A 41,579-nucleotide genomic window follows, 5' to 3' on the forward strand; every position below is an offset into this window, starting at 1 on the left:
GGCTGGATGCTGGGACGAATTGAGTAAGGACCGTCATTGCGAGGAGCCCGCGACAAATTGCGAAGCAATTTTGCGCTGGCGACGAAGCAATCCAGACTGCTGCCGCGGGGAAGATCTGGATTGCTTCGCTTCGCTCGCAATGACGGTGGAAAAGCCAGAGCGAGATAACCATGACCTTTGACCACGACATCAAGGCGAGCGTCCGCACCATCCCCGACTATCCCAAGCCCGGGATCATGTTCCGCGACATCACGACCCTGCTTGCCGACGCGCGCGCCTTTCGCCGCGCGGTGGACGAGCTCGTCAATCCCTGGGCCGGCAACAAGATCGACAAGGTCGCCGGCATGGAGGCGAGGGGCTTCATCATCGGCGGCGCGGTGGCGCATCAGCTCTCGGCCGGCTTCGTGCCGATCCGCAAGAAGGGCAAGCTGCCGCACACCACCGTGCGCATCGCCTACTCGCTCGAATACGGCATCGACGAGATGGAGATGCATGTCGACGCGATCGCGCCCGGCGAGCGCGTCATCCTGGTGGACGACCTCATCGCCACCGGCGGCACCGCGGAAGGCGCGGTGAAGCTGCTGCGCCAGATCGGCGCCAACGTCGTCGCCGCCTGCTTCATCATCGACCTGCCCGAGCTGGGTGGCGCCGCCAAGCTGCGCGCCATGGACGTGCCGGTGCGCACGCTGATGACGTTCGAGGGGCATTGAGCCCCCGCCGCGGTGGTCAGACCACCTCGGCCTTCAGCTCGTCCCGCCAATGCAGCAGGCGCTCCTTCAGGAGCGCGTTCCTGACATAGGCGCTCTCCTCATCCTCCAGCCGCTCGCATTCGCCAAAGGCCAAGCCGGCCTCGCCATGCGCTTTCCAGGCCGCCTGGAGGCTGCGGCAGGGGTGGGCGCCCTGGCGCAGCGAGAACCAGATGCGGTTCTGGATCGTCTCCAGGTTGGGCGCCTGGCCGACCCAGGCCTGCCCTGACGCCGCGCAGCGCACGACGTAGATGCCCGCAATGGTCTTACGCTCCTTGTAGGCGGCGATCGCTGCTTTCCGGTCGATGCTCACGGGGGACTGGCCTTGCTGAGGGGATGTCGATGCCCGCCTCAATAGGCCGGCTTCAGCCCACAGTCAATATTACCCGGGTATAATTATTCAGGAGCGCTGCAGGATCAGGCTGAGCTCGAGCTCGCGGAAGGCGAGGTAATTGCGCCGGGTCCATTGGTGCAGCTCGGTAGACGAATCCTTCTCCTGGCGCAGGTAGCGGGTGAAGGAGAAGTTCAGCCGGTCGACATAGGTCTTGAGGAAGCCGGGCAGTGCGGGCAGGCGAAACACCCGGCCGCCTTCCATCGCGGTCGGCAGCTCGCCGCGCACGACGTATTCGTTGTCCACCGTGATCAGGTTCATGCGCGGGATCTGGCCGCGCAGCATCTCATGGGCGCGCGCCGAGACGCGGTCGGTATCGGCGATGAACAGGATCTGGGGCGCGACATGGCGGCGCGCCGCTTCCTTGAGCAGGCCGATCTCCTCGGTCATCTTGAAGAACTCGTCGAAGGCATGGAAGCCGAGGTCGATCACCTTGGCGAGCCCGTCGTCGACGATGACGCGGTCCATCAGCTGCATCTTGCCGAAGGTGTCGATCACGTCGGCGGTCTCGGTGATCCCGGGCAGATAGTCGAGCAGCGAGGGCTCTTTCAGATTGACGTCGAAAGCCGCGACATTGCCGTTCTTGAGCAGCAGGAATTCGCTCAAAAGCCGCGCCAGCAGGGTCTTGCCGACCTGCGGGCGGGGCGAGCAGATGATGTAGACGGGCGTTGCGGGCATCGACAGCTATATCAGTCGAACTTGGCGACCAATCCAGCCGTATCAGCCCGCACTTCGCAACTATTTTTCGCTGTTGCGGGTGACGGACTTCGAGCCGACGATGTCGGTCAGGCGGATGCGGTCGAACTCGCTCCAGACGTTCGCCAGCCAGTGCCGGACATAGCCGCGCAGCACGAAGGAGTAGTTCGCGGCCTCGTCGTTGATGCCCTTGTTGGCGACGAATTTCAGGAACGGAACGGAGGACACCTCGACCTGCTCATAGGCCATTTCGTTGAGCTTGGGGATGGTCAGCTCGGTGGCGTCCTTGATGCGGTGGAAATAGGAATTGTAGGTCGCCTGGTCCCACTGGAAGAATTGGGTGTCGTTGATGAAGTTCTTGACCAGGAAATATTTCGCACCGGTCATGAAGCCTGCGGTCTCCGCGATCTCCTCCAGCGAAGCAATCGAGGGGCCCAGGATGTGGAACACCGCGAAGGTGATCTGGCCGGCCTTGGCAGCGTCAAGGAAGCCGATGTCGCGCAGCGAAGCCAGTGCAGGCGAGAGCAGGCCGGCGCGAACGTCGATGACGGTGACCGAAGGGCTGACCGCGTTGAGCGTGTCGAAGATCTTCATCTGATCGGCCGTCGTCGTCATGTCGACGATCTCGGTGATATCAGGGTGGAAGCGCTTCAGGGTTCCGCGCGGCGACTCCGTGTCGAAGGCGCGCGTCGGCACGTTGTTGGCTGAGAAATAATCGAGCAAGGTGCGCGACACCGTGGTCTTGCCGACCCCGCCCTTGTCCGCGCCCACCACAACCACTGCCGGCTTTGCCATTGCTGTCCCCTAACGCGCGCCCCCGATCGCGAGATCGCAATCGGCCGGGCCCCAAATCGATGTCCCACAGGACGTCCCGAGTCTGCTGTTGGGCGCGAACATGGCAGAAACAAGGGAGAATTCAAATCTCTGGCACCTCGTCGCGGCAATTCCCCGAGGTTTTTCCCGATCGTGGCGAAACCCGCCGCGAACCGCGGCCAAACGCGAGGCTCAGTGGCGGCCCCAGGGACCCATGGGGTTTCCCGCGGGATTGCCTGTCGAGGGGGCTGAAGGGCTTGACGCGGGCACGGGCGGCGGACTGGCCGTGCTGCTTGCGTCGCCCCACGGGCCATGCGGCGACGGCGCTGGGCCGCCCTGCGGCGCGGCTTGCGCCTCGGCTTGTTCCGGCTCGAGATGCTCCGTCTCTTCAGCGAGGTCCGGTAGCGGGCCGGGGTCGTGGCCGCCGGCAAACTTGACCAAGGCATCGACCCTGGATTGCACCGAGGGGTGGGTTGCGAACAGATCGGCAAAGCCCTCGCGGGGATTGTCGACGCAGAGCTCCATCACCGCCGAGGTCGCGCCGGGGAGCTCGCCGCGATTCTCGATCTTGCGCAGCGCCGAGATCATGGCGTCGGGATCTTTCGTCAGCTCGACAGAGCCGGCGTCGGCAAGATATTCGCGCGACCGCGACAGAGCGAGCTTGACCACCTGGGACAGCAGCCAGGCCACGACGATCAGCACGATCGCGATGATGATCACGATCACCGCGCCGCCGCCGGAATTCTTGTTGTCGCTCGACGACGAGGACGACCGCGACGACGAGGACGAGGACCACGAGCCGCCGGAGCCGGAGCTCCAGCTGAAATTCGTGAACAGGCGGAAGAACAATTCGCCGAAGAAGCCGACCACGCCGGCGATGATGACGGCGACCACCATCAGCTGCACGTCGCCGTTCTTGATGTGGGTCAGCTCGTGGCCCAGCACCGCCTCGATCTCCTTGTCGTCGAGCGCATCGAGGAGACCCGTGGTGACGGTGATGGAATATTGCCGGGGATTGAGGCCGGTCGCGAAAGCGTTCAGCGCCGGGCTCTCCATGATCTTCAGCTTCGGCATGGTGATGCCGCGCGAGATGCAGAGGTTTTCGAGCAGATTGTAGAGCCGCGGCTCTTCCTTCCGGGTGACGTCGTGGCCGCCGGTCACCGCGTCGATCATCGACTGGTGGAAGAAATAGGCGATCACGATCCAGACCGCCGCCACGACCGTCGCGACGGGCGCGGCGACTTTCAGGTCCTGGAAGGCATGGCTCAGATAGTAGGCGACCGTGCCGTTGCCGTTGATGACGACTTCGGCGACCAGCGCGCCGGCATAGACCAGCACATAGACCAGGGCGAACAGGCCGCCCAGCAAGAGCATCGAACGAAACTTGTTCGAGGCGATGTGCGTGTAGAGACCATACGCGGCCATGACGCGGGTGCCCTGCCGGCCTATCGGCGTGAGATCAGAACTTCACCTGCGGCGCGGCCTCGACCTCGGTACGGCTCGCGCCGAGATCGAAGAAGTCCTTCTTGGTGAAGCCGAACATGCCGGCGAACAGGGCGGCGGGCAGCTGCTGGATGCCGGTGTTGTATTCCTGGACCGCGTTGTTGAAGAAGCGGCGGCTCGCCGCGATCTTGTTCTCGAGGTCGGAGAGCTCGGATGCGAGCTGCTGGAAATTGGCGTTGGCCTTGAGATCCGGATAGGCCTCCGACAGCGCGATCAGCCGGCCGAGCGCGCCGGAGAGCTGGTTCTCGGCCGCGGACACCTGCGCAGGCCCTTGCGCCGACATTGCCGAATTGCGCGCCTTGATGACGTCGTCGAGCGTGCCACGCTCATGCGAGGCATAGCCCTTCACCGTCTCGACGAGGTTCGGGATCAGATCGTGGCGCTGCTTGAGTTGCACGTCGATATCGGCAAAGGCCTGGCCGACGCGCTGGCTCAGCGCCACCAGGCGGTTGTAGGCGCTGAAGGCCACGAAAGCGAGAACGACGATGACGCCGAGAACGATCCAGCCGGTCGACATGGAGAACTCCTGAAGGGGGAAGAAGGCGGGCCTAGCCTAGACCAAATTGGCGCGGATTGAGAGCCCGGCGCAGAGGGGAGGTAAGACTTGGTCGAATGGGGAGCCGCCCGCGTTCAAGGCAAAAGCGGGTCGCGAGGTTAACTTTCGGCAATGACGGCGTCGCCCCAGCGCCAGCGCCGGGCGCTTGCATAGGCCGCCTTGTCGCGCCGCGGGACCTTTGCGAGCTCGATGCCTTGCTCCGTGCAGAGTTTCGCGGTGATCTCGGCCTTGCCGATATCCGGCGGCGCCAACACTCGCGCGGCGCGCGTTGTGGGCGGGGTGCGGGTCAGCGCGACGTAGATGAAGCGCTCGTCCTCGAACGGCACCTCGGCGCCCTTGATCTGGCGGTGCGCCTGAGAGCGCGGCAGGCGCTGGTTGAAATGACACCAGTCGGGCGCGACGAGCGGGCACGGCTTTTCGTGCGGGCAGGGCGTGGCGACGTAGGCGCCGGCGGCGATCAATTGCTGGCGCAGGGCGAGGATGCGGGCATAGCCGGCCGGCGTGCCGGGCTCGATCACGAGCAGCGCGTGGCGCGCTTTGGCCCACATCGCCGCGGCGAGGGCGCGCTGGTCGCTCTCACTGAGCTCGCCGATGACATAGCTCGCGATCACGAGATCGGCTTGCGTGACCTCGGCGAGGTTGCCGCCGGCATCGCCGGGCAGATAGCGGCACTCCGCCAATCGCGTGCTGTCGCGCGCCAGTTCGAGCGCGAGCCGGCTGAGCGTGGCGTTGGCGTCGAGCAGGGTGAAATCCTGCAGTGATGGAAACGCTTCCGCCGCCGCCCAGCTCGCGGTGCCCGGACCGGCGCCCACGTCGAGCAGAGTCTCCGGGGCGAGGTCAGGCGCGATCTCCGTCAGCGCATTGAGGCTCGCGGCCACCGCCGCGTAGGTCGCGGGCATGCGCGCCAGCGCATAGGCGAGCGCATCGGCCTCGGACTTGATCGTGCCGGAGGTGCCGCCGGCGCGGTAGCTGGTCGAGATCTTCTGCGAGCGCTGCGCCGCGTCGGTGCGTGAGAAGCCCTGCAGCTTGCCGTCGAGGGCGGCCTTGAGTTCGGCGGGGAGGGTGGGGGAGATCATCTTCCGCGGTCATGCCCCGCGCAGGCGGGGCATCCAGTAGTCCGAGGCGGTGCCGTCAAATCGAGACGCTGCGGCGTACTGGATCATTCGCCCCAGTGCGCAATTTTGCGCACAAGGCGGATGATGACATCGGCGGGGGTGGCGCAACCGCCGCCTCACGCCACGTTCTGGTCGAGAATGTCCACCGCTTCGGACAGGCTCACCGACACCAGCTGCGACACGCCACGCTCGGCCATGGTGACGCCGAACAGACGGTTCATGCGCGCCATGGTGATCGGGTTGTGCGTGATGATGATGAAGCGCGTGTCGGTCGAGCCGGTCATCTCGTGCAGCAGGTTGCAGTACCGTTCGACGTTGTGGTCGTCGAGCGGCGCGTCGACTTCGTCCAGCACGCAGATCGGAGACGGGTTGGTCAGGAACACCGCGAAGATCAGCGCCATCGCGGTCAGGGCCTGTTCGCCGCCCGAGAGCAGCGACAGCGTCTGCGGCTTCTTGCCCGGCGGCTTGGCGATGATTTCGAGACCGGCTTCCAGCGGATCGTCGCTCTCGATCAGGTGCAGCGCGGCCTCGCCGCCGCCGAACAGCTCGACGAACAGGCGCTTGAAGTGGTTGTTGACGACCTCGAACGAGGTCAGGAGGCGCTCGCGCGCTTCCTTGTTGAGGCTCTGGATGCCCTGGCGCAGCCGCTTGATGGCTTCCACGAGGTCGTCGCGTTCGGTGACCAGACCCGTGTGCTGGGTCTCGACCTCGCGCAGCTCTTCCTCGGCGCGCAGATTGACGGCGCCGAGGCGCTCGCGGTCGCGGCGCATCTTTTCGAGGTCTTCCTCGATGTCGTGCAGCGGCGGCAGCTCGGCACCCGGCTCGAGCTCGGCGAGACCGGCGACGGCCTGCGGCTCGACCTCGAGCATGTCGCGGATCTCGCGCTCGATGTCATCGAGCCGGCGACGGGCGCCTTCCATGCGCTCCTCGGCGCGGGCGGTGGCCTCGCGGGCACTGGAGAGGGCTTCGAGCGTCAGCTTGGCGACGCGGTCTGTTTCCGCCATCGCGCTTTCGGCCGTGGCGAGCGCGTCGGCGGCCATGCGGCGGTCGTTTTCGGCGTATTCGATCTCGGTGATCAGCGCGCTGCGCTTCTCGGCGAACACGGCCGGCGCGTTCTCGAGCTCGCCGCGCTCGATCGTCAGCTCGGCGATACGGGCCTGGATGGTGTCGATGTGGGAGGCCGCGCTCTCCTTGCGGTTCGCCCACTCGGTGCGCTCGGCGAGGATCGCCTGCACGCGGCGGTCGGCAAGCTCGGCCTCGCGGGCCAGCGCCTGCGCTTCGGCACGAACCTGCGCGGCCATGCGGCGGTGGCCCTCGATGTCGCTGCGGACGGCGGCGAGACGGGTCTCGGTGTCCTCGCTCGACGGCAGCTCGGAGATGCCCGCTTCGGCATATTCATAGGCCGCTTCGGCCTCGGCGCGGTCGGCGGCGAGGCGGCTGTGTGCTTCGGACAGCGTCGCCTTGCGCGCGGCATGGCGGCTGATCTCGCGCTCGGCATTGGCGTGGCGCTCGCGGGCGACGTTCAGCTCGCGCTGCGCGGCGCGCCAGGCTTCGCGGCTGGCACCTTCGGTGCTGGCCGCCACCTGCAGCTCGGACTCGGCGTTCTCCAGCGCCTGACGCTTGATCTGCGCGTCGATGCGGGCCTGCTCCAGCTCGTTCTCGATGTCGACGAGGCGGGCGCGCTCGGCGAGGCGCCGCGCGGCGCCGGTTGGCGCGTGAGCTGCGGCAACGAAGCCGTCCCAACGCCAGACGTCGCCCTCGGGCGAGACCAGACGCTGGCCGGTCTTGAGCTGCGAGACCAGCTCGGCACCGCGCTCGCGCGGCACCACGCCGATCTGCGCCAGGCGGCGCGTCAGCTCGGCCGGGGCCTGAACGTGGCTCGCGAGCGGCTCGACGCCTTCGGGCAGGGCCGGATCGTCTTCGGTGTGACCGACATTGGTCCAGCGCATCGGCGCCGACGGATCGATCGGCGCATCGAGGTCGTCGCCGAGCGCGGCGCCGATGGCCTTCTCATAGCCCTTGTCGACGGTGATGCCGTCGATGATCGGCGGCCACAGATTCTTGGTCTCGCCGTTGAGGATCTTGGAGATGGTGCGCGCTTCGGTTTCGAGCCGCTGTGCGCGCTTGTCGGCCTCGACCAGCGGCGAGCGCGAGGATTCCAGCGTCTGGCGCGCGGCGACGTGGGCAGCTTCGCTGGCCTGTGCCGCGGCTTCCGAGGCCGCGAGCGTCTCTTCCGCAGTCTCCACCAGAGCAGTCAGCTCGTCGAGATCGCCGAAACCGCCGGTCGCCTCGGTGAGCTTCTGCTCTTCCGCGGCGACGTTCGCGATCTCCTGGTCGAGCCGGGCGAGCTTGTCGCGATGGGTGCGGACGTTGGCTTCGAGCTGGTTGCGCTTCGCGGTGAGGTCGGCGAGCTGCGTGGTGAGCTCGGCGAACTGCGCCTCGGTCTCGGTCAGCACCGCCTCGGCCTCGCCGACGCGTTCATCGACGCCGGAGCGCTTCTCGACGCGCGACTTGATCTCTTCCTTCAACTCGGCATCTTCGGTGTCGAGCCGCTGCAACGCGACGTCGGCGTCCATGGTCTGCTGCTGAGCGCGCGAGATGTCGCCTTCGAACTGGGCGAGACGGCGCTCGAGCTCGGCGACGCGCTCCTTGGCGCGCTCTTCCTCGCGGTCGAGCAACTCGCGGGCATTGGTCAGGCGCTGAAGGCCTGCTGCGGCGCGCGCTTCGGCATCGCGCAGCGCCGGCATCTCCGCGGCGCGGATCGCCTGGATGCGGGCCGCTTCGGCCTGGTGCTGGGTGCGTTCGGCCATCTCGCGCACGGCGAGGTCATGGGTCTGGCCGGATTCGTTGACGTCGGCATGGGCGCCGATCCAGCGCAGATGAAACAGCGTGGCTTCCGCTTTACGGACCTTCGCCGCGACCTCGCGATAGCGAACGGCCTGGCGGGCCTGCTTCTTCAAGCCTTCCATCTGGCCGGAGAGCTGGCCGATCACGTCCTCGACGCGGGTGAGGTTGGTCTCAGCGGCCTTCAGCCGCAGCTCGGCCTCGTGACGGCGGGCGTGCAGGCCGGCGACACCGGCGGCGTCTTCCAGCACGCGGCGGCGCTGCTCGGGCTTGGCCTGGATGATCTCGCCGATCTTGCCCTGGTGGACGAGCGCGGGCGAGCGCGCGCCGGTGGCGGCGTCGGCGAACAGGATCTGCACGTCGCGGGCGCGCACGTCGCGGCCGTTGATGCGATAGACCGATCCGGCTTCGCGCTCGATGCGGCGGGAGATTTCGAGCAGCTGGCTGTCGTTCATCGCCGCGGGCGCGGTGCGATCGGCGTTGTCGATCGTCATCGTCACTTCGGCGTGGTTGCGCGCAGGACGGTTGCCGGAGCCGGCGAAGATCACCGCGTCCATGTCGGCGGCGCGTAGCGACTTGTAGGAGGTTTCACCCATCGCCCAGCGCAGCGCTTCGACGAGATTCGACTTGCCGCAACCGTTGGGCCCGACCACGCCGGTCAGGCCGGGCTCGATGACGAAGTCCGTGGGCTCAACGAAGGACTTGAAGCCGTGAAGTCGCAGGCGGGTGATTTTCATAAGCACGCATCTCTGTTGGCAGGCGCGAATCCCCCTGCCGGGACAATACCATGGAAGGCAGTGTCGCTATCCGGGGCGAGTCGCGCGAGGCGCCTCATGCGGCTGGACAATGGCCGCGGTGCGCCGCGAGGGCAACCGGCGAAAGCCGCTTTTCCCAAGGGATTTATGCCGGGAAAGATACGGCTTTCGAGATGCGAATCAGGATCTTGACGAGCGAATCAGCTCTTCAGCAGCGGATTGATCTTCTTGGCGAACTCCTCGAACGAGGCCTCGCCCTTGATCTTCTCGCCGTTGATGAAGAAGGTCGGCGTCGAATCGACCTTCAGCACGTCGCTGGCGTATTTCTGGTCGGCGGCGATCTTGTCGAGCAGCGCCTGGTCCTTCAGGCAGGCTTCGACCTGCGCTTGCGTGAGGCCGGCCTGCTTGCCGATCCGCGTCAGGGTCTCGGTGGTGTTCTTCACCACCCAGTCGTTCTGCTGGCGGAACAGCATGTCGGTGACGGCGAAGTATTTCGGTGCGTCGTCCTTGGCGATGCAGCGCGACAGCATCGAGCCGGCGGCGGCTTTGATGTCGAGCGGGAACTCGCGGAAGATGTAACGCACCTTGCCGGCGTCGATGTATTCCTTCTTGATCTTCGGGAAGACCTGCTCGTTGAAAGCGGCGCAGTGCGGGCAGGTCATCGAGGCGTATTCGGTGATGGTGACGGCGGCGTCCTTGGGGCCGAGCGCCATGTCGGGCAGCGAGACCGGCTTGGCGACGTCGGCGGCCGATTGCGCGAAGGCCTCCGAGACGAACCGCAGCGGCGAGAGCCCGGCGAGCGCGGCAAGCCCGGTCAGCGACAGCATCGTGGTGAAGGCGCGGCGGGTGATGATCAAGGTCGGCTCCCGGATTGGTGTGGTCTCGCCCAAGGGCCTGTCGGGGTTCCCGCTCAGGCGGCCTGTCGCTAGCTTGAAACGTGGTTTGAGGCAATGGCGAGCGGCAGAAACGGGTCCAGATTGGCCGCGAAATAAGGCTCAATTTCGCTTGATGGCGGCCCCGAGCCGGGCCAGCGCCGTCTTCAGTTCTTCATCCTCGATCTTCCCCAGGGTCTCCGCCACCTGGGCGACGCTCTTGGGGTCCGGCGGGCCGGGTCGCCTCCGGGCGCGGGGCCGCGACAGCGGGGCCTGGCGGAAGGCGAGCTTGCCGACCGCGCTCCAGCCGAAGAAGCGGTTGACCCGCTCCAGGATCACGTCGGCCGAGTGCTGGATCTCCAGCGCCATCGGCCCCTCGACCCGCAGCACCAGGGTCGCCGGCTCCTGCGGCTGGCCCTCCACCGGCCGCGGCCACTGCATCTTCAGCGGCTCGGCATGGGCCGCGATCTCGGGCCCGGCAATCTGCGCCCACCGCGTCACCAGCTCACGCGCCGCAAAGCCCTGCTTGGCATAGGCCTCGGCAAAGACGTCGTCGAGCAGGATCCCGAGCGGCTTGGCGCTGATCGGGCCGGGTTTGAAGATGGGACCGGATTTGGACATGGGGGGCCTTATAGCATCTCGGGTGAGCCGCCACGAAGAAAGACGTGGATGTCCGCGGCGAGCGCGGGCATGGCGTGGAGAGATCGGCGTGAGGTCGCTAGAGTGGAGGCATGAGCCCCAGATCCGCCCGCAAGGCCAAGCCGGAACCAGTGCAGTCGGCAGGTTCGGCCCGTCCCACCTTGCTGCTCTCCTGGTACGACCGCCACCGCCGCCGCCTGCCATGGCGCGCGATGCCCGGCGAGGTGTCGGATCCCTACCGCGTCTGGCTGTCGGAGATCATGCTGCAGCAGACCACGGTGAAGGCGGTTGGACCCTATTTCGAAAAATTCGTCGCGCGCTGGCCCGATGTGACGGCGCTCGGCAACGCCTCGCAGGACGACGTGCTCAGGATGTGGGCCGGGCTCGGCTACTATTCGCGTGCGCGCAATCTCCATGCCTGCGCGGTTGCGGTGACGCGCGAGCATGGCGGCAGCTTTCCGGACACGGAGGAGGGGCTTCGCGCGCTGCCGGGGATCGGGCCGTACACGGCGGCGGCGATCGCGGCGATCGCGTTCGATCGCCACACCATGCCTGTCGACGGCAATATCGAGCGCGTGGTGTCGCGCCTGTTTGCGGTCGAGGAGGAACTGCCGCAAGCCAAGCCGCTGATCCAGCAACTGGCATCGACACTGCTTGCCAATTCACGCGCCGGCGACAGCGCGCAGGCACTGATGGATCTCGGCTCTTCGATCTGCACGCCGAAGAAGCCGGCCTGCTCGCTCTGTCCGTTCACCGAGGATTGCGCGGCGCGTGAGCAAGGCACGCAGGAGACGTTCCCGCGCAAGGCGCCGAAGAAGAGCGGAACGCTGCGACGTGGCGCCGCTTTCGTGGTGACGCGCGGCGACGAATTGCTGGTCCGCTCGCGGCCGGAAAAAGGTCTGCTCGGCGGCATGACCGAGGTACCAGGCTCGGACTGGCTCGCAGGGCAGGAGGATTCGGCCGCGGAGCAGCAAGCGCCGGAATTGAAGGGGCTGTCGCGCTGGCAGCGCAGGGTGGGCCTGGTCACCCACGTCTTCACGCATTTTCCGCTGGAGTTGGTGGTCTACACCGCGAAGGCGAAGGCGCGCGCGCGGGCGCCGGCCGGCATGCGCTGGGTCCCGCTCGCGACGCTGGCCGATGAAGCGCTGCCGAACGTCATGCGCAAGGTGATTGCGCACGCGCTCGACTAAACCCCGTCAGGCCGCGCGTGCGGCGCGCTGGTCCTCCGCCGGCATCAGGAAGGTGCGGTTGCGACCGGTCTTCTTGGCGACATAGAGGCCCTGGTCGGCGCGCTCGATCACGTCCTGCACGTCGCGGTCGCTCTCGTCGAACAGGGCGAGCCCGACCGACACGGTGAGGGGGATGACGACGTTGTCGTGGCTGACCCTTGCGCTCTCGATCGAGGTCCGGATGCGGTCGGCGAGCAGCACCGCCGTCTCCTGGTCGATCTCGCGCAGCAGCACCACGAACTCCTCGCCCCCGAAGCGGGCGGCCTTGTCGGTGGTCCGGATCGACTGGTTGACGATCTCGGCGACGTGCCTGATGGCGTCGTCGCCGGCGGCGTGGCCATGGGTGTCGTTGATCTTCTTGAAATGGTCGATGTCGATCATCAGCGTCGCCATGTTGCGCTTGTAGCGGCGGCAGAACGCCAGGGCGTCGTCGGCAACGGCGAGGAACGAGCGGCGTTTCATCAGGCCGGTCATGAAATCGGTGTCGGCGAGCTGGCGCAGCTTCAGCATGTCCTCCTGAAGCTGCATCGCGTTTTCGGTCGCGCGCAGCTCGGCTTCCTTGGTGCGCTCTTCGGCGAGGCCGATGCGGCGAAGCAGCGAGCGCAACGCGCGCGAGAGCTGGACGACCTCGGCGGAGCCGCTCTGCCGCGCCAGCATGGTCGGGCCATGGGCGCGCCCGATGCGATCGGCTTCCTGGGTGATGGCGATGATGGGACCCGCGATCCGGCGCGAAACCAGCCAGGCCAGCGACAGCGCGATCAGGGCGATGACCGCGCCGATCGCGAGGATCGTCTGCGCCGACGAGATCGCGGCCTTGAGCGCCACGCTTGCCGGCTGGCTCGCGGTGACGATCCAGTTCAATCCCTGATAGTCGCGGTAGCCGCGGCCGACATGGAACGCGGTCAGCATTCGCCGCCCGTCCGCCGTCTCCTGGAACGTGCCGTCGCGGGCCTTCAGGATGTCGGTGAGCTCATTGCCGGCATAGCGGATGGTTTCCTTCTGCGGCCCGACCAGCACCATGCCGCCCTTGCTGAGGATCGAGAGCTGCGTGTCGGTGTTGCCGTCATTGGCTTCGACGTCCTTGATCAGGCTGGAAGCCCAGGTCCAATCCAGATGCCCGCCGAGCACGCCGAGCAGATTGCCGGAGGCATCATGGACGGGAACGGCGATGTCGACGAAGCGATAGGGCTCGTTGTTGGCGCGCTGCATCAGCAACGAGGCCAGCAGGATCGCCTCATGCACGTCGCCGACGGCTATTTTTTCAAGGCCCTGCTTGAACCAGGGGCGCGCGGCCACCGACTTTCCTTGCAGCAGGCCGCCGGTCGAGGCGACGACGTTGCCGTCGAGATCAGCAAAGCCGATCCAGGCGAAATCGAAGGAATGCTGGAGCGCCTCGAGCGCGCTGCGCAACTCGTCGGGATTGCCCTGCCAGAGCCGCTGCATGGGCTGGAGCTCGGCGAACAATTTCATTTCCTGCTGCCGCGTCGCCATGAAGCGATCGAGCCGGCCGGAGGTGCTGGAGGCGATCCCCGCCAGGCTGCTCTCGATCAAGGCCGAGGTGTTTCTGTAGCTGATGAGCGCCGCGCCGGCGGCCAGTGTCCCGACCAGCACGATCGACATCGCGGCAACGGCCGCGGCGATCTGCGTCCGCACCGTCAGTCGATCTTCGATGGCGTGCAGGCGGTCAATTGCCCGTTGCAGGAAGGTCCGCATGGAAAAGCTCCGGTTTCGCCATCGCTTGTCTCATGAGGTAACTGCCAACCGCTTACCGGCGGATTTCCCAATTGGATCGTATTGAATCGGTCGTGAATCCGTTTGGTTGAAGCGAGCTGAATGCTTCGGGTTCCACGAGTTCCATTGCTGCGGCCGAGCCGGGCTGTCGCCTGTCGCTGCTGACAGGAGGCTGTCAGCAGGCCTGCGCTATGCCTCGAAGCAGTGGAGGTGCCGCATGGTCAAGACCGCGCTCGACGATTTTCCAAGACCGCCCTGCGCCGAGTTGCTCGGCTGGCGGCTGCTCGATGCCCGGCCCGAGGAGGGCTGGATCAGGCTCTCCTTCGAGGGCAAGCCTGAGTTCTGCAATCCGGCGGGCTTCATCCAGGGCGGCATGCTCTCGGCCATGCTCGATGACACCATGGGTCCGGCCGTGCTGGTGATGAGCGGAGGCCGGCTCTACACCACCACAATCAGCATGACCGTGAATTTCCTCAGCCCCGCAAAACCCGGGCCGATCATTGGCGAAGCCAGGGTGACCCAGCTCGGCAAGACCATCGCCTTCGTCGAGGCCAGGCTGATGTCGGAGGACGGGACTGTGCTGGCGACGGCGAGCGCGAGCGAGCGGCTGCTGGAGGCGGCGCGGGTGGTGAAGTGATGAGCTAGCCACGCGCGCCACTTCCCTTCTCCCCTTGCGGGAGAAGGTGGCGCGAAGCGCCGGATAAGGGGTATCTCTCCGCGAGTTCAAATCGCGAGAGACGAACTCGCCGAGACAACCCTCACCCGAGTGAGCTCGCATCTACCTGCGTCGCTGCCCTCTCCCGCAAGGGGCGAGGGCACATTCATGCGCATCTCGCGTGGTGCGAGAGTTCAGCTACTCGCCCGCGCGTTCCTGCTCACGATCGGCGGTTTGGCATTCAGCGCCTCGACCTGGAAGCCGGCGACGCGCTTGTAGTTGGCGGCGATGTCTTCCAACTCCTTTTGCGACAGCACGTCGGTGACTACCTTGTATCCGTCGGGCGCGCGCTCCTCGACCAGTTGCATCACCTGCTCGGGGCCGTTCTTGCGGTTAAGCAGGACGAGGTCGGTGGTCGCGGGCCGCCGTTCGGCCTCATAGGCGAGCAGCGCTGCGGTCGTCGGGCCGTGCGCCAGGATCTCGCGGGTGATGGTGCGGGCATCGAGGATCGCCTGCGAGGCGCCGTTGGAGCCGATCGGGTACATCGGATGCGCGGCATCGCCCATCAGCGTGACCTTGCCGAAGGTCCATTGCGAGACCGGATCGCGGTCCACCAGCGGATATTCGTAGGCATGCGGGCAGTTTCGGATCAGGCCGGGTACGTCAAGCCAGTCGAACTGCCAGCTCTCGAACCAGGGCAGGAACTCCTCCAGCCGCGCCGTGCGGTTATAGTCCTCGCGCCGCCACTGGTAGGTCGGCGGCATATGGCGTTCGGCGACCCAGTTGATCAGATGGTTGCCGTTTGCGTCCGGCTCCTTGCTGATGGGATAGCAGACGAATTTCAGGATCTCGTGGCCGGCCATGATCATGGTGCGGCCGGTGAGGAAGGCCTTCGCCGGCGTGACGCCGCGCCAGAGGATGCGGCCGTTCCAGATCGGTGGCCCCTCGTTCGGATAGAGCTTTTCTCGCGCGGCGGAATGGATGCCGTCGGCGGCGATCAGGATCGCGCCTTCGTAAGTCCCGGCCGCCTTGCCGGTCGCCCGGTCGATGAAGTCGGCGCGCACGCCGTTCGCGGTTTCGGTCCAGCCGGTCAGATGATGGCTGGTGAGGATGTTGTCGCGGCCGAGCCGCTCGACCGCTGTGTCGAGCAGGAGCTGCTGCAGCGTGCCGCGGTGGATCGAGAATTGCGGCCATTTGTAGCCGGCCTCGAGCCCGCGCGGCTCGCTCCAGATCGGCTTGCCGTGCTTGGAGAAATAGGCGAGCTCGCGCGTCCGCACGCCGCTGGCGTCCAGTCTGTCCAGCAGCCCGAGCTCGATCAGCTCGCGCACTGCATGCGGCAGCACGTTGATGCCGACGCCGAGCGGCTTCAGTTCGGCGACGCTCTCGAACACTTTTACGGGAACGCCGATTTCGTGCAGGCTGAGCGCAAGCGTCAACCCGCCGATGCCCCCACCGGCGATGAGTACCGTCATGACCAATCCCCCTCCGATTGACGGCGTCTTCGCACAGCCTGATGGCGGTGGGCAACTGCGAAGAGGTCCCTATGGACGGCGCCGCTGAGGGCCGTTAACCTCGGGTTTTCCCCCATGAGGTCCGACATGCTCAAGCTCTACTACGCCACCGGCACCTGCGCGCTCGCCACCTACATCACCCTGGAGGAGGCCGGCGCCGACTACACGGCCGAACGGCTGAGCTTCAAGGACAACCAGCAGAACAGCCCGGACTATCTCAAGATCAACCCGAAGGGCCGCGTGCCGGCGCTCGTGACCGATCGCGGCATCCTGACCGAGACGCCGGCGATGCTGGCCTACGTCGCCCAGACGTTCGCCAAGGCGAAGCTGGCGCCGCTCGACGATCCCTTCGATTTCGCCCAGGTGCAGTCGTTCAACTCGTATCTGTGCTCGACCGTGCACATCAATCATGCCCACAAGATGCGCGGCGCGCGCTGGGCGACGCAGGAGAGCTCGTTCGCCGACATGAAGGCGAAGGTCCCCCAGACCATGGCCGCCTGTTTCGCGCTGATGGAGCAGAAGATGTTCAGGGGGCCGTGGGTGATGGGCGAGCAGTACACGATCTGCGATCCCTATCTCTTTACGCTTTCGACCTGGCTCGAAGGCGACAGCGTCGACATCAACGCGACGCCGAAGATCGCCGATCATTTCAAGCGCATGTCGGACCGTCCTGCCGTGGCCAAGGTGATGGCCGCGCAGAAGGCGTGACAAATACGCGGTGTCGTCCCGGGCAAGCGCGAGCGCAGACCCGGGACCCATACCGCGGAATCCATCGATTGCGATCGGTAGCGATCCCGAACGACCAGTCTTCGCCGAACCGCATCCTGTGATTATGGGTCCCGGATCGGCGCTCCGCTTTGCTGCGCTTGTCCGGGACGACATCGAGTTTGTTGAAACTCCACCTACCCAGTCCTTCGTTTCTCCAGCTCCCGCCCCGTTTCCAGCATCACCCGCCGCAGCCAGATCGAGCCGGGGTCCATCTGTGCCCGCGTCGGGTGGAACATGAACTGCTCGTCGATCCCCGGGTCGAGCGGCGGCGTCACCGTGACGAGGCCGAGCTGCTTCGACAGCGCCGCGATCAGCCGGCGCGGCACGAAGGCGACGAGGTCGGTGCGAGCGGTGACGTGCAGCGCTTCGAGATAGCCTGACACGACCAGCGAGATGTGCCGCTCGATGCCCTTGGCGCGCAGCCAGGTGTCGATCAGATCCTCATTGCTGCCGCGGATGATCACGCCGACATGGCGCGCCGCCAGGAAGGTCTCGCGCCGCTTCAGCTTCGCGGCCAGGGGGTGGCCGCGTCGGACGGCGAGGGCATCGCTGTCGGTGTAGAGCAACTGGCGGTGAAAGCCCTTGAAGGCGTTGCCGATCGAGATCACGAGGTCGATCGTGCGGGCGAACTCGGCGTGGAAGATCGCCGATCCCCGCCACGGCACCACGTCGATGCGCACGTTGGGGGCGGCGCGTCACCTTCTCCATCAGCGGCGGCATCAACAGTTCGACGGCGAGATCGGGCATCATCAGGCGGAATTGCCGCTCGCTGCGTGCCGCGTCGAAGTCGTCGGGCACGAACAGTCCGCGCACCTGGTCGAGCGCCTGCGCCAGCGGCGCGCGCAGGGCCTGGGCCCGCGGCGTCAGCTCCATGCGGGCGCCGGTGCGTACCAGCAGCGGATCGCCGAAGATGTCGCGCAGGCGCTGCAGCGCGTGGCTGGTCGCGGGCTGTGACAGGCCGATGCGCATGGCCGCGCGGCTGACATTGGCCTCGCGCAACAGCGCATCGAGCGCGGTCAACAAGTTGAGGTCGAGGGAAGTCAAATTCATAGGACGAATAGATATCATATTCTCTATCGATTTGAAGAATTTCGATGCCGCGGCGATCATCGGGGCGTTCCCACAACACGGAGATGCCGCCATGAGCGCTGCCGCCAACAAGAAACTGCTGCAGGACATTTTCGCCGCCGCCGCCAATCCCGATCCGGCCGCACGCGATCGCGCCCTGTTCACCACAAGCCTTGCCGAAGATGCCAAATGGATCGTGACGGGTCAGTATTCCTGGTCGCGCACCTTTTCGGGCAAGGCGGCGATCCTCAACGATCTCCACGGCTATGTGCGCAGCCGCCTGCGCGACCGCACGCGCACGGTCGCGCACCGCTTCATCGCCGACGGCGATGTGGTCGTCGTGGAAGCCAAGGGCGACAACGTCACGCCTGAGGGCGTGCGTTACGACAACGACTATTGCCTGGTGTTTCGTCTGGAGGACGGAAGGATCAAGGAAATCCGGGAATATTGCGACTCGATCCTGACGGAGAAAGCGCTCGGACCTTTTCCGCAGGCGCAGGTGAGGGCTGCGAGCTGAGGGGCGTGAGCGCCGTCACCGCCGGCCGATGTCATCAGGCCGAGCCGGTGAGGCTCGTGCGGGCCTGGCAGGCCCTGATCGAGATGGTCCGTGTCAGGCGCGAACGGTCCCGGGCCCGGGATCAACTCGCCACCATGACCGAACGGGAGCTTCTGGATTGCGGGATGACCAGGGCGGAGATCATGTACGAGCTCCGCAAGCCCCGCCGACGGAAATAGGAGGCCGACGATCGCGTCCCGGATTTTCCAGGGCCGGCGGAACCTTTTCGGTTCCGCCGGCGTTTCCCTCGCTTCCGGGGCAATTGCGCCCTCGACATCGCGCGCGCTTGGGAATTTCATGCTGGCTGGGGTTTCGGACGTTTCGACACAGGTTGGCTGCAGCTTTCCCGGACTCCGTGAACGATTGAGAGATGCGACCTCGGCCGTGCATCGAGAGCTCGATGCGCAACTATCCTCATTCGATCTCACCGTCGTGGCGGGCTATCGTCGCTTTCTCGAAGCCAGCGCCGGCGCGCTTCTTCCGCTCGAAGCCGCGCTTGTCGAAGCGGGTGTCGCCGGCATGTTTCCGGACTGGCCGGAGCGGTCGCGCAGTGCCGCGATCGCGGCTGATCTCGGACGGCTCGGCAGCGCCGCGCAATCCACCGTGTCGGTACCGCCGCTGACGCCCGGCGGAATGCTCGGTACGATGTATGTGCTGGAGGGCTCCCGGCTCGGGGCCAAGTTCCTGCTGAAGGAGGTCGCGGAGGCCAGCGATCCGCGCATGACGGAGGCCACCAGCTATCTTCGCCACGGGGCAGGCAAGCGGCTCTGGCAGAGCTTCCTGTCCAAGCTGGAAAGCGAAGAGGTCTGCGACGAGGTCGAGGTGATCGCGGCGGCGCGGGCCGCTTTCGCCGCGTTCGAGCGTGCGGCGGACCGCGCATGAACGAGGCGGTCAATCTCACCAATTGCGATCGTGAGCCGATCCACGTTCCCGGCAGCGTGCAGCCGTTCGGTTTCCTGCTCACGGTGCTTTCCGATTTCACGATCTGCATGGCGTCCGAGAATGCCGGCAGCTTTCTCGGGACCGAGATCGCCGATCTGCTCCAGCAGCCCCTGTCGCGGGTGTTCTCGGAGGCCGCGGTCGAGGCCATCCGCGGCCGCGTCGATCATCTGAGCGGCCCGGATGCGACGGAGCGCATGTTCGGCGTCGTGCTGCAGGACGGCAAGCCGGTCTACGATCTCTCGATCCATTTCTCCGGCGTCTATCTCGTGATCGAGGCGGAGCCCAGCGTCAACGAGCCCGGCGTCAATTCCGGTGAGCTCGTTCGCCTGATGCTGGAGCGCGTCCGCAAGACGCGGGGCATGAGCGAGCTTGCCCGCGAGGCAGCGCGCCAGCTCAAGGTGCTGACCGGCTTCGACCGGGTCATGGTCTATCAGTTTCATCCGGACGGGTCCGGGGAGGTCATCGCCGAGACTGCGGAAGCCGGGCTCGAATCCTTCCTCGGCCTGCATTATCCGGCCTCCGACATTCCCCGGCAGGCCCGCATCCTCTATCAGCGCAACTGGCTGCGCATCATCGCCGACATCGACGCCAGGCCGGCTGCGCTGGTGTCCATCCCGACGCACAATGCCGGGCTGCTCGACCTCTCGATGAGCGTGCTGCGCTCGGTCTCGCCGATCCACATCGAATATCTGCGCAACATGGGCGTCGGCGCGTCGATGTCGGTGTCGATCTTGCGCGACGGCAAGCTCTGGGGCCTGTTCGCCTGCCATCATTATTCGTCGCGTTACATCTCGTTCGAGAAGCGCACCGCGGCCGAGCTATTCGGGCAGATGTTTTCCTGGATCGTCGAGGGCCGCGAGCGCGAGGGCGACGTCAGCTATGAGGCCCGCGCCCATCAGGTCCAGGAGCGCTTGATCGAGACCGCGGCCTCGCACGAGCACAGCCGCCGCGCCATTGTCGACTTCCTCGGGGACTACCGTAACATGATCGACTGCGACGGCGTCGCGGTGTGGTCCGACAACAAGATCGCGCTCCAGGGCGAGACGCCGACCGAGGACGAGGTGAAGGATCTCGTCGCCTTCATCAACCGGGCCTCCCCGGGACGGATCTTCGCCAGCGCCGAGATCGCCAAGGTCTATGCCGCCGGCCAGGCGTTCCGCGACCGCGCGGCGGGCTTTCTCGCCATTCCGATCTCACGGACGCCGCGCGACTGCCTGATCTTCTTCCGGCGCGAGGTCACGCGCTCGGTGAACTGGGCCGGCGCTCCCGACAAGGTCTACGACGAGGGCCCGAACGGGCCGCGGCTGACGCCGCGCAAGAGTTTCGAGCTCTGGCAGGAGACGGTGGCAGGACAGTCGAAGCCGTGGTCGGCGGCCGACATCCGCATCGCCGAGAGCTTGCGCGTCACGCTGCTGGAAGTGATCCTGCAATTGTCGGACCTTGCCGCCCGCGAGCGCCGTGGTGCGCAGGAGCGGCAGGAGCTGATGATCGCCGAGCTCAATCACCGTGTCCGCAACATCCTGAGCCTGGTCCGGGCGCTGGTGGCGCAAAGCAAGGACACGGCGACGAGCGTGGACGAGTTTGCCGGCGTTCTCGGCGGTCGCATCCAGGCCCTGGCCCGCGCCCACGACCAGATCACCAATCTGAACTGGGCGCCGGTGGCGCTGCGGACCCTCGTCGAATCGGAGGCCGGCGCCTATCTCGGGGCGCGCGCCGGCCGGGTGAAGATGGGCGGGCCGGACGTCGCGCTCGATCCCAAGGCGTTTGCCACGCTGGCCCTCGTCGTCCACGAGATGATGACCAATTCCGCCAAATACGGCGCGCTCGCCGATTCCACGGGAAGCGTCGAGGTGGTCTGGCGCCTCGACCCTTCGTCGAGCCTCGTGATCGAATGGAAGGAAACCGGCGGACCGCCGGTGCAGCCACCCTCGCGGCGTGGCTTCGGCACCACCATCATCGAGCGCTCGGTGCCGTTCGATCTCAAGGGCGATGCCGAGATCCGCTTCGATCTTCTGGGCGTGCAGGCGAAGTTCGTCATTCCCCCCAATTTCGTCGAACTGGTCCCGTCAATAGCAGGAGCCGCCATGCGTATCGAGGAGCAGCAGTCCAGCCGTCCCCGGATCTCCGAGACTGCGCTGATCGTCGAGGACAATTTGATCATCGCGATGGCGGCGGAGGTCATCCTGCTCGATCTCGGGGCCCGCCACGTCGACACCGCCGCAACCGTCGACCAGGCGCTGCGCTCGATCGAGCGCACGCGGCCGAGCTTTGCCCTGCTCGATCTCAACCTCGGCACCGAGAGCAGCATCAAGGTGGCGCAGAAGCTGAAGGAGATCGGCGTGCCCTTCATCTTCGCAACCGGCTATGGCGAACGCGCGCCGATCCCGGAGCAACTGGCATCGGCTCCGGTCGTCCAGAAGCCGTATACGCTCGAAGTGGTCGAGAACGCGCTCGGCAAATTGCAGCAGGCCAGCGCCGAGCCGACATGAGCTGTGCACGCGCCTCGCGAATTCCCGCACGACTTTGCATGGCTGCCGATAAAATCAGCAGACCTTAGGTGCGCCGATGCGCGCACGCGCGAAGAATTTGAAGGTTCAATTAACGAGTGTCCCCCATTGTGTCGCGGTGCAGCGTGGGTCGCAAGGACGCGACGCGCGGCTGCCGGGGTGGCCGGTGACGATCGCCGGAATCGTTCGGCCGCTCGAAGTGGAATGCATCTGGGTGGACAGTGGGAATGCCGAAGTTTCGTTTGCGGATCAGGGGACGCCTGTACGCAGGCTTCATGGCCTTGGTGGCGGTTGGTCTCGTGATGGCGGTGGTCGCCGTCTGGAATTTGCGCTCGGTGCAGGATCAGGTCGCAAGACAATCCGCGCTTTCGGACAGCACGGCACGGGTGTTGGAGATATCCACCCATCTGCAGGCGATCCAGCGCGCCAATCTGCGCTACGTCTACGATGCCAATGAGCCGGCGATGAAGGAGGCGCAGGAGCGGGAAACCGCGGCGACCGAACTGCTGCGGGTCGGCGCGAAGGGGACGCTCTCGGAAGAGCGCCGCGCGCTCTACAACGGCCTGATCGACGAAATCGGCAAGATGCGACGGCTGCGTGACAATCTCGGAGACGCCGTCAACGAGGCAAGGACGGGCAAGGCGACGTTGCTGCCGAGCGGCGAGGACCTGGCCGTCAAGATGGCCAAGCTCGTCGATGTGGCGCGTGCGGCCGTCGACGAGGATACCGCGGCCATCGTCGCCGACCTCGAATCCAGGCTGCTCCAGGTCCAGATCGCAAGCTGGCGCTTCCTGGCCCTGCGCGACACCAAGGGGCCCGCGACGTTCAGGACCAATGTGGACAGGGCGATGCAGCGGCTTTCCGCGCTCGAAAAGAATCCGCAGGCGAGCGAGCTGCGCAACACACTTGGCCCGGTGAAGACCGCGCTCGGGATCTACAAATCCGCATTCGAGACGACTTCCGCCGCGATGCTCCAGGCCGACGAGATCTACCACAAGAACCTGGCGCCGCTCATCGTCGAGAGCATCGGCAAGCTCAAGGTCGCCGAAACGACTCTGAAGAAGGATTACAAGGAATCGCGCACTGCGGCCGAGGCCGTGATCGAGGGAACGACCTCGGTGCAGATCATCGCGGGCGTCCTTGCCGTCCTGTTCGGCGGTATCGTCGCCTTCCTGATTGCCCGCAGCATCGTTGGCCCCCTGGCTTCGATGACGCGTGCGATGGGGTTGCTCGCCGGCGGCAATCTCGCGGTCGAAATCCCCGGCCGCGGCAAGGCCGACGAGATCGGCGACATGGCCAAGGCGATCCAGGTCTTCAAGGACAACATGGTCGAGACCGAGCGGATGCGCGGCGAACAGTCCGAGCTCGAGGCGCGGCAGGCCGAAAGCCGCAAGAAGGACATGGTCAGGCTGGCCGACCAGTTCGAGCAGGCGGTGGGCGAGATCGTGAATACGGTGTCGTCGGCATCGAATGAGCTCGAAGCCTCCGCCGGCACGCTGACCACGACCGCCTCGCGGGCGCAGGATTTGTCGACGGAGGTTGCCAGCGCCTCGCAGGAGGCCTCGGCCAATGTCCAGGCGGTGGCCTCGGCGACCGAGGAACTCTCCTCCTCGGTGTCCGAGATCGCGCGGCAGGTGCAGGAATCCGCGCGCATCGCCGGCGAGGCCGTCGGTCAGGCGAGCCGGACCAACGCGCGCGTCGGGGAGCTCTCCAAGGCCGCGGCACGGATCGGCGACGTGGTCGAGCTGATCAGCACGATCGCCGGCCAGACCAATCTGCTGGCACTGAACGCCACCATCGAGGCGGCGCGCGCGGGCGATGCCGGCCGCGGCTTTGCCGTGGTCGCCTCCGAGGTAAAGGCGCTCGCCGAGCAGACCGCCAAGGCCACCGGCGAAATCGGCCAGCAGATCTCCAACATCCAGGCCGCCACCGAGCAATCCGTCGGCGCCATCCGGGAAATCAGCGGCACCATCGAGCGGCTGTCGGAGATCTCCTCGACGGTCGCGGCCGCCGTGGAGCAGCAGGGCGCGGCGACGCAGGAGATTTCGCGCAACGTCCAGCAGGCCGCGCATGGCACGGAGCGGGTGTCGTCCAATATCGGCGACGTGCAGCGCGGCGCTTCCGACACCGGATCGGCGTCATCGCAGGTGCTGTCCGCGGCGCGCTCGCTGTCGGCGGACAGCAACCGCCTGAAGCAGGAAGTCGCAAAATTCCTGAGCTCGGTCCACGCCGCCTGAGGACTGAAAAGCAAAGGGCCACGCGCATGCGCGTGGCCCGACAAGCGCGGTGCGATCAGGCGACCTTGGTCGTCATGTGCTTGAACATGTTGGCGCGCGCCTCGTCGTCCATCTCGGCCTTGAAGGTGAACTTGTCCTTCAGCGCGATCGCGCGGGCGGCCGCGGGCCGTGCCGAGATTTCGTCCACCAGCCGTTTCACGTTGGGATAGCGCGCGAAGGCGTCGTCGCCGAGCTTGAACGGCAGCATCCGCGCCCAGCCCCACAGCGCCATGTCGACGATGGAATAGTCGTCGCCGACCATGTAGCGGCGGCCTTTGAGGTGCGCGTCGAGAATCTTGTAGTGGCGATCGGTCTCGTACTGATAGCGGTTATGGGCGTAGTCGTGGTTCTGGTCCTTCGGCGCGAAGTGCTTGAAGTGCACGGCCTGGCCCGAATACGGCCCGACGCCGGTCGCGATGAACATCAGCCATGACAGCGTCTCGCCGCGCACGCTGGCGGCGGGCAGGAACTTGCCGGTCTTCTCGGCGAGATAGAGCAGGATGGCGTTCGAGTCGAACACGATCGTCCCGTTGTCGTCGATCGCCGGCACCTTGCCGTTCGGATTGACCTTCAGATAGTCGGATGTGAACTGCTCGCCCTTGCGGGTGTCGATCTTCACCGGCTCGAAGGGAAGGCCGACCTCTTCCAGGTAGAGCGCGACCTTGGTCGGGTTCGGCGAGCCGTTGAAATAGAATTTGAGCATCACACATCTCCCCAGAGTTTGTTGCCAATATTTCGTGCCGAGAGCGAACGCAGCATCGTTGCCGCTGGCGCCTTTCTCTTGCCCGAACCTCGTCGGAGAGGGCAACCGGCGAGTTTGCCGGGCGGTATCTGCGCTGTGCGCAGATCAGCCGGCGTAACAAAGGCCGATCGCCGCCGTAAGGACCATCGCCGCGCCGACCGCCTCCAGGCGCAGCCCGAGCCGCGCGGCCAGATGCATGTCGGAGGCCCGCGCGGCGCGCTCCGAGCCGCGGGCATAGCCGTGCACGATGACGTCGTGATTGAAATTGTCGTGCGCCTCGTTGCTGCTGGCGAGCCCGACAGAGATCACGAGCACGCCAAACAGCGCGAGGCCGAAGAATCCGAGCAGGGCGATCAGGAACATCGGGAACATGCCGAGCAGGAAGATCGGCAGCAGCGGCACCAGCAGCAATGTCTCGGACTGTCGTCGCATGGGAGGACCGATCAGGACGGGCTGATCGGGGGAATCTAGTCCCGGCTCTTGCGGCATTCAAGGTGCCGTAGGGTGAGCAAAGGCGCAAAGCGCCATGCCCGCGATCTTTCTATAATCATGATGAAAGCGTAGGCAGGCTTTGCTTTGCCCACCCGAGACCGGTAAGGCGGCTACTCCGCCGCCATGCCGGCGCGGATTTCGGCGCGCAGCTCGTCGATCAGCTTGAGACCCTTCTTGGTCTCGATATGCCAGAACGTCCAGCCGTTGCAGGCCTGGGCGCCTTGCGCCACCGCGCCGATACGGTGGATCGAGCCGACCTTGTCGCCGAACATGATGGCGCCGTCGGCACGGACCAGCGCGCCGAGCTTCTTCTTGGCGTCGAACAGCTTCGTGCCCGGCATGATCATGCCGCGCTCGATCAATTCGGAGAACGCCACGCGCGGGGCTTCGCGCGCGGTCATGAACGGGGCGAGGCTCTCTTCCGGCAGCGGCTCGACCTTGGCGATGCGCTGCTCGGCGGCCTTTGCATAGGTCTTGTCGCGCTCGAAGCCGATATAGGAACGGCCGAGGCGCTTTGCGACGGCGCCGGTGGTGCCGGTGCCGTTGAAGGGATCGATCACGAGATCGCCGGGCTTCGAGGAGGACAGCAGCACGCGCGCCAGCAGGCCTTCCGGCTTCTGCGTCGGGTGCACTTTCTTTCCGTCGGCGCCCTTCAGGCGCTCCTCGCCGGTGCAGAGCGGGATCAGCCAGTCGGAGCGTGCCTGCACGTCCTCATTGGCGGCCTTCAGCGCCTCGTAATTGAACGTGTAGCCCTTGGCCTTCTCGTCACGCGCGGCCCAGATCATGGTCTCGTGCGCGTTGGTGAAGCGACGGCCGCGGAAATTCGGCATCGGGTTCGACTTGCGCCACACGATGTCGTTCAGGAGCCAGAAGCCGAGATCCTGCATGATCGCGCCGACGCGGAAGATGTTGTGGTAGGAGCCGATCACCCAGATCGTCGCCGACGGCTTCATCGCGCGGCGTGCGGCAAGCAGCCAGGCGCGGGTGAAATCGTCATAGGCGGAGAATGAATCGAACTTGTCCCAGTCGTCGTCGACGGCGTCGACGTGGGACTCGTCGGGGCGCTTGAGATCGCCCTTGAGCTGGAGATTGTAGGGCGGATCGGCGAACACGAGATCGACCGAACCTGCCTGAAGCTTCGACATCTCGGCGACGCAATCGCCGAGGATGATTCGATGCGACGGAGACTCAAAATTTGTGCGGGGCGCCCTTGCAGACGCCCCGCGACGCGACTCTACCATGACTCAAGAACTCTGACTCAGGCGACGCTGTCGGCGACGCGGGACCAAACAACCGACTGACCGTTACAATGAAGCGGCAAAGTAAAAATCGACTTAACCCGCCGTTTTGTTGAGCAGACCGCGCGTCGCGTTCTGCGTGCATCTCGTCGCGCGCATTCGCCGTGTTTTATAGTGGATTTCGTGTTTGCTCGGGCCGCGGAAGCAATCATGGCTTCAAAAAGGCTACAAATTTCTCTCGGAAAAAATTGCCAGACCCTCGGAAAAAATTGCTGGCATCGGCGTGCTGTCGCACTAGGCAATAATTGCCGAGCGGGATATTGATAAAAGCAACGGAAATTTTACGTGTGTGGCGCGTTGAGCTTTCGCGCTTCTGCGCCCAATTGATGCCAATCGAGGACTGAGGGAAACCCGCCATGCGCTACGATGATTTCCGCCGCAGCGACGACATCGAGGATCGTCGCGACGATGGTGGAGGCGGCGGTGGCGGAGGCGGGTTCGGCCTGCCCATGGGCGGCGGTGGGCTCGGCATCGGCACGATCATCGTGCTCGGTCTGGTCGGCTATGCCTTCGGCATCGATCCGCGCATCCTGATCGGCGGCGCCGAGATCCTCACCGGCGGCGGCCAGGCGCCGAGCTACCAGACCGATCGCCAGTCGTCTTCGACCGCCAAGCGCGGCGCGCCGACCGACGAGATGGGCAGCATGATATCAGGCATTCTCGGCGAGATCGACGACCGTTGGAGCGAGATCTTCCAGGCCTCGGGCCAGTCCTACACCGGCCCGAAGGTCGTGCTGTTCCGCAACGTCACCAATGGCGGCCGCTGCGGCCGGGCAGAGTCGGCGATGGGGCCGTTCTACTGCCCGCCGGACCGCACCATCTTCCTCGACACCTCGTTCTTCCGCGAGGTCGAGACGCGCTTCCGCGGTTGCTCCGGCAAGTCGGCGTGCAATTTCACGACCGCCTACATCATCGCGCATGAAGCCGGGCATCACATCCAGAACCTGCTCGGCATCATCCCGCGCGTGACGCGCCTGCAGCAGCAGGCCGGCTCCAAGGCGGAGGCCAACGCGCTCCAGGTCAAGGTCGAGCTGCAGGCCGACTGCCTGTCCGGCGTCTGGGTCAACCGCGAGGCGAAGAAGCGTCCCAACTTCCTGGAAGCCGGTGACATCGACGCCGCGCTGACCACGGCAAGCGCGATCGGCGACGATACGCTGCAGCGCCAGGCCACGGGGCGCGTCGTGCCGGACTCCTTCACCCACGGCTCGGCGGCGCAACGCAAGCAATGGTTCATGACCGGCTACCAGCAGGGCACGGTCCAGGCCTGCAACACGTTCGGCGGCGGGGCGCTGTAGTCTCCGCTCCTGGACGTGCGCCGCGTGAACTATGATGCGCAATTGCGCAGCGGGAACTCCAGGAGTAGTGGCGTCATCCTGAGGTGCTCGCCTCTTGGCGAGCCTCGAAGGATGGCGGAGCTCGCGGCCCATCCTTCGAGGCTCGCTGCGCAGTGTTTGCACTGCACAGCGCGCACCTCAGGATGACGGCGGTGGTTGGGAAGCAGGAGTGAAGACGTGGCCTCGATCGACGAAACCAAGCAGTTCATCCCGCTCAATATCGCGGTGCTCACCGTCTCCGACACGCGCGCGCTCAGCGATGACAAGTCCGGCCAGACGCTGGCCGATCGTCTCACCGCGGCCGGCCATCATCTCGCCGCGCGCGAGATCGTCACCGACGACGTCGAGGCGATCCGTGCCGTCGTCCGTCGCTGGATCGCAGATAGCGGCGTCGACGTCGTCATCACCACCGGCGGCACCGGCTTTACGGGGCGCGACGTCACGCCGGAGGCGATCGAGCCGCTGTTCGAGAAGCGCATGGACGGTTTCTCGATTGCCTTCCACATGCTGAGCCACGCCAAGATCGGGACCTCGACGATCCAGAGCCGCGCCACCGCGGGCGTCGCCGGTGCCACCTACATCTTCTGCCTGCCGGGCTCGCCCGGCGCCTGCCGCGACGGCTGGGACGGCATCCTGGCCGCCCAACTCGACTACCGCACGCGCCCCTGCAATTTCGTCGAGATCATGCCGCGGCTGGACGAGCATTTGCGCCGGCCGAAGGCGCAAGGCGCGACGGCGTAGTGTGCTGCGGATGATGTCCAGCTGATCGCGGCACGGATTACCCTCCAGGGGAGGGTAAGGTCACGGCGCGCGTTGTTAGATAAAGACAGTCACAGATCCCGCTCCCAGGTCTCGCCCACCAGATCAGCACCGAAGCTGTGGTGCTTCTCCTCCTTCACGAGCTTGAATCCGGCGCTCTTGTAGATGCCGCGCGCGGCCACCAGGATGCTCTGCGTCCACAGCGTCATCTTGCTGTAGCCCCTCTCACGCGCGCCCTGAAGGCATTGCTCCACCAGCGCACGGCCGACACCGAGGCCCCGTGCTTTCTTCTCGACCTGCAACAGGCGGAGTTTCGCGATCTCGTCCGTGGCCTTGACCAGGAAGATCGATCCGACCGGCTCACCGTCCACTTCCGCGATCCAGCAATGCTCGCGCGCGGCGTCGTAGTTCTTGATGAACTGTGCGCAGATTTCAGCGACCAGCGCCTCGTAGCTGATATCCCAGCCGTAGTCCGCAGCATAGGCGGCGCCCTGCCGGGAGATGACCCAGCCCATGTCGCCGACGCGATGGCTGCGCAGCATGACGGCCGCAGGCTGGCTGCGACGTCGCTCCAGCACGGTCTCGATGGTCGCCATCGCCTGCGTGAGGCGCGTTGCGTCATCGGAAGAAAGCTCGGCCAGCATGGCGGCGACCTCGCTTTGCGAGCTCTGATTGAGCTTGGCGAAGGTCTGGCGGCCCTTGGCGGTGAGGCTGAGCTGGTGTTGCCTGCGATCTGCGGGCAGGGGCTTTCGCGTGATCAGCCCCTTCTCGTCGAAGTTCTGGACGATGCGGCTGAGATAGCCGGGGTCGAGACCAAGCTCGATTCCGATCTCTTTCGCCGCCATGTCGTCGCGGTGAGCGAGTTCATAGAGGACCCGGGCTTCGCTGAGCGAAAACGGGCTCTTTCCAAGGTGTTGGTCCAGCACCCCGAGCTTGCGGGTATAGAAGCGGTTGAAGGCGCGGACCGCGGTGATGGGGTCGGTAGCTTCGAATGGCTTGGTGAACGTCATGGGGGCACCTCGATAATTGCCATTGTCAATTAATTATTTGACTTTGGCAAGTATCCGGCGACCTCAGGTGACCATGACGATCCGGCTGCGCAGCATGGTCCGGGACGAACGGCCGAGCCGCCGGAGCAGCCGCGCTTCGGAATGGCGGGCCTGCGGCGGGTAGCCGCCGATCCGGTCGTAATGATCACGCGCGATCAAAAGTCCCTGGTCGCCGAGCGGGCCGACCAACTTGCGCGCCAGGGCCCGGAGGATGTCCCGCAAGCCGGTATCGGCGTAAGGCGAGCGCGCATAACGGAAGACCGCGGCCCGGTCCCGGCCGCTGGTCGCAACGGCCTGGATGAATTGGGTGGTTTCCTCGATCCAGCCGGTTTCCAGCACCGCGCCCGCGGGCAGGAACATCAGCCAGGGCGAGCGGGCCTGGAGCGCGCCGGCCGCGAGTGCGGCGCCTTGCGAGGATCCCTCGAAGCCGACGAAACGGCAGCCTGCGACGTCGGCAACGCGCTCGATGACGCCGTTGCGGGTGCCGTCGACCAGGAGCACTTCCCGGATGATTCCGGCGGCGGCACCGGGAACCAGCGCGGCCAGAGTGGCGACCGCCGTCTGCTCGACGCCTTCGGTCGGAATGATGACGCTCAACATGATTGAGGCTTCAATGTCTGCACTTCGGAAGGAAGCGGAGCTCGTTATGATGATGTCATAAACACGCGGCGTTGCCGAGTGCAACTTTCCGGCGGCGCTTCGGCGTGCGATGGTAAACCGCCGCCCGCTATCGCAGCCAAATGTGTCACGGGCGGGCCCGCAATATTGCCGAATGTTTCGGCATGATCCCGACCGCGTTAACTCGTAGCTGCGCCGTGACGGAGGCCTTGCATGATCGCCGATCAACTCGCCGTTGGTATGGCGCCAACATCGCCGAAGCAGGGGACTGCGCCGACCTTACGGATCCGCGCGCTGATGCTGGGAGACCGCATCAATGCTTCCGGCCTGGAGATCGGGACGCTGGTCTCGTCCACTCCGGCTGCCTTCCGCGTCCACGCCGGCCTTGTCGTGATCTTCCGTTACGGCGTCGTGGTGCTGATCGGCCTGCTGCCTTCGGAGGAGAAGGTCGTCATCGACAATTTGAAGTCGCGCGTGACCGGCGAGCTCAGCCCGTATGAGGAGGAGATCGCGCAGGCGCAGCTTTGCAACGACGAGGCCGCCGAGGCGATCCAGCCGGGCGGGCCGATCTGCCTTGCCAAATTCTCCGACGACCGGTTGCTGCTGGTTGCGGATGCGCTCGCCAAGAGCACGTCGCTGGCGCGCGACGAACGCCGCGTCGCCGCGGTGTTCGACGTGATCGAGCCGTTTGCGCGGGAGCTTGCCGAGCACGGCCGGACGCCGCGCCGGCGCAAGGGCATCCTGCAATTGATCGGCAATGCCCTCTTGGTGCAGCAGCGCGTCGCCGGCCGCGTCGCGATCGCCGAGAAGCCCGACGTGCTCTGGGAGAAGCCCGAGCTCGATCGGCTCTATTCGCGTCTCGAGGACGAATATGAGTTGAAGGAGCGCCTCGACACGCTCGAGCGCAAGCTCTCCGCGGTATCGGAGACCGCCAACGCACTGACCGACATCATCGACACCCAGCGCTCGCTCCGCCTGGAGATCGCGGTCGTGGTTCTGATCGTGATCGAGGTCGCGATCGGGTGTTTTCAGATCCTGACCGGCGTTCACTGAGGCGCAGTGGCGTGCCGGTCGTGGTGGCCGGATTGCGTCCGCCACGACGCGATCTCGGCAAGCTCGGCTTCGGGCCGTGTCCGGATCGTCTCGCAGCGTCCGAGATAGAGCTCTCCGGCATCGCCCTCGATCGTGATCCACTCGCCTTCGGCAAAGGTGAGATTGCCGACCTGGGCGCGCTTCGCGACAGGATCGATCCTCAGTTCGCGACAGCCGACGACGCAGGGCTTGCCCATTTGCCGCGCCACGAGAGCTGCGTGCGAGGTGCGCGCACCGACTGACGTGACGATGCCCGCCGACAGGGCAAAGCCGGCGACGTCGGCCGTGCTGGTATCGGGCCGCAGCAGGATGACCGGTTCACCCGCCGCCGAGAGGCTTTGAGCGCCTTCGGACGAGAACGCGGCCCGTCCGATTCCAATGCCGCCGGAGGCGCCGATGCCGGTCGTCGCGGGCTTGCCTGATGACACCAGTCGGGTTTCGCTCAGCGAGGCGAGGTCGATCTCCGCGATCCGTCCCAAGGCCTCGTCCTTCGAGATCAGGCCTTCATGCACGAGGTCGATCGCGATCCTGGCGGCGGCCCGCGGCGTGCGCTTGGCGGTGCGGGTCTGGAGGATCCAGAGCCGGCCGTTCTCGACCGTGAACTCGACGTCCTGGACATCGGCGAAGGCGTGCTCGAGCCGCTTCAGGACATCGCCAAGCTCCGCTTCGAGTTTCGGCAGCTCGCGTGCGATCGCCTCGGCCGTATCGGGAACGCGCCTTCCGGACACGACGTCTTCGCCCTGCGCGTCGAGCACGAGGTCGATCATCGGGCGCGGTGCGCCCGTGGACGGATCGCGCGAGAATGCCACGCCCGCGCCGGAGGCAAGACCGCCATTGCCGAAGACCATCGCCTGCACGGTCACCGCGGTGCCTTCGAGCGAATCGAGATGCTGCAGGTTTCGATAAGTCTGCGCACGTTCGCTCGTCCAGGATTGGTAGACGGCTCGGGCTGCCGCCTCCAGCTGCGCGAAGGCATCCTCCAGCGCCCCATCGGCGCGATCCTCGATCAGCGCCTGCTCGCGGCTGGCGAGCCGTGCGAGCGCTTCGCTGTCGAGCTCGCGGTCGCTGCCGGCGTTTTCGGCTGCGACGAGCTCGCTGACGTGCGCGGCAAATTCGGCCTGGTCGATAGCGAGCACCGTCTCGCCAAAGCTCTCCAGGAAGCGGCGCCGGCAATCCCAGGCGAGCCGCGGCCGGCCGGTCGCACGGATCAGGCCATGCACGGCATCGGACGTGCAGCCGACATTAAGAACGGTGTCGAGCATGCCTGGCATCGATCGCGCCGCACCCGAGCGCACCGATACCAGGAGCGGCCGCCGGCGGTCGCCAAAGCGCTTTCCGGTGACGCCCTCCAGGAACGAAATGCCGTCCTCCAGGCCGTCGCGCAAATGTCGCGCGGCGTGGGCATGGCCGGCAACGATGTCGGCGCAGAGCTTGACCGGGAGCACGAAGGCTGGCGGCACCGGCAGGCCCAGCGACGCCATGCGGGCAAGGTTGGCGGCCTTGGCGCCGATCTCTTCGGCGGGGCGCAATTTGGAGGCGTCAGCGCCGATACGCACGATATGCATGGTGGCTTCCTCAAGCTGCGAGATCGATCATGATGTGACGGCGGAGCAGATGGCCGAACGCGGCGAAGCGGTCGGTGGCGCGCTCGACGGCGCGGGCGAGCTCAAGCACCGATAGCGAGGTCGCGACGTCGAAGCCGCCGCCGAAGACCAGTGCGGTGATCGCGCGCTCGCGGGTGTCGGCAGCGTGTTCGGCATCGATCAGGCGGCTCACGGCGGCGAGCGCGTCCTCGGAATCGGCGTGCCGTCCCTCCGGCACGTCGATCGCGGCGGCAACGCCACTCGCGGCGACTTCGGTCGCGGTCGCTACCACGGCGCAAAGCTCGGCCAGCGCCGTCAGCAGGGACGGATCGCTCCTTCCCGGCATCAGCGAGGCGATGAACGCGGCCTGCTCCAGCTCGTCGACGGCTTCCTCGGCGCGATCGATCAATTGCCCGATCAGCGGGCGCGCGTTGAGGCGGTCGACCTCGTTGCGGCCCTCCAATGCGATTCTGTCGGCCTTCTGCTCGATCATGCCGCAGCGCTGCGTCAGCAGGGCGGCGTCGGCGGGCTGGCCGGCGCGCAAGGTGGCGACATGGCGCGAGATCGCCGCGACGAGATCATGGGCGAGGCCGATCTGGCGCAGCACCGCTGCCAGCAACGCTCCGTCGACGCGGTCCAGGTGCCGCATCAGATCGGCTTCGATCTGGTCGCGCACCGTCCTGACCGAGCGGCCCGCGAGAAGTGCCTCGGTGGAGGCACGCAGCGATGCCTTGAGAAAATCGATGGCGGCGCTGCGGCCGAGCGCCTGGTCGAGCCGCTCGCCGAAGCCGATCCGCGCCGGGGCGGCGTTTCGCACCGCAGAGCCCAGCAGATCGTTCCCGCCGAGCTCGAGGAAGCCGCGATGGCCGATTCGCTGCCGCGCCGCCCATTCCAGGATGTGGACCGCGTCCTCCTTGGCGACCCACGTCCTGAGCAGCTTGCGCGCCTTGTTCCAGTCGATCAGAAACACCAGCGCGGCGCCGACCGCCGCGAGGAATTCGTTGCGATCGGCGGCGTGTCCGCTCTGATACTGGCCGGTGACGAGATAGAAGGAATTGTCCTCGCCGAGCCCTGCGGCGGTGTGACGGTCGAGGCCGCTCCAATTCGCTTCGAACCTGTCGAACAGCGAGATGAAGAATTTCGCGCGGGCCAGGTGCACGTCGGTGTAGGTGACCGTGACCGCGTTCTTCTTCACCGCGATCACGACGACATGGGCGTCCGTGGTGCCGATGTCGTTCTGGATCAGCAGCCGGCCGTCGGTGCGCGTGGCCATGGTGTCGAGGCCCGGATGATTGAATTTGAGGCCGCGCGTCGCGTTCAGGCCCTTCATGAAAGCTGTGACCGCCGTCCGGTCCTCGCCGTGCAGGCCGAACACATGGGCGCCGTCGAGCGTTTCTTCCGCGCAAGCTGTTGCCAGCCTGTTGAGCTGCTTGTGCAGATCCATGACGAGGCGATGCAGGCTGTCGCCGCCCGCATCCGCGACGCCCGTCAGGCGCGCGATGTGGGACATTGCGATCTCGCCGGTGGATTCGAGCAGGCCGGCTGCGCGGATCGCCCCGAGGCGCGCCTGCGCCCTCTCGCCTTCGCTCGCAGCGCCGGCGCCGACGGCGCGGATCATGGTCGCCGCGTCGTCCGCGATCTCCTGCATCAGCTTTGCAAGTTCGGGCGCCGCGAGCCGGCCGTGCCCGACCAGATGCGCGCCGCCGATCAGCGTCGCGATCGCGGTGGGGGCGATGCCCGCCGTCTGGCTTTCGACGGCAAGGTCACTCGCGGGCCGGTTCGGCTCCTGCGCATGCTGGGCCGCCGCCTGCAATGCGCTCATCCGCACCTTGATGCGGTCGTTGGCGGCGAGGCCTTCCGCGACCAGCGCGGGCAGCAGGATGCCGCCTTGTCCGAGCTCCTCGATGATGTGGGTCTTCATGATCTGTCCGCTCGATGATGGATGCGGGCTCTATGCCACGAGACTTTGACGGCCTCGTTGCGGCAGATCATTCATAAAAATGTCACGTGACGTTGCGTCCGCGGATCAGAGCGGCGGAGTGGCGTGCGATCGTCAGCTCTTCATTGGTTGCAATGACGAACACGTCGACCGCACTGCCGCCATCGCTGATCCGCTCGCGCGCCGCGTCGTTCGCGGCGGCATCGATCCGCACGCCGAGCCAGCCGAGCCGCTCGCCGATCGCGCTGCGGATCTCCCTGGCGTGTTCGCCGATGCCGCCCGTGAAGACCACGCAGTCGAGTCCGCCGAGCGTGGTCGCCATCATCGCGATCGCTTGCGCCGCGCGGAAGGTGAAGAGATCGACCGCCTCTCGCGCCGCTGGCTCGCCGCTCGCCAGCAGCGTGCGCATGTCCGCGGAGAGGCCGGAGACGCCGAGCAGGCCGGACTCGTGATAGAGCAGGTGTTGGACCTCTTCGAGCGACATCTTCTCGTGCTGCTGCAGATAGAGCAGCACGCCGGGATCGATCGTGCCGCTGCGCGTGCCCATCACGAGGCCGTCGAGCGGCGTCAATCCCATCGTGGTGTCGATGCTGCGGCCGTTGCATAGCGCGCACAGGCTGGCGCCGTTGCCGAGATGGGCGATGACGGTGCGCCTGGCGACAAGCTCTGGCGCGATCTCGCCTAGACGGCCCGCGACATATTCGAAGGAGAGCCCGTGAAACCCATAGCGCCGGATGCCGCGCTGCTCGAAGCGCCGCGGAAGCGCGAAGCGGCTCGCGGGCGGTGCGAGGCCGTGATGGAAGGCGGTGTCGAAACACGCGATCTGCGTCAGCGCCGGCCGGATCGCCGCGAGCGTGCGGACCGGCGCGAGGCAGCGCGGCTGGTGCAGCGGCGCCAGCGGCGTCAATGCCTCCAGTTTCGCGATGACGTCGTCCGTCAGAACGACCGGGCCTGAATAATCCGGCCCGCCATGAACGACGCGATGGCCGACGGCGCTCAGGCTGCGTTCGCCGAACCGGTCCTCGATGAAGCCGAGCACGTCGGCGAACAGATGGTTGGTATCTGTCGCGTCTCTTCGGGTCTCGAACAGGTCTTCGCCCGCGGGGCCCTTCACCACCAGACGAGGTTTGGCCTCGTGCTCGTCGAGCAGGCCCCTGCAAAGCAGGCTGGGCTCGGTTGCCGAAATCTCGAACACACCGAACTTGATGCTCGACGATCCCGAATTGAGAACGAGGACCGTGTCAGACATGGCTAGCCGCCGGAGCTGTTGGGCCAGACCCAGTCCTGGATCTCCGGCATGTCCTCGCCGTGCTCCCGTACGTAGCGCGAATGCTCGATCAGCTTGTCGCGGAATTGCTGCTTGGCCTGCGCGGCCCTGGCCGCAAGCCCGGGCACGCGTTCGATCGCCTCGATCGCGAGGTGGTAGCGGTCGAGCTCGTTGAGCACGACCATGTCGAATGGCGTCGTGGTGGTGCCTTCCTCGGCAAAGCCGCGCACGTGCAGGCCGGCATGGTTGGTGCGGTTATAGGTCAGGCGGTGGATCAGATAGGGATAGCCGTGATAGGCGAAGATGACGGGCTTGTCCGTCGTGAACAGGCTGTCGAAGTCGCGATCCGAAAGTCCATGCGGATGCTGCTCCTTCGGCTGCAGCGTCATGAGGTCGACGACGTTGACGACGCGGATCTTCAGATCTGGTAGCGCCTTGCGCAGGAGGTCGACGGCGGCGAGCGTCTCCAGCGTCGGCACGTCGCCGGCGCAGGCCATCACCACGTCGGGCTCGCTGCCTGCGTCCTCGTTGCCGGCCCAGCTCCAGATGCCGATGCCGGCATCGCAATGCGTGGCGGCGTCCTGCATCGACAGCCATTGCGGCGCCGGCTGCTTGCCGGCGACGATGACGTTGATGCGGTTATAGGTTCGCAGGCAATGGTCGGCGATCCACAGCAGCGTGTTGGCATCCGGCGGGAAGTAGATGCGGACGACGTCGGCCTTCTTGTTGGCGACGAGATCGACGAAGCCGGGGTCCTGATGGCTGAAGCCGTTATGGTCCTGACGCCAGACATGCGAGGTCAGCAGATAATTGAGCGAGGCGATCGGCCGCCGCCATGGCAGGTGCCGCGTCACCTTCAGCCATTTGGCGTGCTGGTTGAACATGGAATCCACGATGTGGATGAAGGCCTCATAGCAGGAGAAGAAGCCGTGCCGCCCGGTGAGCAGATAGCCCTCGAGCCAGCCCTGGCAGAGATGCTCGCTCAAGACCTCCATCACCCGGCCGTCTTGCGCCAGATGCACGTCGTGGGGCTCGATCGGCTCCATCCAGACCCGCTCGGTCTCCTCGAACACGGCATCCAGCCGGTTTGACGCGGTCTCGTCCGGGCCCATGATGCGGAAGTTGCGCTCTTGCGCGTTGAGGCGAATGACGTCGCGCAGGAATTTGCCGAGCTCGCGCGTCGCTTCGCCGGTGACGGCGCCGGGCTGCGGCACCTTCACGGCGAAGTCGCGGAAGTCCGGCAGCTTCAGCTCCTTCTTCAGCAGGCCGCCGTTGGCATGCGGATTGGCGCCCATGCGGCGGGCGCCTTCCGGGGCCAGCGCCTGCAACTCAGGAACGAGCGTGCCCTTCGCATCGAACAGCTTTTCCGGTTCGTAGCTGCGCATCCAGTCTTCGAGAATTTTCAGATGCGCCGGATTTTCGCGGCAACCTGCAACAGGAACCTGATGCGCGCGCCAAAAACCTTCGACCTTCTTGCCGTCGACCTCTTTCGGGCCGGTCCACCCCTTCGGGCTGCGCAGCACGATCATCGGCCAACGCGGCCGCTCGACGTTGTCGCGTCCGTCGCGGGCATGCTGCTGGATCGAGCGGATACTGGCGAGCGCGACGTCGAGCGCGTCCGCCATGGCCTGGTGCATCAGTTTGGGATCGTCACCCGCAACGAACAGCGGCTCGTGGCCGAATCCGCGGAAGAGATCGCGGATCTCGCTGTCAGGCATCCGCCCGAGCACGGTCGGATTGGCGATCTTGTAGCCGTTGAGATGCAGGATCGGCAGCACCGCGCCGTCATGGGCGGGGTTGAGGAACTTGTTGGAGTGCCAGGATGCGGCGAGCGGGCCGGTCTCGGCTTCGCCGTCGCCGACGACGCAGGCAACGATCAGATCGGGATTGTCCAGCGCCGCGCCATAGGCGTGCACCAGCGCGTAGCCGAGCTCGCCGCCTTCGTGGATCGAGCCCGGCGTTTCCGGCGCGGCGTGGCTCGGAATGCCGCCAGGGAAGGAGAACTGCCTGAACAGCTTGCGCATGCCGTCCGCATCGCGCGCGATATCAGGGTAGATCTCGCTGTAGCTGCCTTCCAGATAGGTGTTGGCGACCATGCCGGGTCCGCCATGGCCGGGGCCGCAGACATAGATCACGTTGAGATCCTGCGCCCGGATGACGCGGTTGAGATGGGCGTAGATGAAGTTGAGGCCGGGCGTCGTGCCCCAATGGCCGAGCAAGCGCGGCTTGATGTGCTCGGCGCGCAAGGGCTCGCGCAGCAGCGGATTGTCGAGCAGGTAGATTTGCCCGACGGAGAGATAGTTTGCGGCACGCCAGTAGCGATCAAGGAGGTCAAGGTCATTGCTCGCTGAGGCCGATTGTTGTTGATTTGTCATATTCTTGCCGATTGTTGCCGAGCCACGCCCCGCGATCGTCACCAACGATGGTCCGGCGCGATCGATCCCTGGTGTCATCAAACGGGACCGTTGCGACAGGCATGTTGCGTGAGGTCAAATGACCGCGCCCGAAATTTGGGCGGGCTACTGTGCATGGGGTTGTTTTCCAGATTTTCGTTTGTGTTCTTGATTTGTTCCTTTGGCATGCTATCTTGGCTTCATGAGTCCAGCAGCATCCTCTCATGCTCTCAAGCACCCGCCGGTCAAGGCGCCCTCCGAGCCGGCGGGTGTGGACTCTGATTTCCCGGAGCTTGGCGTTGCCATCGACCGCGCGCGCCGGCGAGGGCGCGGGGCACAGTCCAACGCCAGCGGCCGGTACGAAGCCGAGGCGCGCGTCGCCTTCGACGACGGCTGGCAGAGCCTGGAAGAGCTGCCGCCCTTCAAGACGACGGTTGCGGTCGACACCTCGCGCAAGGTGATCACCCGCAACGATTCCCCCGATATCGGCTTCGACCGCTCGATCAATCCCTATCGCGGCTGCGAGCATGGCTGCGTCTATTGCTTCGCGCGGCCGACCCATGCCTATCTCGGCCTGTCGCCGGGACTGGATTTCGAATCCAAGCTGTTCGTGAAGCCGGAGGCACCGTCGCTGCTCGAGAAGGAGCTGGCCGCGCCCGGCTACGAGCCGCGGATGATCGCGATCGGCACCAACACCGATCCCTACCAGCCGATCGAGCGCGAGCGCAAAATCATGCGCGGTATTCTCGAAGTGCTGGAACGCGCCGGCCATCCCGTCGGCATCGTCACCAAATCGGCGCTGGTCGTGCGCGACATCGACATTCTCCAGCGCATGGCCAAGCGCAACCTCGCCAAGGTCGCGATATCAGTGACGTCGCTCGATCCAAAACTGGCGCGCACCATGGAGCCGCGGGCCTCGACGCCGCCGAAGCGGCTGGAGGCGCTGAAGCAGCTCTCGGAGGCCGGCATTCCCACCACCGTGATGGTCGCGCCCGTGATCCCCGCGCTGAACGATTCCGAGATCGAGCGCATTCTCGATGCCGCCGCCCATGCCGGCGTCAAGGAAGCCTCCTATGTGCTGCTGCGGCTGCCGCTGGAGGTGCGCGATCTCTTCCGGGAATGGCTGATGGCGAACTATCCGGACCGTTATCGCCACGTCTTCACGCTGATCCGCGACATGCGCGGCGGCCGCGACTACGACGCGAAATGGGGCGAGCGGATGAAGGGGACGGGACCGATGGCCTGGACCATCGGTCGCCGCTTCGAGATCGCCTGCGACCGGCTTGGGCTCAACAAGCGGCGCTCCAAGCTGACTGCGGATCACTTTGCGCGGCCGAAGCGGAACGGCGATCAGCTCAGCCTGTTCTGAGCGAGCAAGTGCAAGAGGTGTCGTATGAGTAAGGAACTCACCGTGCCGGTGCCACGGCTCACCGTCATCACGCTCGGCGTCAGCGATATCCGCGCCAGCATCGCCTTTTACGACGCGCTCGGTTTCTCGCGCCGGCTGAAGGCGACCGGCGAGGCGGTGGCGTTCTACGATACCGGCGGTCCGGTGCTGGCGCTGTATCCTTGGGATCAGCTCGCGGCCGACGCCAAGCTGCCTGACGATCCCAGGCCATCGACCTTCCGCGGCATGACGCTCGCCTGGAACTGTGCCACGCGTGAGGAAGTGGATGCGGTGCTGGCCTTCGCCCTCGGCAAGGGCGGGAGGCTGCTGAAGGCCGCGCACGAGACCGATTACGGCGGCTATTCCGGTTATTTCACTGATCCGGACGGCCATCCCTGGGAGGTCGTGGTCGCGCCCGGCATCGAGGTCGGCGACGACCGGCGGGTGCATCTGGCGGAGTAGGGCACCAGCCTGAATAACGGGAATTGCGAGGGGTTCCCGGTTGCGCCGGCCGGGGCGCTTGCGCACCATCCCGGCCATGATTCGGGACAAGTCCGCGACGAAACCAGCCAAAGGCGCGCCGAGGAAGGGCGCTGCCAAGAAGACTGCGCCCGCAAAGGCAGCCAAAGCGGATGTGGCCAAGACGACGAAGGCTCTCGCTGGGAAGAAGGGCATCATCGCCGTCGCATCCCCGAGCTTCCGCCGCGAGCGCGCGCTGATCAAGCGCGGCATCTGGCCGGTTGCCGGCTGCGACGAGGCCGGCCGTGGGCCGCTCGCAGGTCCCGTGGTGGCAGCCGCCGTGATTCTCGATCCCGACCGTATCCCGCGCGGCATCGACGATTCCAAGCGCCTGACGGCCGAGGAGCGCGAAAAGCTGTTCGACAAGATCTGTGCGACCGCGCAGGTCTCCGTTGCCGTCGCCTCACCGTCGCGAATCGATCGCGACAACATCTTGCGCGCCTCGCTGTGGGCGCTGAAGCGCGCCGTGGTGGCGCTGCCGGAGGCGCCAAGGCATGTCTTCGTCGACGGCCGCGACCGGCTCGACACGGCTTGCGATTGCGAGGCCGTGATCGGCGGCGACGGGATCGTGCTGTCGATCGCCGCGGCTTCCATCGTCGCCAAGGTGACGCGCGACCGCCTGATGTGCGCGCTGGCGCAGGATTGTCCCGGCTACGGTTTCGAGCAGCACAAGGGCTACGGCGTCCCCGAGCACCTCGATGCGCTGAACCGCCTCGGTCCCACCGTCCACCATCGCAGCTTCTTCGCCCCCGTCGCTGCTGCCCGCGCCAAGCATATGCCCTGGACGATCGAGCCGGTGCCGGATCTGTTTGCGGTCACCGAGGTCGAAATGCAGGTCGAAGCCAGCGTCGAGATCGACGCTTCGTCCAGTCTTTAGACGTCGCTGATGCTGCGGCGCTCTTCGCCTCTCCCCGCGTGCGGGGAGAGGCCGGAA

Annotated in this window: 36 protein-coding genes and 1 pseudogene (1 of these 37 running past the window's edge); 16 read left to right on the forward strand and 21 right to left on the reverse strand. The window is 65.9% G+C overall.

Annotation, left to right across the window (positions count from 1 at the left end; all coding sequences use genetic code 11):
• A protein-coding gene (locus Q0743_RS32165) for an anthranilate synthase component I (protein ID WP_298245435.1) crosses the window boundary here: on the forward strand, positions 1-23 show its 3' end. 2,143 nt of this gene lie to the left of the window's left edge; 23 of the gene's 2,166 nt are visible here — the last part of the coding sequence; its start codon lies beyond the left edge, outside the window; its stop codon occupies positions 21-23.
• Positions 24-170: 147 nt separating this feature from the next.
• Complete coding sequence (locus Q0743_RS32170; RefSeq protein WP_063196579.1) at positions 171-710, forward strand: adenine phosphoribosyltransferase; 540 nt, start codon at positions 171-173, stop codon at positions 708-710.
• Positions 711-726: 16 nt separating this feature from the next.
• On the opposite strand, the gene Q0743_RS32175 is transcribed toward Q0743_RS32170, so the two are convergent.
• The 9 genes from Q0743_RS32175 to Q0743_RS32215 all read right to left on the reverse strand — a co-directional run bounded on the left by Q0743_RS32175 (position 727) and on the right by Q0743_RS32215 (position 10,912).
• Positions 727-1,059 (reverse strand): GIY-YIG nuclease family protein, encoded by a 333-nt coding sequence (locus Q0743_RS32175; RefSeq protein ID WP_298245436.1) that lies wholly within the window; start codon positions 1,057-1,059, stop codon positions 727-729.
• Positions 1,060-1,146: 87 nt separating this feature from the next.
• A complete protein-coding gene (locus Q0743_RS32180; protein WP_298245437.1) occupies positions 1,147-1,815 on the reverse strand; it encodes a hypothetical protein in 669 nt (222 codons plus the stop codon).
• A gap of 60 nt (positions 1,816-1,875) precedes the next feature.
• Positions 1,876-2,628 carry a hypothetical protein gene (locus Q0743_RS32185; RefSeq protein ID WP_008565118.1) on the reverse strand — a complete coding sequence of 251 codons (753 nt, stop codon included), beginning with the start codon at positions 2,626-2,628 and terminating at the stop codon, positions 1,876-1,878.
• A gap of 210 nt (positions 2,629-2,838) precedes the next feature.
• Positions 2,839-4,071, reverse strand: coding sequence for a M48 family metallopeptidase (locus Q0743_RS32190; protein ID WP_298245438.1), 1,233 nt, complete (start codon positions 4,069-4,071; stop codon positions 2,839-2,841).
• A gap of 34 nt (positions 4,072-4,105) precedes the next feature.
• Positions 4,106-4,666 (reverse strand): LemA family protein, encoded by a 561-nt coding sequence (locus Q0743_RS32195; protein ID WP_063196574.1) that lies wholly within the window; start codon positions 4,664-4,666, stop codon positions 4,106-4,108.
• Between the two features lie 137 nt (positions 4,667-4,803).
• The gene (locus Q0743_RS32200; protein WP_298245439.1) at positions 4,804-5,781 is read right to left on the reverse strand and encodes a small ribosomal subunit Rsm22 family protein; all 978 of its coding nucleotides are present in this window, start codon (positions 5,779-5,781) and stop codon (positions 4,804-4,806) included.
• 155 nt (positions 5,782-5,936) lie between these two features.
• Positions 5,937-9,401, reverse strand: a complete 3,465-nt coding sequence (gene smc / locus Q0743_RS32205) for a chromosome segregation protein SMC (protein WP_298245440.1) — start codon at positions 9,399-9,401, stop codon at positions 5,937-5,939.
• 218 nt (positions 9,402-9,619) lie between these two features.
• A complete protein-coding gene (locus Q0743_RS32210; protein WP_298245441.1) occupies positions 9,620-10,276 on the reverse strand; it encodes a DsbA family protein in 657 nt (218 codons plus the stop codon).
• A 138-nt stretch (positions 10,277-10,414) separates the two neighbouring features.
• Entirely contained in the window at positions 10,415-10,912 is a 498-nt protein-coding gene (locus Q0743_RS32215; RefSeq protein ID WP_298245442.1) for a DUF721 domain-containing protein, read from the reverse strand.
• A 110-nt stretch (positions 10,913-11,022) separates the two neighbouring features.
• On the opposite strand from Q0743_RS32215, the gene mutY reads away from it, so the two are divergent.
• The gene (mutY, locus tag Q0743_RS32220; protein WP_298245443.1) at positions 11,023-12,120 is read left to right on the forward strand and encodes an A/G-specific adenine glycosylase; all 1,098 of its coding nucleotides are present in this window, start codon (positions 11,023-11,025) and stop codon (positions 12,118-12,120) included.
• A 6-nt stretch (positions 12,121-12,126) separates the two neighbouring features.
• Here the strand turns inward: mutY and Q0743_RS32225 are convergent, their stop codons facing one another.
• Complete coding sequence (locus Q0743_RS32225) at positions 12,127-13,872, reverse strand: sensor domain-containing diguanylate cyclase (protein WP_298245444.1); 1,746 nt, start codon at positions 13,870-13,872, stop codon at positions 12,127-12,129.
• A gap of 235 nt (positions 13,873-14,107) precedes the next feature.
• Between Q0743_RS32225 and Q0743_RS32230 the strand changes: the two genes are divergently transcribed.
• Positions 14,108-14,527 carry a PaaI family thioesterase gene (locus tag Q0743_RS32230; RefSeq protein ID WP_298245445.1) on the forward strand — a complete coding sequence of 140 codons (420 nt, stop codon included), beginning with the start codon at positions 14,108-14,110 and terminating at the stop codon, positions 14,525-14,527.
• Positions 14,528-14,739: 212 nt separating this feature from the next.
• Here Q0743_RS32230 and Q0743_RS32235 read toward each other — a convergent pair whose 3' ends face one another.
• Positions 14,740-16,017, reverse strand: a complete 1,278-nt coding sequence (locus tag Q0743_RS32235) for a flavin-dependent oxidoreductase (RefSeq protein WP_298245446.1) — start codon at positions 16,015-16,017, stop codon at positions 14,740-14,742.
• 126 nt (positions 16,018-16,143) lie between these two features.
• On the opposite strand from Q0743_RS32235, the gene Q0743_RS32240 reads away from it, so the two are divergent.
• A complete protein-coding gene (locus Q0743_RS32240; protein WP_298245470.1) occupies positions 16,144-16,764 on the forward strand; it encodes a glutathione S-transferase family protein in 621 nt (206 codons plus the stop codon).
• Positions 16,765-16,958: 194 nt separating this feature from the next.
• Here the strand turns inward: Q0743_RS32240 and Q0743_RS32245 are convergent.
• Positions 16,959-17,874 (reverse strand): annotated as a pseudogene (locus Q0743_RS32245) (LysR family transcriptional regulator).
• Between the two features lie 91 nt (positions 17,875-17,965).
• On the opposite strand from Q0743_RS32245, the gene Q0743_RS32250 reads away from it, so the two are divergent.
• The 5 genes from Q0743_RS32250 (at position 17,966) to Q0743_RS32270 (ending at position 24,134) form a co-directional block, all read left to right on the forward strand.
• On the forward strand, positions 17,966-18,409 hold the full coding sequence (locus Q0743_RS32250; RefSeq protein ID WP_298245447.1) for a nuclear transport factor 2 family protein: 444 nt from the start codon (positions 17,966-17,968) through the stop codon (positions 18,407-18,409).
• Positions 18,410-18,414: 5 nt separating this feature from the next.
• Positions 18,415-18,627, forward strand: a complete 213-nt coding sequence (locus Q0743_RS32255) for a DUF1127 domain-containing protein (protein ID WP_298245448.1) — start codon at positions 18,415-18,417, stop codon at positions 18,625-18,627.
• 118 nt (positions 18,628-18,745) lie between these two features.
• Complete coding sequence (locus tag Q0743_RS32260; RefSeq protein WP_298245449.1) at positions 18,746-19,330, forward strand: biliverdin-producing heme oxygenase; 585 nt, start codon at positions 18,746-18,748, stop codon at positions 19,328-19,330.
• On the forward strand, positions 19,327-21,879 hold the full coding sequence (locus Q0743_RS32265; RefSeq protein WP_298245450.1) for an HWE histidine kinase domain-containing protein: 2,553 nt from the start codon (positions 19,327-19,329) through the stop codon (positions 21,877-21,879). The genes Q0743_RS32260 and Q0743_RS32265 overlap by 4 nt, the downstream gene beginning before the upstream one ends.
• A gap of 245 nt (positions 21,880-22,124) precedes the next feature.
• On the forward strand, positions 22,125-24,134 hold the full coding sequence (locus Q0743_RS32270; protein ID WP_298245451.1) for a methyl-accepting chemotaxis protein: 2,010 nt from the start codon (positions 22,125-22,127) through the stop codon (positions 24,132-24,134).
• A 55-nt stretch (positions 24,135-24,189) separates the two neighbouring features.
• Here Q0743_RS32270 and Q0743_RS32275 read toward each other — a convergent pair whose 3' ends face one another.
• The 3 genes from Q0743_RS32275 to Q0743_RS32285 all read right to left on the reverse strand — a co-directional run bounded on the left by Q0743_RS32275 (position 24,190) and on the right by Q0743_RS32285 (position 26,648).
• Entirely contained in the window at positions 24,190-24,876 is a 687-nt protein-coding gene (locus tag Q0743_RS32275) for a glutathione S-transferase family protein (RefSeq protein ID WP_298245452.1), read from the reverse strand.
• A gap of 144 nt (positions 24,877-25,020) precedes the next feature.
• On the reverse strand, positions 25,021-25,347 hold the full coding sequence (locus tag Q0743_RS32280) for a hypothetical protein (protein WP_298245453.1): 327 nt from the start codon (positions 25,345-25,347) through the stop codon (positions 25,021-25,023).
• 170 nt (positions 25,348-25,517) lie between these two features.
• Positions 25,518-26,648, reverse strand: a complete 1,131-nt coding sequence (locus tag Q0743_RS32285) for a site-specific DNA-methyltransferase (protein ID WP_298245454.1) — start codon at positions 26,646-26,648, stop codon at positions 25,518-25,520.
• Between the two features lie 413 nt (positions 26,649-27,061).
• Here Q0743_RS32285 and Q0743_RS32290 point away from each other — a divergent pair, with 413 nt between their 5' ends.
• The gene (locus Q0743_RS32290; protein ID WP_298245455.1) at positions 27,062-28,000 is read left to right on the forward strand and encodes a neutral zinc metallopeptidase; all 939 of its coding nucleotides are present in this window, start codon (positions 27,062-27,064) and stop codon (positions 27,998-28,000) included.
• Positions 28,001-28,216: 216 nt separating this feature from the next.
• A complete protein-coding gene (gene moaB, locus Q0743_RS32295; protein WP_298245456.1) occupies positions 28,217-28,780 on the forward strand; it encodes a molybdenum cofactor biosynthesis protein B in 564 nt (187 codons plus the stop codon).
• 89 nt (positions 28,781-28,869) lie between these two features.
• Here moaB and Q0743_RS32300 read toward each other — a convergent pair whose 3' ends face one another.
• Together Q0743_RS32300 and Q0743_RS32305 are read right to left on the reverse strand one after the other, a co-directional pair.
• A complete protein-coding gene (locus tag Q0743_RS32300; RefSeq protein ID WP_298245457.1) occupies positions 28,870-29,808 on the reverse strand; it encodes a helix-turn-helix domain-containing GNAT family N-acetyltransferase in 939 nt (312 codons plus the stop codon).
• 63 nt (positions 29,809-29,871) lie between these two features.
• Complete coding sequence (locus Q0743_RS32305; RefSeq protein WP_097666205.1) at positions 29,872-30,447, reverse strand: glycosyl transferase; 576 nt, start codon at positions 30,445-30,447, stop codon at positions 29,872-29,874.
• Between the two features lie 231 nt (positions 30,448-30,678).
• Here Q0743_RS32305 and Q0743_RS32310 point away from each other — a divergent pair, with 231 nt between their 5' ends.
• A complete protein-coding gene (locus Q0743_RS32310; RefSeq protein ID WP_298245458.1) occupies positions 30,679-31,518 on the forward strand; it encodes an RMD1 family protein in 840 nt (279 codons plus the stop codon).
• Here the strand turns inward: Q0743_RS32310 and Q0743_RS32315 are convergent.
• The 4 genes from Q0743_RS32315 to Q0743_RS32330 all read right to left on the reverse strand — a co-directional run bounded on the left by Q0743_RS32315 (position 31,512) and on the right by Q0743_RS32330 (position 38,721).
• Positions 31,512-33,122, reverse strand: coding sequence for a PEP/pyruvate-binding domain-containing protein (locus Q0743_RS32315; protein ID WP_298245459.1), 1,611 nt, complete (start codon positions 33,120-33,122; stop codon positions 31,512-31,514). The genes Q0743_RS32310 and Q0743_RS32315 overlap by 7 nt on opposite strands.
• A 10-nt stretch (positions 33,123-33,132) precedes the next feature.
• Positions 33,133-35,061, reverse strand: a complete 1,929-nt coding sequence (locus Q0743_RS32320; RefSeq protein WP_298245460.1) for a hypothetical protein — start codon at positions 35,059-35,061, stop codon at positions 33,133-33,135.
• 82 nt (positions 35,062-35,143) lie between these two features.
• Positions 35,144-36,328 carry an acetate/propionate family kinase gene (locus tag Q0743_RS32325; RefSeq protein WP_298245461.1) on the reverse strand — a complete coding sequence of 395 codons (1,185 nt, stop codon included), beginning with the start codon at positions 36,326-36,328 and terminating at the stop codon, positions 35,144-35,146.
• Between the two features lie 2 nt (positions 36,329-36,330).
• The gene (locus Q0743_RS32330; protein ID WP_298245462.1) at positions 36,331-38,721 is read right to left on the reverse strand and encodes a phosphoketolase; all 2,391 of its coding nucleotides are present in this window, start codon (positions 38,719-38,721) and stop codon (positions 36,331-36,333) included.
• Between the two features lie 220 nt (positions 38,722-38,941).
• Here Q0743_RS32330 and Q0743_RS32335 point away from each other — a divergent pair, with 220 nt between their 5' ends.
• From Q0743_RS32335 to Q0743_RS32345, 3 genes are all read left to right on the forward strand, one after another.
• On the forward strand, positions 38,942-40,108 hold the full coding sequence (locus Q0743_RS32335; protein WP_298245463.1) for a PA0069 family radical SAM protein: 1,167 nt from the start codon (positions 38,942-38,944) through the stop codon (positions 40,106-40,108).
• A 24-nt stretch (positions 40,109-40,132) separates the two neighbouring features.
• On the forward strand, positions 40,133-40,588 hold the full coding sequence (locus Q0743_RS32340; protein WP_298245464.1) for a VOC family protein: 456 nt from the start codon (positions 40,133-40,135) through the stop codon (positions 40,586-40,588).
• A gap of 76 nt (positions 40,589-40,664) precedes the next feature.
• Complete coding sequence (locus tag Q0743_RS32345; protein ID WP_298245465.1) at positions 40,665-41,522, forward strand: ribonuclease HII; 858 nt, start codon at positions 40,665-40,667, stop codon at positions 41,520-41,522.
• Positions 41,523-41,579: the final 57 nt, after the last annotated feature.

The sequence above is a fragment of the uncultured Bradyrhizobium sp. genome, from assembly GCF_936943645.1.
In the GTDB taxonomy this organism is placed as follows: Bacteria; Pseudomonadota; Alphaproteobacteria; order Rhizobiales; family Xanthobacteraceae; genus Bradyrhizobium.

Excerpts from the sequence above, each read along its gene's own strand:
- Q0743_RS32170 (WP_063196579.1), top strand. The coding sequence starts at position 171 with ATGACCTTTGACCACGACATCAAGGCGAGCGTCCGCACCATCCCCGAC.
- Q0743_RS32180 (WP_298245437.1), bottom strand. The coding sequence starts at position 1,815 with ATGCCCGCAACGCCCGTCTACATCATCTGCTCGCCCCGCCCGCAGGTC.
- Q0743_RS32185 (WP_008565118.1), bottom strand. The coding sequence starts at position 2,628 with ATGGCAAAGCCGGCAGTGGTTGTGGTGGGCGCGGACAAGGGCGGGGTC.
- Q0743_RS32190 (WP_298245438.1), bottom strand. The coding sequence starts at position 4,071 with ATGGCCGCGTATGGTCTCTACACGCACATCGCCTCGAACAAGTTTCGT.
- Q0743_RS32195 (WP_063196574.1), bottom strand. The coding sequence starts at position 4,666 with ATGTCGACCGGCTGGATCGTTCTCGGCGTCATCGTCGTTCTCGCTTTC.
- Q0743_RS32200 (WP_298245439.1), bottom strand. The coding sequence starts at position 5,781 with ATGATCTCCCCCACCCTCCCCGCCGAACTCAAGGCCGCCCTCGACGGC.
- smc (WP_298245440.1), bottom strand. The coding sequence starts at position 9,401 with ATGAAAATCACCCGCCTGCGACTTCACGGCTTCAAGTCCTTCGTTGAG.
- Q0743_RS32215 (WP_298245442.1), bottom strand. The coding sequence starts at position 10,912 with ATGTCCAAATCCGGTCCCATCTTCAAACCCGGCCCGATCAGCGCCAAG.
- mutY (WP_298245443.1), top strand. The coding sequence starts at position 11,023 with ATGAGCCCCAGATCCGCCCGCAAGGCCAAGCCGGAACCAGTGCAGTCG.
- Q0743_RS32225 (WP_298245444.1), bottom strand. The coding sequence starts at position 13,872 with ATGCGGACCTTCCTGCAACGGGCAATTGACCGCCTGCACGCCATCGAA.
- Q0743_RS32230 (WP_298245445.1), top strand. The coding sequence starts at position 14,108 with ATGGTCAAGACCGCGCTCGACGATTTTCCAAGACCGCCCTGCGCCGAG.
- Q0743_RS32235 (WP_298245446.1), bottom strand. The coding sequence starts at position 16,017 with ATGACGGTACTCATCGCCGGTGGGGGCATCGGCGGGTTGACGCTTGCG.
- Q0743_RS32240 (WP_298245470.1), top strand. The coding sequence starts at position 16,144 with ATGCTCAAGCTCTACTACGCCACCGGCACCTGCGCGCTCGCCACCTAC.
- Q0743_RS32250 (WP_298245447.1), top strand. The coding sequence starts at position 17,966 with ATGAGCGCTGCCGCCAACAAGAAACTGCTGCAGGACATTTTCGCCGCC.
- Q0743_RS32260 (WP_298245449.1), top strand. The coding sequence starts at position 18,746 with ATGCTGGCTGGGGTTTCGGACGTTTCGACACAGGTTGGCTGCAGCTTT.
- Q0743_RS32265 (WP_298245450.1), top strand. The coding sequence starts at position 19,327 with ATGAACGAGGCGGTCAATCTCACCAATTGCGATCGTGAGCCGATCCAC.
- Q0743_RS32270 (WP_298245451.1), top strand. The coding sequence starts at position 22,125 with ATGCCGAAGTTTCGTTTGCGGATCAGGGGACGCCTGTACGCAGGCTTC.
- Q0743_RS32275 (WP_298245452.1), bottom strand. The coding sequence starts at position 24,876 with ATGCTCAAATTCTATTTCAACGGCTCGCCGAACCCGACCAAGGTCGCG.
- Q0743_RS32280 (WP_298245453.1), bottom strand. The coding sequence starts at position 25,347 with ATGCGACGACAGTCCGAGACATTGCTGCTGGTGCCGCTGCTGCCGATC.
- Q0743_RS32285 (WP_298245454.1), bottom strand. The coding sequence starts at position 26,648 with ATGGTAGAGTCGCGTCGCGGGGCGTCTGCAAGGGCGCCCCGCACAAAT.
- Q0743_RS32290 (WP_298245455.1), top strand. The coding sequence starts at position 27,062 with ATGCGCTACGATGATTTCCGCCGCAGCGACGACATCGAGGATCGTCGC.
- Q0743_RS32300 (WP_298245457.1), bottom strand. The coding sequence starts at position 29,808 with ATGACGTTCACCAAGCCATTCGAAGCTACCGACCCCATCACCGCGGTC.
- Q0743_RS32305 (WP_097666205.1), bottom strand. The coding sequence starts at position 30,447 with ATGTTGAGCGTCATCATTCCGACCGAAGGCGTCGAGCAGACGGCGGTC.
- Q0743_RS32310 (WP_298245458.1), top strand. The coding sequence starts at position 30,679 with ATGATCGCCGATCAACTCGCCGTTGGTATGGCGCCAACATCGCCGAAG.
- Q0743_RS32315 (WP_298245459.1), bottom strand. The coding sequence starts at position 33,122 with ATGCATATCGTGCGTATCGGCGCTGACGCCTCCAAATTGCGCCCCGCC.
- Q0743_RS32320 (WP_298245460.1), bottom strand. The coding sequence starts at position 35,061 with ATGAAGACCCACATCATCGAGGAGCTCGGACAAGGCGGCATCCTGCTG.
- Q0743_RS32325 (WP_298245461.1), bottom strand. The coding sequence starts at position 36,328 with ATGTCTGACACGGTCCTCGTTCTCAATTCGGGATCGTCGAGCATCAAG.
- Q0743_RS32330 (WP_298245462.1), bottom strand. The coding sequence starts at position 38,721 with ATGACAAATCAACAACAATCGGCCTCAGCGAGCAATGACCTTGACCTC.
- Q0743_RS32335 (WP_298245463.1), top strand. The coding sequence starts at position 38,942 with ATGAGTCCAGCAGCATCCTCTCATGCTCTCAAGCACCCGCCGGTCAAG.
- Q0743_RS32340 (WP_298245464.1), top strand. The coding sequence starts at position 40,133 with ATGAGTAAGGAACTCACCGTGCCGGTGCCACGGCTCACCGTCATCACG.
- Q0743_RS32345 (WP_298245465.1), top strand. The coding sequence starts at position 40,665 with ATGATTCGGGACAAGTCCGCGACGAAACCAGCCAAAGGCGCGCCGAGG.